46 protein-coding genes, 5 tRNA genes and 1 pseudogene are annotated in these 51,080 nt (G+C 55.4%); 13 read left to right on the forward strand and 39 right to left on the reverse strand.

Translation table 11 applies throughout. The features are described from left to right. From L0H14_RS02585 to coaE, 5 genes are all read right to left on the reverse strand, one after another. Nucleotides 1-922, reverse strand: a 922-nt coding sequence (locus L0H14_RS02585) for a DUF222 domain-containing protein (protein ID WP_301421369.1), incomplete at its 3' end; no start/stop codon positions are given. Nucleotides 923-1,140: 218 nt separating this feature from the next. Beyond that, entirely contained in the window at nucleotides 1,141-2,457 is a 1,317-nt protein-coding gene (locus L0H14_RS02590; protein ID WP_301419519.1) for a TerC family protein, read from the reverse strand. Nucleotides 2,458-2,673: 216 nt separating this feature from the next. Next, a complete protein-coding gene (uvrB, locus tag L0H14_RS02595) occupies nucleotides 2,674-4,818 on the reverse strand; it encodes an excinuclease ABC subunit UvrB (protein ID WP_301419520.1) in 2,145 nt (714 codons plus the stop codon). A 59-nt stretch (nucleotides 4,819-4,877) separates the two neighbouring features. After that, nucleotides 4,878-6,047, reverse strand: coding sequence for a calcium:proton antiporter (locus tag L0H14_RS02600; protein WP_301419521.1), 1,170 nt, complete (start codon nucleotides 6,045-6,047; stop codon nucleotides 4,878-4,880). After that, on the reverse strand, nucleotides 6,044-6,649 hold the full coding sequence (gene coaE, locus L0H14_RS02605) for a dephospho-CoA kinase (protein WP_301419522.1): 606 nt from the start codon (nucleotides 6,647-6,649) through the stop codon (nucleotides 6,044-6,046). Before coaE ends, L0H14_RS02600 begins: the two co-directional genes overlap by 4 nt. A gap of 20 nt (nucleotides 6,650-6,669) precedes the next feature. On the opposite strand from coaE, the gene L0H14_RS02610 reads away from it, so the two are divergent. Genes L0H14_RS02610 through L0H14_RS02620 form a run of 3 tightly spaced genes read left to right on the forward strand, consistent with a single transcriptional unit; the run spans nucleotide 6,670 to nucleotide 9,009 of the window. Next, entirely contained in the window at nucleotides 6,670-7,374 is a 705-nt protein-coding gene (locus tag L0H14_RS02610) for a YigZ family protein (protein ID WP_301421370.1), read from the forward strand. Beyond that, nucleotides 7,371-8,456, forward strand: a complete 1,086-nt coding sequence (locus L0H14_RS02615) for a class I SAM-dependent methyltransferase (RefSeq protein ID WP_301419524.1) — start codon at nucleotides 7,371-7,373, stop codon at nucleotides 8,454-8,456. The genes L0H14_RS02610 and L0H14_RS02615 overlap by 4 nt, the downstream gene beginning before the upstream one ends. Before the next feature lie 4 nt (nucleotides 8,457-8,460). Beyond that, on the forward strand, nucleotides 8,461-9,009 hold the full coding sequence (locus L0H14_RS02620; protein WP_301419525.1) for a hypothetical protein: 549 nt from the start codon (nucleotides 8,461-8,463) through the stop codon (nucleotides 9,007-9,009). Between the two features lie 93 nt (nucleotides 9,010-9,102). On the opposite strand, the gene rpsA is transcribed toward L0H14_RS02620, so the two are convergent. The 9 genes from rpsA to L0H14_RS02665 form a co-directional block, all read right to left on the reverse strand. Next, the gene (rpsA, locus tag L0H14_RS02625) at nucleotides 9,103-10,575 is read right to left on the reverse strand and encodes a 30S ribosomal protein S1 (protein WP_301417350.1); all 1,473 of its coding nucleotides are present in this window, start codon (nucleotides 10,573-10,575) and stop codon (nucleotides 9,103-9,105) included. 242 nt (nucleotides 10,576-10,817) lie between these two features. Then, nucleotides 10,818-13,640, reverse strand: a complete 2,823-nt coding sequence (gene polA / locus L0H14_RS02630) for a DNA polymerase I (RefSeq protein ID WP_367618755.1) — start codon at nucleotides 13,638-13,640, stop codon at nucleotides 10,818-10,820. Between the two features lie 69 nt (nucleotides 13,641-13,709). Further along, nucleotides 13,710-14,135: a monovalent cation/H(+) antiporter subunit G gene (locus tag L0H14_RS02635; RefSeq protein WP_301421371.1), complete on the reverse strand. Its 426-nt coding sequence runs from the start codon at nucleotides 14,133-14,135 to the stop codon at nucleotides 13,710-13,712. After that, nucleotides 14,135-14,404 carry a monovalent cation/H+ antiporter complex subunit F gene (locus L0H14_RS02640; protein ID WP_301417355.1) on the reverse strand — a complete coding sequence of 90 codons (270 nt, stop codon included), beginning with the start codon at nucleotides 14,402-14,404 and terminating at the stop codon, nucleotides 14,135-14,137. The genes L0H14_RS02635 and L0H14_RS02640 overlap by 1 nt, the downstream gene beginning before the upstream one ends. Beyond that, on the reverse strand, nucleotides 14,401-14,808 hold the full coding sequence (locus L0H14_RS02645; RefSeq protein WP_301417357.1) for a Na+/H+ antiporter subunit E: 408 nt from the start codon (nucleotides 14,806-14,808) through the stop codon (nucleotides 14,401-14,403). The genes L0H14_RS02640 and L0H14_RS02645 overlap by 4 nt, the downstream gene beginning before the upstream one ends. Beyond that, nucleotides 14,805-16,454, reverse strand: coding sequence for a monovalent cation/H+ antiporter subunit D family protein (locus L0H14_RS02650; protein ID WP_301417359.1), 1,650 nt, complete (start codon nucleotides 16,452-16,454; stop codon nucleotides 14,805-14,807). Before L0H14_RS02650 ends, L0H14_RS02645 begins: the two co-directional genes overlap by 4 nt. Then, on the reverse strand, nucleotides 16,451-16,846 hold the full coding sequence (locus L0H14_RS02655; RefSeq protein ID WP_301417361.1) for a sodium:proton antiporter: 396 nt from the start codon (nucleotides 16,844-16,846) through the stop codon (nucleotides 16,451-16,453). The genes L0H14_RS02650 and L0H14_RS02655 overlap by 4 nt, the downstream gene beginning before the upstream one ends. Then, a complete protein-coding gene (locus L0H14_RS02660) occupies nucleotides 16,843-19,698 on the reverse strand; it encodes a DUF4040 family protein (protein WP_301417363.1) in 2,856 nt (951 codons plus the stop codon). The genes L0H14_RS02655 and L0H14_RS02660 overlap by 4 nt, the downstream gene beginning before the upstream one ends. Nucleotides 19,699-19,952: 254 nt before the next feature. Continuing rightward, nucleotides 19,953-20,034, reverse strand: a tRNA-Leu gene (locus L0H14_RS02665). A 114-nt stretch (nucleotides 20,035-20,148) separates the two neighbouring features. Between L0H14_RS02665 and L0H14_RS02670 the strand changes: the two genes are divergently transcribed. Next, nucleotides 20,149-20,748: an ANTAR domain-containing response regulator gene (locus L0H14_RS02670; protein WP_301417365.1), complete on the forward strand. Its 600-nt coding sequence runs from the start codon at nucleotides 20,149-20,151 to the stop codon at nucleotides 20,746-20,748. A gap of 5 nt (nucleotides 20,749-20,753) precedes the next feature. On the opposite strand, the gene pyk is transcribed toward L0H14_RS02670, so the two are convergent. The 9 genes from pyk to hisI all read right to left on the reverse strand — a co-directional run bounded on the left by pyk (nucleotide 20,754) and on the right by hisI (nucleotide 29,317). After that, nucleotides 20,754-22,253, reverse strand: coding sequence for a pyruvate kinase (gene pyk / locus L0H14_RS02675; RefSeq protein ID WP_301417367.1), 1,500 nt, complete (start codon nucleotides 22,251-22,253; stop codon nucleotides 20,754-20,756). Nucleotides 22,254-22,320: 67 nt separating this feature from the next. After that, nucleotides 22,321-23,313 carry a prolipoprotein diacylglyceryl transferase gene (gene lgt, locus L0H14_RS02680; RefSeq protein WP_301417370.1) on the reverse strand — a complete coding sequence of 331 codons (993 nt, stop codon included), beginning with the start codon at nucleotides 23,311-23,313 and terminating at the stop codon, nucleotides 22,321-22,323. A gap of 27 nt (nucleotides 23,314-23,340) precedes the next feature. Next, nucleotides 23,341-24,141 carry a tryptophan synthase subunit alpha gene (trpA, locus tag L0H14_RS02685; RefSeq protein ID WP_301417372.1) on the reverse strand — a complete coding sequence of 267 codons (801 nt, stop codon included), beginning with the start codon at nucleotides 24,139-24,141 and terminating at the stop codon, nucleotides 23,341-23,343. A gap of 4 nt (nucleotides 24,142-24,145) precedes the next feature. Continuing rightward, the gene (gene trpB, locus L0H14_RS02690; RefSeq protein WP_301417374.1) at nucleotides 24,146-25,435 is read right to left on the reverse strand and encodes a tryptophan synthase subunit beta; all 1,290 of its coding nucleotides are present in this window, start codon (nucleotides 25,433-25,435) and stop codon (nucleotides 24,146-24,148) included. 74 nt (nucleotides 25,436-25,509) lie between these two features. Continuing rightward, nucleotides 25,510-26,331: an indole-3-glycerol phosphate synthase TrpC gene (gene trpC, locus L0H14_RS02695; RefSeq protein WP_301417376.1), complete on the reverse strand. Its 822-nt coding sequence runs from the start codon at nucleotides 26,329-26,331 to the stop codon at nucleotides 25,510-25,512. Continuing rightward, complete coding sequence (locus tag L0H14_RS02700) at nucleotides 26,328-26,603, reverse strand: HGxxPAAW family protein (RefSeq protein ID WP_301417378.1); 276 nt, start codon at nucleotides 26,601-26,603, stop codon at nucleotides 26,328-26,330. The genes trpC and L0H14_RS02700 overlap by 4 nt, the downstream gene beginning before the upstream one ends. A 124-nt stretch (nucleotides 26,604-26,727) precedes the next feature. Further along, nucleotides 26,728-27,342, reverse strand: a complete 615-nt coding sequence (locus L0H14_RS02705; protein ID WP_301417380.1) for a Trp biosynthesis-associated membrane protein — start codon at nucleotides 27,340-27,342, stop codon at nucleotides 26,728-26,730. Further along, the gene (locus L0H14_RS02710) at nucleotides 27,343-28,914 is read right to left on the reverse strand and encodes a chorismate-binding protein (RefSeq protein ID WP_336621713.1); all 1,572 of its coding nucleotides are present in this window, start codon (nucleotides 28,912-28,914) and stop codon (nucleotides 27,343-27,345) included. Continuing rightward, a complete protein-coding gene (hisI, locus tag L0H14_RS02715) occupies nucleotides 28,904-29,317 on the reverse strand; it encodes a phosphoribosyl-AMP cyclohydrolase (protein ID WP_301417382.1) in 414 nt (137 codons plus the stop codon). The genes L0H14_RS02710 and hisI overlap by 11 nt, the downstream gene beginning before the upstream one ends. A gap of 66 nt (nucleotides 29,318-29,383) precedes the next feature. On the opposite strand from hisI, the gene L0H14_RS02720 reads away from it, so the two are divergent. Beyond that, on the forward strand, nucleotides 29,384-30,061 hold the full coding sequence (locus L0H14_RS02720; protein WP_301417384.1) for a maleylpyruvate isomerase family mycothiol-dependent enzyme: 678 nt from the start codon (nucleotides 29,384-29,386) through the stop codon (nucleotides 30,059-30,061). 13 nt (nucleotides 30,062-30,074) lie between these two features. Here the strand turns inward: L0H14_RS02720 and hisF are convergent, their stop codons facing one another. The 9 genes from hisF to L0H14_RS02765 form a co-directional block, all read right to left on the reverse strand. Beyond that, nucleotides 30,075-30,842 (reverse strand): imidazole glycerol phosphate synthase subunit HisF, encoded by a 768-nt coding sequence (gene hisF / locus L0H14_RS02725; protein ID WP_301417386.1) that lies wholly within the window; start codon nucleotides 30,840-30,842, stop codon nucleotides 30,075-30,077. Between the two features lie 23 nt (nucleotides 30,843-30,865). Then, on the reverse strand, nucleotides 30,866-31,717 hold the full coding sequence (hisG, locus tag L0H14_RS02730; RefSeq protein WP_301417388.1) for an ATP phosphoribosyltransferase: 852 nt from the start codon (nucleotides 31,715-31,717) through the stop codon (nucleotides 30,866-30,868). Between the two features lie 20 nt (nucleotides 31,718-31,737). Then, nucleotides 31,738-32,001 carry a phosphoribosyl-ATP diphosphatase gene (locus L0H14_RS02735; RefSeq protein ID WP_301417390.1) on the reverse strand — a complete coding sequence of 88 codons (264 nt, stop codon included), beginning with the start codon at nucleotides 31,999-32,001 and terminating at the stop codon, nucleotides 31,738-31,740. A gap of 67 nt (nucleotides 32,002-32,068) precedes the next feature. Beyond that, nucleotides 32,069-32,791, reverse strand: a complete 723-nt coding sequence (gene pnuC / locus L0H14_RS02740) for a nicotinamide riboside transporter PnuC (RefSeq protein WP_301417392.1) — start codon at nucleotides 32,789-32,791, stop codon at nucleotides 32,069-32,071. A gap of 16 nt (nucleotides 32,792-32,807) precedes the next feature. Then, nucleotides 32,808-33,464 (reverse strand): ribulose-phosphate 3-epimerase, encoded by a 657-nt coding sequence (gene rpe, locus L0H14_RS02745; protein ID WP_301417394.1) that lies wholly within the window; start codon nucleotides 33,462-33,464, stop codon nucleotides 32,808-32,810. Nucleotides 33,465-33,502: 38 nt separating this feature from the next. Continuing rightward, nucleotides 33,503-35,017, reverse strand: coding sequence for an RsmB/NOP family class I SAM-dependent RNA methyltransferase (locus tag L0H14_RS02750; RefSeq protein ID WP_301417396.1), 1,515 nt, complete (start codon nucleotides 35,015-35,017; stop codon nucleotides 33,503-33,505). Nucleotides 35,018-35,022: 5 nt separating this feature from the next. Further along, nucleotides 35,023-36,012, reverse strand: coding sequence for a methionyl-tRNA formyltransferase (gene fmt / locus L0H14_RS02755; protein WP_301417398.1), 990 nt, complete (start codon nucleotides 36,010-36,012; stop codon nucleotides 35,023-35,025). After that, complete coding sequence (gene def / locus L0H14_RS02760; protein ID WP_301417400.1) at nucleotides 36,009-36,608, reverse strand: peptide deformylase; 600 nt, start codon at nucleotides 36,606-36,608, stop codon at nucleotides 36,009-36,011. Before def ends, fmt begins: the two co-directional genes overlap by 4 nt. Before the next feature lie 60 nt (nucleotides 36,609-36,668). Then, complete coding sequence (locus L0H14_RS02765; protein WP_301417402.1) at nucleotides 36,669-37,520, reverse strand: cytochrome; 852 nt, start codon at nucleotides 37,518-37,520, stop codon at nucleotides 36,669-36,671. 157 nt (nucleotides 37,521-37,677) lie between these two features. Between L0H14_RS02765 and L0H14_RS02770 the strand changes: the two genes are divergently transcribed. The 4 genes from L0H14_RS02770 (at nucleotide 37,678) to L0H14_RS02785 (ending at nucleotide 38,084) form a co-directional block, all read left to right on the forward strand. Next, nucleotides 37,678-37,751, forward strand: a tRNA-Gly gene (locus L0H14_RS02770). A 14-nt stretch (nucleotides 37,752-37,765) separates the two neighbouring features. Beyond that, nucleotides 37,766-37,836: transfer RNA gene (locus L0H14_RS02775), tRNA-Cys, on the forward strand. Nucleotides 37,837-37,914: 78 nt separating this feature from the next. Beyond that, nucleotides 37,915-37,988: transfer RNA gene (locus L0H14_RS02780), tRNA-Val, on the forward strand. A gap of 22 nt (nucleotides 37,989-38,010) precedes the next feature. Next, nucleotides 38,011-38,084 (forward strand) — tRNA-Gly (locus L0H14_RS02785). A gap of 154 nt (nucleotides 38,085-38,238) precedes the next feature. Here L0H14_RS02785 and zapE read toward each other — a convergent pair. Continuing rightward, nucleotides 38,239-39,297: a cell division protein ZapE gene (gene zapE / locus L0H14_RS02790; RefSeq protein ID WP_301417426.1), complete on the reverse strand. Its 1,059-nt coding sequence runs from the start codon at nucleotides 39,295-39,297 to the stop codon at nucleotides 38,239-38,241. Nucleotides 39,298-39,527: 230 nt separating this feature from the next. Here zapE and L0H14_RS02795 point away from each other — a divergent pair, with 230 nt between their 5' ends. The 3 genes from L0H14_RS02795 (at nucleotide 39,528) to L0H14_RS02805 (ending at nucleotide 41,461) form a co-directional block, all read left to right on the forward strand. Beyond that, on the forward strand, nucleotides 39,528-40,421 hold the full coding sequence (locus tag L0H14_RS02795) for a sulfurtransferase (RefSeq protein ID WP_301417404.1): 894 nt from the start codon (nucleotides 39,528-39,530) through the stop codon (nucleotides 40,419-40,421). A gap of 147 nt (nucleotides 40,422-40,568) precedes the next feature. Beyond that, nucleotides 40,569-40,976: a SufE family protein gene (locus tag L0H14_RS02800; RefSeq protein WP_301417428.1), complete on the forward strand. Its 408-nt coding sequence runs from the start codon at nucleotides 40,569-40,571 to the stop codon at nucleotides 40,974-40,976. Further along, a complete protein-coding gene (locus L0H14_RS02805) occupies nucleotides 40,973-41,461 on the forward strand; it encodes an aminoacyl-tRNA deacylase (protein WP_301417406.1) in 489 nt (162 codons plus the stop codon). Before L0H14_RS02800 ends, L0H14_RS02805 begins: the two co-directional genes overlap by 4 nt. A gap of 2 nt (nucleotides 41,462-41,463) precedes the next feature. Here the strand turns inward: L0H14_RS02805 and L0H14_RS02810 are convergent, their stop codons facing one another. The 6 genes from L0H14_RS02810 to L0H14_RS02835 all read right to left on the reverse strand — a co-directional run bounded on the left by L0H14_RS02810 (nucleotide 41,464) and on the right by L0H14_RS02835 (nucleotide 49,670). After that, the gene (locus tag L0H14_RS02810; protein WP_301417408.1) at nucleotides 41,464-42,168 is read right to left on the reverse strand and encodes a GPP34 family phosphoprotein; all 705 of its coding nucleotides are present in this window, start codon (nucleotides 42,166-42,168) and stop codon (nucleotides 41,464-41,466) included. 67 nt (nucleotides 42,169-42,235) lie between these two features. After that, on the reverse strand, nucleotides 42,236-42,847 hold the full coding sequence (locus L0H14_RS02815; RefSeq protein WP_301417410.1) for an HIT domain-containing protein: 612 nt from the start codon (nucleotides 42,845-42,847) through the stop codon (nucleotides 42,236-42,238). A gap of 6 nt (nucleotides 42,848-42,853) precedes the next feature. After that, a complete protein-coding gene (thrS, locus tag L0H14_RS02820; protein WP_301417412.1) occupies nucleotides 42,854-44,866 on the reverse strand; it encodes a threonine--tRNA ligase in 2,013 nt (670 codons plus the stop codon). A gap of 195 nt (nucleotides 44,867-45,061) precedes the next feature. After that, nucleotides 45,062-45,775, reverse strand: a complete 714-nt coding sequence (locus tag L0H14_RS02825; protein ID WP_301417416.1) for a hypothetical protein — start codon at nucleotides 45,773-45,775, stop codon at nucleotides 45,062-45,064. A 50-nt stretch (nucleotides 45,776-45,825) separates the two neighbouring features. Beyond that, nucleotides 45,826-49,344, reverse strand: coding sequence for a DNA polymerase III subunit alpha (locus L0H14_RS02830; RefSeq protein ID WP_301421372.1), 3,519 nt, complete (start codon nucleotides 49,342-49,344; stop codon nucleotides 45,826-45,828). Nucleotides 49,345-49,346: 2 nt separating this feature from the next. After that, nucleotides 49,347-49,670, reverse strand: coding sequence for a DUF6504 family protein (locus L0H14_RS02835; protein WP_301421373.1), 324 nt, complete (start codon nucleotides 49,668-49,670; stop codon nucleotides 49,347-49,349). A 122-nt stretch (nucleotides 49,671-49,792) separates the two neighbouring features. Here L0H14_RS02835 and L0H14_RS02840 point away from each other — a divergent pair. Next, nucleotides 49,793-51,080 (forward strand): annotated as a pseudogene (locus tag L0H14_RS02840) (hypothetical protein); the annotation flags it as partial.

Consider the following 51,080-nt stretch of genomic DNA (forward strand, 5'->3'; position numbering starts at 1 on the left):
GGTGATCACCCGGCCGAGCAAAGACCCTTCGCAGGAAAACCTCTGTCTCTGGCATTGCTAGCCATCGTTTGGCCAGCCGGGCTGGGATGGGGCCGTGGCCGGTGACCCAGGCTGGGGTGTCTCCGTCAGCGAAGAGTGCTTCATCGGTCATGACCACTTGGACTTCTGCCGGCACCGCAGCTGGTGCGTGCCCGTTGACGCGTTGGACGAACAGGTCAGCCATAATCTGGCCGTGAGAACGCGCCTGACCGGTAGGATCGACCGGATCAGCCGTCTCACCGGAATTAACAACACTGTTGGCATCCCTGGTCAGAGTCGCCAGAATACCTACGGCTTGTTGGGTGGATACCAACGCTGTCACCCACGCCATCCCGTACGCCGCGGGACGCACTGTGACCCGGCGCTCTGAATAGGCGATCTCATTGCGCTCAACGGCACCGTGTTGGTCCAACCGTTCAGCATGCGCCCGAACCTTACCAGCCAACTTCCGTGGCCCAAGCCCCTCAAACTGCCCGGCAATCAGCTCATCCACTGCAGTCCGGTGCTCGGGTGGAAGCCAGGAGACTTCCTTAACCACAGCCTGGACACGTTCTTCATCAAGCTGACCTAACGCCAAAGCATTGAACGTTTTGGGCATATCCTGCACCAGACAGCGGGCAACTCCTACATGCTTACTACCCCGCGCCGGAGACTGACCACGAGCTAATCCGATCTCCGCAGCGAGGCCGTGGCCGCGCTTGGACTGCGGGACACCGCGGGCGGCTTCTTCCTCATGGCGGTGTTGTTCTAGCTCTGCGATTTCCTCGACCTCTAACGCAGCGATCCGAGCCTTTAGCCGTGCCAACGTTTGGAGCCGATCAATACATTGCGCAGAGGAGTCAGACGGCTCCAACATGTCCAGCATGGCACGAGTCTGGGCCATGCTTGCTGCACCTGTCATGGAATCCGTCATACGTTTATTATACCGGGTTAGACGCGGAAAGAGAACCCATAACGCCCAGTATTTGCTGATATTTCACATTATAATACTTGAATACTTGAGTAAAAGAATTCGGGAATTTCGCAAGCTCACCAGGCCATTTAAATGCGTTGCTCGCCAGAGAATATTTATTTTGGCGAGCAACGAACAACTACGACAGCCTAGTCGTTGAGGTTGGATCCCTTCGACTCTTCGGAGGATTTTCCGTTAGTGTCAGGGGCCAAGACAGGCCCGTCTGTAGTGACGATTTTTTGCGAGGTTACGGCTGGAATACCTCGGTGATTCGCGTCTTCGAGCCGGGTTTCGTGTGCGATTCGAATGATGGCAGACCATTGGTCTTTGTGCTTAATGAGTTCCTCGAGATAGCGGTGTTCGGTTGCTTCCGCTTGCTGAGTCCAATAGTCCATCTTCTCTGCAGCTTCCTTGCGTTCCTCTACGGAGGTATCCTCGGCGAGCTGTGAGTAACGGTGTGCAAACTTCTCGGCGTTTTGCAGCGCACGAAGTGCCTTACCGCGAGGACTTGCGAGCGACCAGACGATGGTGAGTATCAGGATCCCAATGATGACCAACAGGGACATGCCCGTGGACGGCTCAGCGACTGGAACGTCCTGACCGTCATAGATGAATGGCAGGTTGTTCTGGCTCAGTGCGTGCAGCATGAGCTTGACGCCGATAAAGCCAAGAATCGCAGCCAGGCCGTAACCGAGGTAGACCAGACGGTCCAATAGGCCATCGATCAAGAAGTACAGCTGGCGTAGACCCAGCAGCGCAAAGGCGTTTGCCGTAAAGACGATATATGGCTCTTGCGTCAGTCCATAGATGGCGGGGATGGAGTCGATTGCGAAAATGATATCGGTGGCGCCGATAGCAACCATGACCAAGAGCATCGGTGTGACCAGGCGCTTACCGTCAACTTTAGTGATGAGTTTATCGCCATCGTATTGTTCTGAAACCGGCAAGATCTTCCGGGCGAAGCGAACCATGAAGTTGTCGGCTTCGGAGCCTGCTTCATCCGCCGAAGAAAACTCGGATTTCAGTTGCTGACCGGCAAGTATCAGTAGGAAAATACCGAAAATGTAGAATGCGTCGGTCCAGACTTCAAGAATCGCTGCGCCGGCGAGAATAAAGATCGTCCGGCTGATCAGAGCGAAGGCGATACCGAAGAGCAGCACCTTTTGTTGATACTGCCGCGGCACATTGAAGCTCGTCAAAATGATCATAAAGACGAACAGGTTATCTACCGATAATGCCTTTTCAGTAATGAAGCCCGCATAATATTCAATAGCGTGGTCGGTATCCCCGAAGGCAAAGAAAACTAAACCAAATGCCAGGGCAATGCCGACATAAATTGCCGACCAAAGTGCTGCCTCTTTGAGCGTGGGGATATGAGCTTTTCTTACGTGGAAGAAATAGTCGAAGAGGATGAGGCCGATGATCACAGCAATTGTGATGCCCCAGGTTACACCGGTGATCTCCATATGAAGGGAGTCCTTCCTAATTTTAGGTAACTTCTAGCCCACAAGTCTCTCCCCCGACGTTTACAACGGGGCCCGCATCCGGCCGAACAGCGATGTTCGACGTGCTGACGTCTGCGGAACTTCTGGGATACTCCCTTGTTCGGCATTGACTATATCAGCAATGCGGCGCTGGTAAAGACTCCTCTTGAGACGTGGGGGCAAGCGCGCCAGGGTCGTTTATGCGTGGCCCTCGCGTTGCATATCGCGAAGCTCTTTTTTGAGCTCGTGGACTTCGTCACGCAGCCGTGCGGCGAGCTCGAAGTTGAGATCGATGGCTGCTTGGTGCATCTGATCTGACATTTGCTGAATGAGATCCGTGAGATCCTTCGCCGGCACTGCCGCCAGTTTGGCAACCTTACCGTCTTCCGAAGCCATGTTCGCTTGCTGCTGTTCTTCGGTAATGGTGGCTGTGTAACCGCGATTGCCCATGCCGTAGTCGAAGCCAGTTTTAATGCCGGCCATCCCGGACATCAAATCCTGCGTGTCTGCGTCTTCACGTGCGAGCTGATCAGTAATATCAGCAATCTTCTTCCGCAATGGTTGCGGATCAATGCCGTGCTTCTTATTGTGCGCAATTTGTATTTCACGACGACGGTTCGTCTCGTCAATGGCAAATTCCATGGAGGCTGTGACCTTATCCGCATACATGTGGACTTCGCCCGATACGTTACGAGCTGCACGACCGATGGTCTGAATGAGCGACCGGTTTGATCGGAGGAAGCCCTCTTTATCGGCATCCAGAATCGATACGAGCGAGACTTCTGGCAGGTCCAACCCTTCACGGAGGAGGTTAATACCTACTAGTACGTCAAAGACACCTTTGCGGAGTTCGGTCATGAGCTCAACGCGTCGGAGGGTGTCGACATCGGAGTGGAGGTACTGGACTTTGACACCGTGTTCCACCAAATATTCGGTGAGGTCCTCGGCCATGCGTTTAGTTAACGTGGTCACCAGGACGCGCTCGTTGCGTTCGACGCGCAGGTTGATTTCGTCCATGAGGTCGTCAATTTGTCCTTTGGTTTCTTTGACGACGATCTGCGGGTCAAGGAGACCGGTCGGACGAATAATTTGCTCCACTACCCCATCGGCTTGTGACAGTTCATAGGGGCCCGGGGTGGCGGACATATAGACGGTCTGACCGATGCGTTCCAGGAACTCGTCCCATTTCAGGGGACGGTTATCCAAAGCGGAGGGCAATCGGAACCCGTGGTCCACGAGGGTGCGCTTTCGCGAGGCGTCGCCCTCGTACATCCCGCCAATTTGTGGAACAGTAACGTGTGATTCGTCGATCACCAGCAGAAAATCATCCGGGAAATAGTCGATCAGTGTGTGCGGGGCGGAACCTTGAGACCGCCCGTCAATATGACGTGAGTAGTTTTCAATGCCATTGCAGTAGCCCATCTGCTGCATCATTTCTAAGTCGTACGTGGTGCGCATACGTAGGCGCTGGGCTTCCAGGAGCTTGTCCTGGGATTCAAGTTCGGCAAGCCGTACCCGCAGCTCGTCTTCGATATCTTTGATGGCGCGAGTCATACGCTCGTCACCGGCAACGTAGTGCGAGGCAGGGAAGATATACATTTCTTCCTCTTCTCGAACGATGTGACCGGTGAGCGGGTGCAGTGTTTGGATGGAGTCAATCTCATCGCCGAAGAATTCGATGCGTACGGCTAATTCCTCGTACATCGGAATGATTTCGACAGTATCACCGCGGACGCGGAAGGTGCCCCGGTGGAAGTCAGCGTCGTTACGGGCATATTGCATCTGCACGAATTGGCGTAGCAGGTCATCGCGGTCCATGAGATCGCCGACTTTCACGGTCACCATTTGAGCGATGTATTCCTCGGGGGTACCCAAACCGAAGATTGAGGAAACGGTGGCGACGACCAGCGTGTCGCGACGGGTCAGAAGTGCGTTAGTAGCCGAGTGGCGGAGGCGTTCGACTTCTTCGTTGATGGAGGAGTCTTTTTCGATGAACGTATCGGTCTGCGGTACGTACGCCTCAGGCTGGTAGTAGTCGTAGTACGAGACGAAGTATTCGATGGCGTTGTTGGGCAGCAGGTCTCGGAATTCGTTGGCCAACTGTGCGGCGAGGGTCTTGTTTTGCACCAGCACGAGTGTGGGACGCTGCAAGCGTTCCACCAACCAGGCCGCCGTGGCAGATTTACCGGTACCGGTGGCACCCATCAGCACCACATCTTTTTCCCCGCCGTCAACCCGCTCGGCGAGTTCAGCAATAGCCTGGGGCTGATCCCCGGCAGGTTCGTAGGGGGCCTCTACCTTAAAGGGCGCAACAACACGGTTAATCTCTCGGGCCATACTCATGACCCACATGTTACGCCTGTCGGAATGGCGTGACCACCTGTTCGCCCGCTGGCTAAGGGTTAGCTGAAGAGCATCAGCACGTAAACCACGAAGAGTATCAGGTGCGGCAATGCGTGCATTACGGTGAGTTTTGGCGCCAAGAAATTCGTGATGGTGACCAGCATAGTAACTGCCAACAGCGCAATATTGACGGCGGATTCGGCGAGGACTACGGTCTGCCCGGTTGCCAATCCGATCAGTAACACCGCCGGAATCGTAAATGACACCGTAGAGACGAGTGCCCCGTGGCAGAGGTTAATGACGCGTTGCATTTCGCCGGCCAATCCTGCTCGCAGTGCCGTGATTGTTTCGGGGAGGAACACAATAGCGGCAATCAGGACGCCGGCCAGTTCAATGGGTAAATTCGTGCGGCCTAAGCCATCATCAAGCAGGGCGGCCATGTGCTGGGCAAGGATAATCACCGGGATGACGGTGATGACCAGCAGCAGGATACGCAGCAGTATTTCTGCGCGGTGTGCCCGGAAAATTTCACCGATCGGTTGACGCGGTGACGGGGTATCGTCATCGGCACCCCCGGAGCTATGACCGCGCGAGGCAGCGATGCTCATTGGATCGGTTTCGGCAAAATGATGTGGCTGGTGAAACATTTGCCGGTACAAGAAATATGTATAGCTCAGCAGGGTGCCCACCGCGATGGTGATGGCCACTCCGGGCGGATAAGTCCCCTGGTGGTCCAGTTGGGCTGGGAGGACGAATGCTAGTGCCAACAGCATGATGAGCATCCCCGAATAGCTAGCGGTTCCGGTGTGGTTGTGGCCTAGCGGTCCGTGCTTGTGTGTGGCAATGAATACGGCTGCACCGACCACCAGATTCAGGATGATCATCGAGACGGCCATGACCGAATCACGACCGATAGTAGTGTGGTCGCCGGGGCCGAGCATCACCGCCGAAATGAGGATCACCTCAATGAGCACAATGGAGATGGTCAACACCAGGGAGCCATAGGGGTCCCCCATGCGCCGGGCAAGTTGTTCTGCTTGCGTGACCACGCCGAAGGAACACACCGTGATGATGACCACGACGCCGGCCAAAACGAGGGCGAGCGTGACGCTAGGAACCGGTGGAGTGAGGAGGTGTTGTGTGGCAGCCAAGACGAGAACAGCGACCCAACCGATGACGACGCGCGCCATCGCGTTCGGGGTGAAAACCTGTGAACGCGTTGTGATCATTGGTTCTCGGACAACTGCGCCCACACGGCGTCGACTTGGGCTTCGGTATCGGCCAGAGTGCCAGAGTTGTCGATCAGCCAGTCAGCCACCTCGCGGCGTTGGGCATCGGTGGCCTGCGCAGCAATGCGTGCAGTGGCGTCCTCGATACTCATGCCGCGGGCCTCAACCAGTCGCTGCAAACGGGTGTCGTGGTGGGTGTCTACGACAATGACACCATCGAATTGGTCTGACTGGCCGGTTTCGACCAGCAACGGAATGTCCTGAATAATGACGGCGTGCTCCGGATCGGCGGCCAGTGCCTTTTCGCGCAGTCGGGCGGATTCGGCTCGTACGGCCGGATGAACAATACCGTTGAGCCGCTCGCGGGCAGCGTCGTCGTTAAACACGATACTGGCCAGGGCGGCACGGTCCAACCGACCGGCTTCATCGAGGAGATGCTCCCCAAACGTTTCCACGACTTCGGCGAGGACTTGTTGGCCTGGTTCCATGACGGCGCGTGAAATTGCGTCCGCGTCGATAATGGTTGCGCCGCGTTCGGCGAAGAACGTGGCAACGGTGGATTTTCCGGATCCGATGCCGCCTGTCAGGGCGAGATGACGCATGAGTTCTCCTGGGTAGACTTATGGACATGCAACATGCCGATTCTGCTCGTAATAGACGTTATACCGTGGTGGCTCACCGCGATTTAGTGAAGGTCACCTTAGATATCCGCCGTTCTGAGTTTATCGGTATGATCCGTCGCGTGGATTCTGAAGACGAAGCTCGTGCCTGGATTGATGAGGTACGGGGCGAACATCACGCGGCAACGCACGTTGTGCCCGCGTTTGTCCTGGGCGCAGATCGGGACGTGCAGCGGTCCTCTGATGACGGCGAGCCAGCGGGCACAGCCGGTATGCCCATGATCCAGGCCCTGACCAATTACCGGGCGGTGCATGACGGCGAAGAATTCTCGGATGTGTCGGATATTTGTGCCATTGTGGTGCGCTATTTTGGCGGGGTGAAACTTGGTGCCGGTGGTCTGGTCCGCGCATATTCAGATACTGCGGTCGCCGCATTGGAACAAACGCCGCTGATTGTCCGGAAGCGAATGCTGGTGGTGACCGTTGAGGCGCCGCACGCCGACGTGGGACGCGTAGAGAACGAGCTCCGGTCGGCCCACTATGAGGTCTTGGGTACTGAATACGCTGGTCGCGCGGCTACCGTGACGGTGGGCTTGGATGACGCCGATAACGCACTGGCAGACTTTAACGGCCACTTAGCCTCGATGACCGCCGGTGAGTCCCAGGGCGTGGCCATTGGTACTCAGTGGCAGGATGTGGCCCGATGACCAACGAGCTGTTTGCCCCCGATAATGTGGATCGGATGTTGCTGCGCGTGCTCGAAGAGACCTTCGTAGCGGAGCCGTGGCGGAAAACCGCACCGATTGTGGTGATCAATGATGCCACCGGTGCATTGAGCGACTGGGCTGTGAAACATGACCTTGATGTGCGCTTCGTGCAGGATTCAGCGGCTTTGGGTGCGGCACAAGCACCGGTCACCGGGACGGTTGCTACCAGCCTAAGTCCCGAGGCTCTCAACGGTGCGGCCACGGTGGTATATCGGCTCGCACGCCCCCTAGAAGCGTTGGAAGAACTCGCCTGGCAGGTTGCTGCCTGGGCAGATCCGCGGGTGCTCCTATTGGCGGGACAGTTACAACGGCACCTGAATTTTTCGATGAATAATGTGCTGGCGGCTGTATTCGAAGATGTCTCGGCATCGCGGGGCTATCACAAGGCCAGAGCCTTGCGTGCCGCTTCACCGAAGCCCGTGATCGGTCACGGTCCACCGCGCATGCCCAGAAAAAACAGTGTCACGATTGCTTCTGCCTCGCTTGAACTTCGCGCTTTCGGGCTAACATTTGGTGCAGCCAAATTGGATCCAGGAACCCGATTCTTACTCGAAACACTGTTCACGCAAGCTGTGGATTCCTTTGCGGCGGGGAGCACCGCAGTGGATTTGGGATGTGGTAACGGCACCATCGCTGCCGTATTGGCCAAGAAGACGCGGGATGTAGCAATCGTCGCGACCGATGATTCTGCTTCAGCGGTCCGATCGACCTTGGCGACTCTGGCTGCCAATAATATCGACGACGTGGACGTGCTCCATCAATCCGGGCTCGTCACGCTTGGAGATGCCTCGGTCGATACGATTGTCTTGAATCCACCGTTTCATGATGGCACTGAAATTACCGGTGATATCGCGCAGTTTCTCTTTTCCGAAGCCGCACGCGTGTTGAAACCCGGGGGCATCTTGTGGACGGTTTTTAATGCATCCCGCGGGTATCGAAAATCGTTGACGAAGCTGGTGGGGCCAACGGAACAGATTACTCGCAATCAGCGTTTCATTATTACCCGATCACAGAAAGTATAGGGATATGTCGGACCTCTACGTAAAAGTCTGCGGCATCACGGATGTTGAGCAGTTGGAATGGGCCATCGATCTCGGCTATGACGCCGTGGGACTGATGCGGGCGCCGAAATCTCAGCGCCTGGTCAACGTCGAGACCGCTCGTCGTCTCGCAGAACATGCTGCGGGCCGGATTGAGACATTCGCGGTGGGGCTTACACTAGATCAGGTCGAACCGGTCCGAGACGCGGTTGATACGGTCCAGTTGTATGAGTACGCCGATGTTGCATCGTTGGCATTGGCTTCTGATACTCCCCCGCACTCGACAAAGGGCCTTGACTACTGGTTCTATGATGCCTCACACGGCACCGGTACGTTTACTGAGATACCGGATTGGGTACGTGATGTTGATGCTCGGTTTGTTTTGGCCGGTGGGTTGAATCCGGACAATGTTACCGAGGTCGTGACTCGGTATCAGCCTGATGGTGTGGATGTGTCCTCAGGTGTGGAGTCTTCAGCCGGCGTGAAGGATTATGCGCTCATGAAAGCGTTCATTGATGCTGTCCGCGCCGTTTGAGAGCTGACTCGAACACACTACTTAAAGGCCGAAGGCCGCTACTCCCAATGAGTAGCGGCCTTCGGTTATGTTTTTGCCTCGTGGGCTGACGGGTTAGTTACCGGTCAGTTTTTCACGCAGTGCGGCAAGTGCTTCGTCGGAAGCCAAGGTGCCGGCATCTTCAACAGGGGTTTCTTCGTCCTCGGAGGAGTATGAAGCGGAACCACTAGGAGCTTCTGCTGGACCGGATGCTGCTGCTTCTTCTGCCTCGGACAAGTGGCGGGCAACCTGTTCCTTGTGGGCTTCCCAGCGGGCCTGAGCGTCAGCGTACTGCTGCTCCCATGCGGCGCGTGCTTCTTCGAATCCTTCGATCCATTCGTTGGTTTCAGGATCGAAGCCTTCTGGGTACTTGTAGTTGCCGTCTTCGTCGTAGTCGGCAGCCATACCGTAGAGGGCTGGGTCGAAGTCGGTGCCTTCTGGGTCGACACCTTCGTTGGCCTGCTTGAGCGACAGAGAGATACGACGACGTTCGAGATCGATGTCGATGACCTTGACGTACAAGATTTCGTTGACCGATACAACCTGCTCGGCGGTATCAATGTGGCGGTTAGCCAGCTCGGAGATGTGTACGAGGCCTTCGATACCATCTTCGACGCGAACGAATGCACCGAATGGTACAAGCTTCGTGACCTTGCCCGGTACGATCTGGCCCAGAGCGTGGGTGCGGGCGAAGACTTGCCATGGGTCTTCTTGAGTGGCCTTGAGCGACAGGGATACGCGTTCGCGATCCATATCGACGTCCAGTACCTCTACGGTGACTTCCTGACCAACTTCGACAACCTCGGACGGGTGGTCGATGTGCTTCCAAGATAGTTCGGAAACGTGAACCAGACCGTCGACGCCGCCCAAGTCCACGAATGCACCGAAGTTGACGATCGAGGAAACGGTACCGGTACGAACTTGGCTCTTCTGCAGTGCCTGCAGGAAGTTCGAACGGGTTTCGGACTGGGTCTGCTCCAACCACGCACGACGTGAGAGCACGACGTTGTTGCGGTTCTTGTCCAGTTCAATGATCTTGGCTTCGAGCTCTTGACCGACATATGGTGCCAGATCGCGAACACGGCGCATTTCGACCAGGGATGCGGGCAGGAAGCCGCGCAGGCCGATGTCGAGGATCAGACCACCCTTGACAACTTCGATCACGGTACCGGTGACTACACCGTCTTCTTCCTTGATCTTTTCGATGTCGCCCCAAGCGCGCTCGTACTGTGCGCGTTTCTTGGAGAGGATGAGGCGGCCTTCTTTATCTTCCTTGGTCAGAACCAGGGCTTCAACCGAATCGCCAACTTCAACGACGTCATCTGGATCGACGTCATTTTTGATGGACAGTTCGCGTGAAGGGATGACACCTTCTGTCTTGTAGCCGATGTCGAGTAGCACTTCGTCTCGATCGACTTTGACGACGGTGCCTGCAACCAGGTCGCCATCGTTGAAATATTTGATGGTCTCATCGACAGCAGCCATGAATTCTTCAGCTGAGCCGATGTCGTTTACAGCGACCTGCGGGGCGTTGCTAGTAGTGGTCATGTAGTAGGGACTCCGATATGGATTAATATGGTTGATAAACTTACTTCGTTTTATAACGCAGCAAACAGAGCTGCATCACAATCATTTTTGCGCCGAAATTGGCAGCGTTTAATATACTACGGTATTCGTCCTGTCAAAATCAACGTAAGACGTGCTCACTTCATAGCGCTCTGATGGCGGAATCATGCGTCTTCCACGCAATTTTACTGACAGTATTTTTGTCAGCATGGGGTTCTGCCGGTCTAATGGGCTGCTTCATGCCAGGAATACCCCTTCCCAACCTGAACGTCCAGTGGAACAGTCAGCGTTGCTGCAGCCGACATTTCTTCAACCAAGATCTGTTCTGCTGCATCGATTTCAGAGTCAACGACTTCTAGGATTAGTTCGTCATGGACCTGCAGGATCATGCGGGACTTAAGACCATCGGCTTCAAGTCTGGCCTGGACACCAAGCATCGCTTTTTTGATCAAGTCCGCCGCAGAGCCCTGGATGGGCGCGTTCAGAGCGGCGCGTTCTGCCATCTCGCGAAGCTGACGGTTATCGGACTGCAGGTCCGGTAGATACCGACGGCGTCCCAACATAGTTTGGGTATAGCCGTCCTTGCGCGCCTGGCGAACCACATTCCGCAGGTAGCGTTGGACTGCCCCAAAGCGATCAAAGTACGTGGTCATTAATTCGCGGGCTTCGTCGACCGAAATTCGCAGCTGCCGCGACAGTCCAAAAGAGCTCAGACCATAAGCCAAGCCATAGGACATAGCTTTAACTTTGTCACGCATAGAGGTGGTGACGTCTTCGGGTTCCACATTAAAGACTTGGGCGCCTACGAAACGGTGTAAGTCTTCCCCAGCCCGGTAGGCCTGGATGAGGCCTTCGTCCTCGGACATATGGGCCATAATACGCATTTCGATCTGCGAGTAGTCTGCCGTCAACAGCGTGGTGGTCTCGTCTGAATACGGATTCGATCCCGCCACGAAAATGTCACGAATCTGACGGCCAGCAGGTGTCCGAACCGGAATATTCTGGAGGTTCGGGTTCAAAGAAGACAACCGCCCGGTAGCCGCTGCCGTTTGAGAAAAGCGCGTGTGAATGCGGTTGTCTTCGGCAATGGAATCCAAGAGTCCTTGGACCGTTTGACGCAGTTTCGTCGCGTCCCGGTATGACATGAGATTGTGCAAGAACGGGTGGTCAGTTTTTTCTAGGAGGTCGGCCAGCGAATCGGCGTCGGTTGAGTACCCGGTTTTTGTTTTGCGGGTCTTGGGCATGTCCAACGTGTCAAACAGCACCGTTTGAAGTTGTTTTGGTGAAGCCAGATTGACCTCTTGACCACCGATAGCGGCGAAAGCAGATTCTTGTGCCTTCTCAACTTCGTTGGTGAAGCCGTCCAGGAGACTGTCGAGGCGCTGACGGTCGGTGCCGATGCCAATCAGTTCAACTTTTGCCAGCACTACCGAGAGTGGGATTTCAAGGTCATGGAGTAAACCGACGGCTTCGCGTTGCTGGAGTTCCTCATCCATGGCTTCATTCAACCGGTGAATCATCCAGGCGTTCCGGGCGTATTGCGCGAGCTGCTCGGCGTTATCGTCGGTAAAGCCTTCGAGTTCTAGCTGACCCTGATTTTCGGTGGGGGCTACAGTTTCCAACCGAGTTTTCAAATAGGTCTGGACCAGATCGGCTAACTCATAGCCACGACGATCGGGCTGCAGAATGTAGGCAGATAGTAAAACATCGTCTGCCACCGACACCAGCGATGTGTTCACATCTGTCAAAGGTTCCAGCACAGATTGCGAAGGTGGCGTAGCCAAGGCCTTCAGGGTCGCTTTGAGGTCATAGACCACCTTGGAGTACTCGGGATCGCTCAGGAACTGCGTGACTGCGGAACCTAACTCGGCGCTAGCGTTGTCAAGGTCAATGACTGCGGTGGTGTCGGCCGTGGCTAAACCGAGCGCACGAATCTCGCCGTAGTCCCCTGGAGCAGGAATCTTCCGGCGTGTGATGGTGGCGGGCGGATTGATATGGAAGAAGACCGAGATCCGCTGATCGATGTCAGTCAAGAACGTTTGCCATGCCTCGACGTCGTTGATCACAGCTGTTTCGGGCATTTCTTCGGGTGGTTCGGGCTCTTCCGATGAGCCCAGGTGTTGCTCGAATGTCGTGAAGACGCGATTGCGAATGTTGTCGAACTCCAAGGCGTCGAAGAGCTCAGACACCATGTTGCGGTCTGGGTTTACCAAGATTGCTTCATCAAGCGTGATGGGAAGTTCAAGGTTGGTCACCAGAGCATTGAGCTCTCGGTTACGTTTAACCTGGTCGAGGTTCTCGCGCAGGGCTTCGCCCTTTTTTCCGCCAATGTCGTCAATGTTGTCGAGGATGCCTTTGAGGCTGCCGTATTTTTTCAGCCAGCGTGCAGCGAAGCCCGGGCCAACACCAGGAACACCGGGCAGGTTATCAGCGCTCTCCCCCACCAGGGCCGCGAGTTCCGGATATTGCAGTGGTGTGACACCGTAGCGTTCCACAATGGCATCGGCGTCAAAAGGTGGTAGCTCTGACACCCCTCGCATCGGGTACAAGACTGTGACGTTGTCTTTGATCAATTGGAATGTATCGCGGTCGCCGGAGACAATGCGGGCGTCCCAGCCAGCTTCGGCTGCAGAAGTCGACATCGTAGCCACAATATCGTCTGCTTCATACCCATCAACTTCGATGGAAGGGATCTGCAAAGCGTCCATGACCTGTTTGATCAGGTCGATCTGGCCGTAGAACTCCTCGGGAGTTTTATCGCGTCCCGCTTTGTATTCCGGATATTGTTCCGACCGAAACGTCGGAGTTTCTAAGTCGAAGGCTACAGCCACATGAGTGGGTTTTTGCTCGCGGATCATGGCCAGCAACATGGATAAGAAACCGTAGACGGCGTTGGTGTGTTGGCCGGTAGCGGTCTGAAAGTTTTCGGCTGGCAGCGCGAAGAACGCGCGGTAGGCCATCGAGTGGCCATCGATGACCATCAGGGTGTTGGAGTTATCTGAAGCAGTAAGTTTGGAAGCAGTCACGGTCTCTAGTCTAACGAGCACAACGTGGCTCCGGTGCTTTTATCCACACTCCGGCGGGCCTGGTGTGCTGGGGCTTGGTCAACCGGGGAATTAGTCAGTGGATTCGTGCCCAGCATCACTTGGGATGTCGTCGGTATCATGCGCTTCGTCTTCGTCCGGGTGCACTGTTTCGTGGGTGTCGAGCTGGTCTTCGGCCAGGTGGTCGAAATGACCGGGCTGCATTTTCGACCCGGTGAGATAGGCGGAGCGAGCGATGGCCATGGTCCCGATGGATGAGGTGGCCAACTGCAGAAACAAGATAATCAGCAGTTTGACGAAGTTGGGCCAACTGGGCATCTCGAAAAATACGCCGATGACGACCAGTGAGATACCGAGTCCGGCGGCCGTCCCGACCGCGGAGATCCGCTGGTAGGTGTCGGTAAATTTATAGAGACCAACTACCGCGACGGTGAAGATGAGCACGCCGGCAATAATAAACAAGTTGCCGAAGAGTTCGGCGAATGTGGTCAAATCCATTAGCGACGCCCCCTGGTGAGTGCGCGAGCAAGTGAGACGGCCGACAGGAAGCCAACGATCGAGGCGATCAGGATCAGGTCAAAGAAGAATGCTCCGGCCAGCAGAACACCAATCATCGCCAACATACCGGTGAAGGAAAACATCAGCAGGTCTGCGGATACGGCGCGGTCAGCGTCGGTGCGAGCGGTGACAATACGGATGGCTACAGCGATCATGCAAGCGGCCAGTACGGCAAGCCCGATGTACATTCCAAAGTTCAGGGCGGTCATGAGGCGGCCCTCCCTTGCTGATGACGTTGTGTTTGGTCGACTAACCGTGGATCGAAGCCTTCACGACGCATCGCAGCAAGAATGTGGTTTTGCATATCGAGTGAGCCCTCTGCGACGGCTTCGGGGTCGCCGTCATACAGCGAATGCACGTAAATCCAGCGGTTGCCATCGTCGTCGATATGGGTTCCCAGGGTGAGTGTGCCGGGGGTGATGGTGATCAATGCGGAGAGCATGGTGACTTCGGCGTCGGTACGACAGTCGGTCCGCACTCGTGCGATGCCAGGCTCAGCATCCAGTCCGGGGGTGGCCAGGTCTTTGAGAACAGCCCATGAAGAGCTGATGATCTGGCCGATGAACCAGATGATCAGCCACATCCAGCGGGGCAGCCAGGTGAGAGTTTTCATCGGTTCAACACCGCCTGTACGTAGTCGGTGCTGTCATAGAGCCCTTCGGCAGCAATACCCGAAAGCGTCAATAAGAACTGCGCGCCCAGACCGAAGGCGACGGTGATGATGGCCAGTACAACAGACGGTGCGGCCAGTGCAAAGTTGATGCGGCGAGTCGGCACAGTGGACTCATCGGTTTCGATAATCGTCTGTGTGCCCGTAAGTGTGGAGACTTGTGCTCGAGTCGCCTCGGTGGCCAGTTCTGGCGTATAGGAGGCCTCATGAGCGTAGGGATCACGGGTCGCTGAAGTGATAACGGTGCCCGATTTGGTAGCCGGTCCCCCAGAGCCTTTTTCCCAGAACATTCCGGTCCAAATTTTCAGCATTGACAACAGCGTAATGAGCGATACGAACAACATGATGACCACGGCGGCAATGTCACCGGTGTCGACGGCACCGACAATCAGCATGAATTTGGCTACGAAACCAGAGAACGGTGGAATGCCGGCCAGTGATAGTGCAGCGATCATAAAGGTGACGGCAATGACCGGTTCGGTTCGTGAAATGCCCCCGAGTGCGCCGATCACGCCCGTTCCGTAACGTACTTCAACCGCACCGGTTGACATGAAGAGTGAAGCTTTCACGATCATGTGATGCAGCAAGTAGAAGATGCCGGCGGTCAGACCCAGTTCGGTGAATAGCGCTACCCCCAACAGGATGTAGCCGATTTGCGAGACCATGTGGAACGACAAAATAGTTCGGGTTGTTTTCTCGCCTACGGCGCCGAATACGCCGATGAGCATGGTGAGGCTAAACAGGACCACGCCGACCCACAGGAACCTGGTGTCGCCGCCATAAACGACCGAGTAAATCCGGTAAATCGCGTAGATGGCCACCTTGGTATGGAGTCCGGAAAACAGTGCGGTGACAGCCGGCGATGTCCCGGGATAGGCTCGTGCCAACCAACCGTGCACGGGAACAACGGAGGCTTTGATACACAGCGCGAACATGCTGACCGCACCGGCGATGGCGACGGTCGGGTCGTGTTGAGCCTGATCCGCAAGCACAGCAATGTTGACTGATCCTGCGGTGCCGTAGAGGAAACCCACGCCGATCATATACAGCGTGGAGGTGAATAAGTTCATCGTCACATACAGCCGGACGCCGTGGACACGGCGTAGCGGTAGTTTCCTGTTAGCGCTGAGCACGTAGAGCCCGTAGCTGGGCAAGAGCATGACCTCGAGAAATACGAACAGGTTGAAGAGGTCGGCTGTCAGCAGCGCGCCATTGACGCCGGTGGATAAGATCAGCACCAGGGGTGCAAAGTATTGGGAGTTTGCCGCGCGGGAGGCTTGAGCAAACCAGATACTGACGACGGTAAGTAGCAGAGTGACCGCCAGCATCAGGGCGGTAAACATATCTGCCACAAACGGGATGGCAACCCCCGGTGGCCAAGGACCAACCTGGTGGGCAATCGTGCCTCCGTCGGTGGACCAGAAATGATAGACCAGACCGCAGGCGGCAGCCAGCATGACCAGCATGGTGGCAATATTGACGATCGCGTGAAGTCGGAGTCGATGGCCCGTGGTGATGAGTATCCCTGCGACCAGTAACGGTAGGCCGGCAAAGAGTGGCAGGAGGGTGCCGATGGTATCTGGGCTCATGCCTTCTCCTGACGCGACGTGTTACGACGGGGTTCGTGTCGGACGCCATCAGACTCTGATTCGGCGGACACATCGAGTTGTTCGACTTTTGTTGCCGTGCCATCTGTGTCATCACCGGTGACGGCAAGGACCAGCATGAATACGGTAATAGAGAAGGCGATTACGATAGCGGTCAGAATGAAAGCTTGCGGCAGTGGGTCGGCCATCGCGGACGGATCCGCAGAGGGATGAAACGCTTCAATGCGGCGGTCGGAACCACCCGCGGCAAAGAGGATCAGGTTGCCTGCGTGACCGATCAAGACGAACCCGAGGATCACGCGCAGAAATTCGCGTTTGCTAAAGAGATAGACCGCTCCGGCGGTAAGCAGGGCAACGGTGATACTTAGCGTCATGAAGTGACCTCTCGTTGCCTACTGTGTTTCGAGTTTTTCTTGCGGATACCGGGGGGTCCCGTCGTTGGTTCAGGGGGTGTTTCCACGGTTTCGGCGAGCCCACGCTCTGTGCCCAGCATGTTGAATGCTCCTAAGATCAAACCGAGGACGGCGAAATAGACGCCGATGTCGAACAGCAAGGAACTGTTCAGCTCAAAACCGAAAATATCCATGTATATCGGTGTGAGGTATGAGCCGTCAACGAGCCCGTACACACCGACGGCAGACCCCAGGGCGACACCTGTTCCGATAAGGCCCTTATATGGCAAGCGAATTGGCGCAGCCTCATCGGCTGGCGCAGCAAGATAGAGCAGTGCGAATGCCGAGCCAGTAACTAAGGCGCCAACGAACCCACCACCGGGTTCATTGTGCCCGCGGAACAGCAGAATGAGGCTGACGACGACGAGGATGGGGACCGCGATTTTAGATAACGAACGCAGGTACACAGAATTGTGATGTGGGTTCGTCAGCGGTGAGGTGCTGAGGACCTTGGCTTTTCGGACTGGATTGGGGGCTCGTGAAGCAAGCAGCGCGGCAACGGCTACCCCTGCGACACCAAGGACCGTCAACTCGCCCAGGGTATCCAGAGCACGGAACTCCACCAAAATTACGTTGACTAGGTTATTGCCACCGGTGACTTCAGTGCCTTGCTCGGTCAGGTACTGCGCGGGATCGGACATGTCACGACGTCCGGTCAGTGCATAGGTGCCGGCAAATGCAGCAATCCCTGCTAGTACCGCAGCGATGATGCCGGATCTTGAGGCTTTTTCTTTCTTACCGAACGTTTTGGGCAATCGGTTGAGCAGCAGCACCATGACGACCACGGTGAGGATCTCGACCATGAGCTGTGTCAGTGCCACGTCCACCGACCCCAGGGCAAAGAACCAAAGGGTGACAGAGAAACCGACGGTACCGAGCACGACGATGGCTGCCACACGGGTTCTGGCGCGAATCGTGGCGATGACTCCAACGGCGACGACGGCGACGAGTAACCAGTCGGTCCAGCGGGTGAGATTCTCTTGTTGGGCTGGCAGCTCATCGATGGCGAACCATCCGGTTAGTGCTAACCCGGCTAAGAGTGCGGCAGGCCAGACCAGGTGTCGACCGGGACTGAGCCCAGAGGTCCACGAGCTGACGACTGCACCGAATTCGATGGTGGTCTGGCGGAGTTTTTCGACTGCGCCCAGACCGGAGTAGACCAACGGACGGGGTACCAGAAACGCCTCGAGTCTGGGCAGTTGCCAGACCATGATGGCCCCGACGACGATCACGAGCAGGGAAAGCATAAAGGCGGGATTAATACCGTGCCACAGGGCAAGCTCGACCTCCTGATGTGCACCGACCGCTGCGGTGGCGGAGTCGGACACCAGGTCAGCCAGGAAGAATGGAAAGACGCCCAGAATCAATGACAATGACGCATTGACTGCAGGATAGGCCCAGAAACTGGGAGCAGCTTCGTACACAGTTTGGCGATTGGCGGCAAGACCGCGGGGGGTGTTGATCCAGTTCCGGGGGGAACGGTAGGAGCCCATAGCGCCTAATACGAAGCGTCCAGAGTAGGCGAATGTGCCGATCGCCGTCAGGACTGCCAGACCGGTGAGGACCCACGGTAGGACGCCCGGCAGCTCGGCACCAAGGAATGCTTGGAAGAGGTGCTCTTTCGAAACGAAGCCCAGCAAGGGCGGAATGCCCGCCATGGATGCAGAACCCAGGATCACGATGGTCAGTGTGGCCGGCATGGCCATTTTCCGTACGGTCAGCATTCGCATGTCACGTGTGCCGGCTTCATGGTCGATGACACCGACGGCAAGGAAGAGCGCAGATTTGAAGAGTGCGTGGGCAATGGTGTGGAGGATGGCTGCAGTGAGCGCTGTGGGCGTCCCAATGCCAATGAGCGCAACGAGGTAGCCAAGCTGCGACATGGTGGAGTAGGCCAGCAGTTCCTTAAGGTCGTAGCGACGGAGGGCTGCCACGGCACCAAGCAGCGCGGTAATGAGTCCCGAAGAGACGAGTAAAACAAGCCACAGTGTATTGCCCGCTAGGACCGGTGAGAATAGCAGCAGCAGGTAGATACCTGCCTTGACCATTGCTGCGGCATGAAGATATGCGGAAACCGGTGAGATCGCGACCATGGAGTCTGGTAGCCAGGATTGGAAGGGGAATTGTGCGGATTTCGTAAACGCAGCTAGGACCAGGGTCAGGATGAGCCAGGTAACTGTACTGGAATCATCCCAAATATCGGATCGGAGGATTTCGGTAATGACGGTTGTCCCCGTGGAAGCAATCATCACTGAAACTGCCGCTAGCAAACCCAGCCCGCCTGCAACAGTCACCAAAAGAGTCCGGACCGCGGGTTTTCTCGCATGGGATCCAGACCGCGCAATGAGGAAAAACGAGGCTAGTGTTGTAGCTTCCCACGCGACGTAAAGCACCATGAGGTCATTGGCCAGAACGAGAACGAGCATGGCCAGCGCAAAGGCTGACATCGACAGATAGAAGCTGGTGATCTTTGTGCGATCGAGGTATCTTGCGGAGTAAAACAAGACGCCTGCACCGATCACGAGGACTAACAGCCCGAAGACTAATGACAGTCCATTGAGGCGAAGGTGAAAGCCAACATTGAAGAAGTCGGGGATCCAGGGATAGTACTCAATGACTTCACCGCCGGAACCGGCAAATGCTTGAATGAGTGCCCACGCCGCGCCTGCTAGTGGGATCCATAGGAGCCAGCCGGCGTATTTGCCCAGCCAATGGGACAGTGGTGCAGCCAGCACGGCTGCGATCAGTGTTAGCAAGATCGCCGTCAAGAGCACGGGCTTTCACCTCTTCGCAGGTGCCGGCGGCAATGTTGTGAGTCGTGTACCGGCTTGAACGTCTATGTCAGGTCGAAAAGACCAAAATTAAGGTGCGCAACATTTTGCGCACCAGTCAATATTGTCACAGCTCACTATAGCGTTTCAAATGAGTCACTGTGTCAGCAGTGCCCGACGCGAATCGAGTGCAAGAGATTTGGCTCGTTAAAGCATTTCGTCCCGCATAAGTATGCGGGACGTGAGCAATGCTGTTGTACCCGAAGTGGGACTCGAACCCACACATCTCTCGATATTGCATTTTGAGTGCAACGCGTCTACCAATTCCGCCATTCGGGCTGGGCACCTGACCTATTTTACACAAGTTTTTAGAATAACCAAAAGGAGATCGGAAGAGTTCTGTCGTAGTCTATGAGACTGACGAACTCACTATGACAACGATTCGAGGTCACTATGACGGATACCGAAGCAACACATCCTGTACGTATTGTAGTGGCTGAAGATGAGACGATTATTCGCTTAGATATCGTAGAGACACTGCGCGGCCAGGGTTACGAAGTTGTCGGCGAGGCCGACAATGGCCAGCGCGCTATCGAACTGGTGGAAGAACACACACCGGATCTGGTGCTGATGGATATTTCAATGCCGGTGATGGATGGTATCTCTGCTACTCGGCATATCTCCGAGCGGTCGTTAGCCCCGGTGGTAATTTTGACCGCATTTTCGCAGCGGGATTTGATTGATCAGGCCACTGAAGCAGGTGCGATGAGTTATATCGTCAAACCGTTTAGTGAAACTGATTTAGTACCGGCGATTGAGTTGGCCAAGGCACGCTTCGAGCAATTGGTAACACTGGAAGCCGAGATCTCAGATCTCACGACACGATTCGAGACTCGCAAACTCGTGGATCAGGCTAAGAGTCTGCTCATGCAGAAGCTTGAAATCACCGAGCCTGAGGCATTCCGTTGGGTTCAGAAGACCTCAATGGATCGGCGTCTGATGATGAAAGATGTTGCCCAAACTGTCATCGAACAGTTGGGCAACCCTTCCTAGGCCACCTACATGGGTGACCAGCCGGATACTTTATCCCAGCGGTGTGCTGGTGGTGCGACAGCCGTATCGACCAGCGCCGGGTCGATTTCGGCTTTAGTTGACCCCATGCGGTGCACTTTGAGCATATTCGTAGAGCCAGGTACTCCTGGTGGAGAGCCTGCTACCATCACCACGAGGTCATCGATCTCTGCCAGCTCAGCTTTGACAAGTTCGTGGTCGATTTGTTCGGTCATTTTGTCCGTCGAGTCCATGAAAGGCACCAGTTTTGGTGTCACACCCCATGACAAACAGAGCACATTATTTGTGGTGAATGAGTGTGTGAACGCATAGATCGGCTGTGGTGCACGTAGCCTGGACAGGCGTCGGGCCGAGTCGCCGGACTGAGTGAAGCTCACCAAGAACGGGATTTCTAGGGATGCCGCGATATCGACGGCTGCACGCGTTACCGCTCCCCCTCGTGTACCGGGCCGGGTCCCTAATGGAGGCATCCGATGCAGGCTATGGTTTTCGATAGATGTAATGATTTTGGCCATCGTCTGCACCGTGAGGACCGGGTATTTCCCAATGGATGTTTCGCCAGAGAGCATAACTGCGTCCGCGCCGTCGAGAACAGCGTTGGCGCAGTCGGAGGTTTCTGCTCGCGTTGGGCGAGCGTTCTCAATCATGGATTCCAGAACCTGGGTGGCCACGATAACCGGTTTCGCCCACCGCCGTGCCAAATCTATGGCATTTTTTTGGACGACAGGAACTTCTTCTAGTGGGAGTTCAACACCGAGGTCTCCGCGAGCCACCATGATGGCATCGAAGGCATCGATGATTTCTTGAAGGTTTGCAACCGCTTGCGGTTTCTCAAGTTTGGCAATAACCGGAATGCGGCGGCCTTCTTCTTCCATAATGGTGTGGACTGGTTCGATGTCCTCAGCGCTGCGCACAAAAGACAGCGCGATCATGTCCACCCCAAGTTTTAGTGCAAAGCGGAGGTCCTCTTCGTCCTTTTGCGTGAGTGCAGGAATACTCACAGCGACTCCGGGCAGATTAATGCCTTTATTATTCGAAACCTCGCCGCCGATGACTACATTCGTCACGACCTCGGTTTCGGTGACTTCGGTAGCTTGCAGGGCGATCTTGCCGTCGTCGATGAGCAGCTCATCTCCAACTTCTACGTCCTGGGGCAATCCTTTGAAGGTGGTGGAGCAAATATCCTGGGTCCCTTCGATATCACGCGTGGTGATGGTGAAGGTGTCCCCGTCCTCGAGCAGGTGCGGTCCATCAGCAAACCGGCCGAGTCGAATTTTTGGACCTTGCAGGTCGGCAAAAATGGCGACCGAGTGGTCTAAATCAGAGGCAGCTTTACGAACCGTGTTGTAGGTATTCGCATGTACCTCGTGGTCACCGTGGCTGAAGTTCATCCGGGCGACGTTAACCCCGGCTTTCAGCAGCTCACTTGTAGTTTTATATCCCTGAGTAGCAGGGCCAAATGTTGCGACGATTTTCGCGTGTCTCATGGTCCAAGTCTATGGCCGATGATGACGAAAGTTAATGATTGGGCATTGACGAGTCACATGACTTAGGTCATGTTGTGGGGTTTGACGTGTCCCCGTTATCGCTTGTGGCGACCTCATTGTTCAAAGTGGTGCTGCTATCGACTGGTGAATCTGCAGCGTCTTCTTCGCTCACGTAATCGCCCCGGTATATTTTGTCTGCTTCAGCCTGTTCCGCAGGGGTTTTGGGCCGGGTGACGATGGAGTACACCAGCAGAGTCACAGCGATGAGGAACATCAACACGGATGTCCAGGTGTTGGTGCGAGCTTCTATTCCGAGGACCGTCCACTCTTGCGCTTTGTCGAGGCGAATCGACTCGATTGGGATGCGACCCAGTGTGTACCAGACAATATATGACCACAGCATCATGCCGTTCCGCAGTTTGAAACGCCGGTCAATCAGCAAAAGGATAGCTACACCTAGGAGGTTCCAGATCGATTCGTAGAGAAACGTCGGGTGAAACAACGTGTCGGCCGGGACATCCGCTGGGAAATTGTAGTGGTCCGGTTCGACTTCGAGCCCCCATGGCAGGGTGGATGGCTCGCCGAAGAGTTCCTGGTTGAAGTAGTTACCCCACCGTCCCACGGCTTGGGCCAAAAGGATCCCAGGTGCGATCGTATCTGCCATGGCCGGCATCCGCAGACCGTAGCGGCGACAGGCGAACCACACACCAAGGGCACCGCCGCCGATAGCGCCCCAGATCGCGATGCCACCTTCCCAGATGGCAAAGATTTTGGACAGATCGCCGGTGCCATCGTAGTTGGGACCAAAGTACTGGTCGGGGACGGTGATCACGTGATACAGCCGGGCCCCGATAATGCCAAAGACGACTGCCCAGAGACCGACGTCGTACATCTGTTCGGATTTCCCACCGCGGGCTGCCCAACGCTTCCCGCCAAGCCAAAAAGCGAGGGTACCGCCGAGGATGATGCACAACGCATAGAGGTGGATCTTGACTGGGCCGATTTCGAAACCATCCAGCGGTGGTGGCGGTATCGATGCGATCAAGGTTGCGAACTGCATTGGGTGGGCCTGTCCTCGTGTCGTGCGCTAGTTCTTGGATGCTCCGGTGACAAGGTTCCGGGTGATTTCACCGACTGCTTGTGGGCCATTATCACGCAGTGCTGATACCAGAGCGGTACCAACGATAGCACCGTCGGCATAGCTGCCAATTTCAACGACGTGATGTGGTTCTGAGATCCCAAGACCAACGCATACGCGAGGGGCTCCAGCGTCGTGTGCGCGGCGAACAACGCGCTCAGCGGCATTCGATACCTCGCCGCGAGCTCCGGTGATTCCCATGACCGAGACCGCGTAGACGAAGCCTCGGCTGGAATCCACGGTGAGCTTCACGCGTTCATCAGGTGATGACGGTGCGGTCAGGAAAATCCGATCAAGCTCGTATTTGTCGGATGCTTCAAACCATTCGCCGGCTTCTTCTGGTACAAGGTCCGGAGTGACGAGGCCGGCGCCACCGGCTTCGGCGAAACGCCGGGAGAATTCGTCGACGCCCATGCGATCGACCAGATTCCAGTAGGTCATAATAACGACGGCGGCATCGGTTCGCGATGTGACCTCTTTGACGATGTGAAAGACATCGGCGACCCGGAAACCGTTCTGCAGTGCTTCAGCAGTTGCTTTTTGGATGACCTCGCCATCCATCACCGGGTCCGAATACGGCAGGCCGATTTCGATAATGTCAGCACCATTATTGCCAAGTTGAACCGCGGCCTCGATGGAATCATCGATCGTTGGATAGCCTGCTGGCAGGTAACCGATAAACGCGGTACGACCTTCGGCGCGTGCCTGTTCAATCTTCTCGGCGGTCAGTGAGCGAATAGATTCTGTCATCTCGTTATTCTCCGGCTTCCGCGTGATCCTCTGGGACCATCCCGAACCACGTGGCAGCGGTACTGACGTCCTTATCGCCGCGACCTGACAGGTTCACGATGATCACTTTTTGTTCGTCTTGTGGTGTGGTTTCGTCAACAACGCCGTCGGCAACCCACTTGGCAGCCAACCGGAGTGCACCGGCTAATGCATGTGAAGATTCGATGGCTGGCATGATGCCTTCCGACCGGGTCAGCAGTTTGAACGCGTCCATAGCTTCGGAATCGCTGACCGGCTGGTAGATTGCTCGGCCGGTATCGTGCAAAAATGCGTGCTGTGGGCCAACACCTGGGTAGTCGAGACCTGCCGATATCGAATGTGAGTCGATAGTCTGGCCGTCTTCGTCCTGCATGAGGTAGGTACGTGCACCGTGGAGCACTCCGACGCGTCCCAGCGCAATCGGTGCTGCGTGTTTTCCGGTCTCAACGCCAGCGCCGCCGGCTTCCATACCGTAGAGTTGGACGTTTTTATCGTCGAGGAAGCCGTGGAATAGCCCGATGGCATTCGATCCCCCGCCAACGCAAGCGATGACAGCATCTGGTAATTTACCAGTCTGTTCCAGGGATTGTTCGCGTGCTTCGTCACCGATGACCTGGTGGAAGTAACGCACCATTTCAGGAAATGGTGCTGGTCCAGTCACGGTGCCCAACAAATAGTGCGTGGTGTCGACGGAGGCAACCCAGTCTCGAAGGGCTTCGTTAATTGCGTCTTTAAGGGTTCGCGCACCAATTGTGACGGCTTTGACTTCGGCACCCAGCATTTCCATGCGTGCTACGTTGAGGGCTTGTCGCTTGGTGTCTGCTTCGCCCATGTACACGGTGCATTCCAAGCCGAACAGTGCTGCCGCAGTCGCGGTAGCAACACCGTGTTGGCCTGCACCGGTCTCGGCGATAAGGCGAGTTTTGCCCATCCGCTTGGCCAGGAGGGCTTGTCCGATCACGTTGTTGATCTTGTGTGAACCGGTATGGTTCAGATCCTCGCGCTTCAGGAAAATGCGCACGCCCGGATGATCCTGGGCGAAGCGTGGCGCTTCGGTCAACAGGGAGGGCCGGTTGATGTAGTTGGTGTTGAGGTCATTGAGCTCTGCAATAAACTCAGGGTCTTTGATAGCTTTTCGGAAGGTTTCTTCGACTTCTTGAAGCGCAGCCATCAACGACTCAGGCATCCATTGACCGCCGTAACGGCCAAAGTATGGTCCTTCCAACTGCTGGAAGTCCCCGTCGTGTTCGTATGAACCGGGTGCTGGTCTTTCCATTGGGATGCTCATATGGTTCTTTCCAAATACGACACCGCCCCGGCACATTTGTCCGGGGCAGCACAGTGTGTTGTTTATGATCTGCTGGCTTGACGGAAATCCGTGATCGCTTGGGTTGGTTCGCCGTGACGGACCAGTGCTTCTCCAACAAGGACGGCGTCTGCACCTTGTGCCGCGTACATTGCGACGTCACCGGCTTCTTTCACACCGGATTCGGCAATCCGTACGACACTATCTGGCAACTGATCGGCCAGGGTACCGTAATGCGAAGTATCAACTTCCAGTGTTTTCAGGTTGCGCACGTTGACGCCAACGATGGATGCTTCGACTGCGGCGGCTCGCTCGATTTCTTCAACGGTATGCGTTTCGACCAGAGCGTTCATACCAAGTTCATGGGTCAATGCAAGATAATCACGGAGCTGTGCATCATCGAGCGCAGCGACAATCAAGAGCACCAAGTCTGCGTCGTGGGCACGAGCTTCATAGATTTGATACTCGTCGACGGTGAAGTCCTTGCGCAGCAGTGGAATATCAACGCGTGCTCGCACGGCGTCAAAGTCCGCTAAGGAGCCGTTAAATCGTCGCTGTTCCGTCAACACGGAAATAGCGGACGCTCCCCCGGCGGCGTACTGTGCAGCAAGATCGGCTGGCGAACCGATGTTCGCAAGCGGCCCGGCCGAGGGTGAAGCACGTTTGACCTCTGCGATGATGCCAACGCCAGCGGGGTTTTCTCGACCACCGACGAGTGCGGCATGTGCGTCCCGGGCGGGTGAAACATCGGCAGCTAGCTGTTGCATGCGTGACAGCGGTGTTTTGGCTTTGCGGGCTTCCATATCTTCGACGACACCGGCAATAATGTCGTCGAGGACCGTTCCTGTAAGGGGGTTTGGTGTCATGAGCCCTTGTAGTCTCCGTTAGCACCCTTGCCAGTCAGACGCATAAAGAAGCCAACTGGCAAGCCAAGTACGGCAATTCCAATACCGATCCACATGATGACCCAGCCCGATGCAAGTGCGCTAATGCCAGCAATGACAAGTCCGACGAGCACCAGCATGACGAGGGCCCATGCGGCAGGTGAGTTGCCGTGGCTTGGAGATTCATCGTGAGTTGGGTCGTTTAGTATGCGACCGTACTCATCGACTTTCAATTCTTCAGTCATATTCGCCATTAGGGTGTTGCCTTTCTTTCCGCCAGATGGTTTTCCGGCAGCCTCAAGTTGCTAGCGATGATATGTGTCCCATTGTGCCAGTTTTTCTTGGTGGCAACTGTAGAACACGAACTACTACGAGATTTTAGGTGGGATCTTCGCCTCGGGACAATTCGTCCCAGGTGTCGATTTCATCGAGCTGGCCATCGTGGTCAACCGGTGTTGGCTCGCTTATGTCATATTTCTTGGTTTTGCCTAGTGACCAACGGGATCCATACGTGAGGGCAATGATGCCTCCCGCAAGGACAATAACAGCGCCCAGTACTGTCAACCAGGGCAGAAGTGATACCTCGATATCACCGGCAACATCAGTCGTCGCGGTGGTCCCGGTGCTTTCAGAAATTTTCTGTGCGGCGGCATTGAGTGGACTGAAAATAATATTGATGGTCGTAGTCCCAATAGCTAACGCTCCCAGGATGGCAACACCGCCAATAATCCAACGCCCAACATTCCGTGCAATGGACAGTGCGGCACCGGCGGCAATAGTTACCAATGACATTGCGGTGATCACGGGTGATGCTTCTTGCCCGGATAGCTCCACATTGGTGATGTGTGTTGCTTCAAATCCTGTAGCCGTCACCCAGGTTTGTGTTGAACCGATCAATGCCAGTGTGCCTCCAAGTAACAACACCAGCACGGTCATGCTGCGGTTGAGACCTTTGGAAGGCTGAGGTGTGTCAGTGGGTTGCGGAGTGGTCATCTAGTTCTGTTTTCCAGCCTTGATGTCTTGGAGTTGTTGTGCTGCCAGCACTGCGCGAATTGCAGCGGTAGCTTTGGTCAGCGTTTCATGGGCTTCAGTGGCTGGGACGGACTCAGCGACGATACCCGCGCCTGCCTGCAAATAGGCTACCTGGTCTTTGAGAACGGCGGTTCGAATAGTGATGGCCATATCCATGTTGCCGGCCAGATCGAAGTAGCCGACTGTGCCTCCGAAAGGTCCTCGAGCGTGTGGCTCCCATTCGTCTAAGAGTTCGAGTGCCCGATGTTTCGGCGAACCCGACAACGTTCCGGCCGGGAAGTTTGCACGCAACACATCCAGTGCTGTGGTGTTCGCACCAATGTCGCCCTCCACCGTGGAGACCAGGTGCAAGATATGTGAGAACTGTTGGACGACCATAAAGTCTGAAACTTCTACGGTACCGGGTGCACAGACTGCAGAAAGTTCAGTTTTTGCGAGGTCTACTAGCTGGATGTGTTCATCTCGCTCTTTCGGGTCGGCAAGCAGTTCGTCGCCAATAGAACGGATAGTACGTGACGGGTCCTTGGGCTTGGAACCACCGATGGGGTGGGTTAGAACGCGCTTATCTTTGACCGACACCAGGGTTTCAGGTGAGGCACCGACCAGATGGTAGGTACCTTCACGATCGGGATATTCAAACGTATACAGGAACATGTACGGACTGGGATTGATGGCCCGCAGTACGCGGTAGGTGTCGAATGCGGTTGCAGTGGTCGGCGTGGTGAAGCGTCGGGAGATGACCAGCTGCGAAACTTCTCCTTCTCGAATCGACTGCTGGGTTTTCCGCACCGCGTTGAGGAAATCTTTTTCATGCCAGGAGTGATCTATTTGCGAGGAGAAATCTTGGTCCAACCATCCGGCGGGAGCAAAGGAAACGGGATCGGCTACGGGTTCGGCAAGGCGTTGAACCATGCTTTCCAACCGTTCCACGGCGCGATCATAAGCGCCGTCAACACCCGTAGATTCACCGTCAAAGTTGATGGCGTTGGCGACCAGGGTGACTGTGCCATCCCAGGAGTCGTGAATGGCTAAGTCGGTAACCAGGTTCATGGCCATTGATGGAAGGTTGAGATCGTCCTGGGGTCCTTCGCCAAGTTCGACCCAGGCACGGACGGTGTCCCAGCCTAAGAAACCCACGAAACCAGAAACCAAGTGTGGCAGCGCATCTGAGATATCAGCCCGTCCATCGGTGGCCAAAAATTCCAACGACTCTTCGAGGACTTCCAACGGCTTGCCCGTGGAAGGAACGCCAGCCGGCACACGGCCCTGCCAGACTGCCTGACCATCCTGTTCGGTCAAAGTGGCAGCGCTTCCTGCGCCGATAAAAGAATACCGCGACCACTTGCCATCTTGTCCGGCTGATTCAAGCAGGAAGGTGCCGGGAGCGTCGTTCGCTAGTCGTCGGTAGATTCCAACCGGTGTCAGACCGTCGGGCAGTAAAGTGGTGGTTACCGGGATGATCTTGTGGTCAGCTTTGGCAAGTTCCTGGAAAGCTTCGCGGGTGGGAAACACTGGGCCAATATCACGCATCATATTCTTTCATATGGTTAAAAGTCGATTCGGTGCCGGTTACGTTCAGAGACCGACCGGTAAAGCATGTGGGAGTACCTGTGTGGCAGGCCGGACCGTGTTGGTTGACGTGTACCAGTACGGTGTCATTATCGCAGTCTAGGGCGACTGACACTACGTGTTGCGTGTGGCCGGAGGTATCGCCTTTACGCCAGTACTCTGCGCGGGAACGGGACCAGTACCAAGCCCTCCCGGTAGTCAGCGTCTTATGCAGCGCTTGATCGTTCATCCAACCCAGCATAAGCACTTCATGGCTTTGAGCGTCTTGGACGATCGCGGGAATTAATCCGTCGGAATTTCGTTTCAGTTGCGCGGCGATCTTCGGGTCAAGATCGGATTCGGGCAGAGAAACTTCAGAATTGTTCATGATGGATCTAGTGTAGGACGGCTTGTCTGCTGTTGCCACTGATCAACACGTGATAATTTCACATATGTGACAAACATTTCTGCGGGGACCCATTCTCAAGACGGCGACGACTTTGTTGCCGCGTCTCGTGCTGCCTTTGTGGCAGCATTGTATGCGGCCGGTCCAAATGAGCCTACGCTTGTAGAGCAATGGCAGACGCAGCACCTTGCAGCTTCGGTGTATCTTCGCGAAAACCCGCACCAAGTCACAGCCCGTGCGTCGGGTACCTCAGCCGCTGCAATGAATACCGCGGTCGATCAACTGGCAGAAGAGTCATCGTCACGCAAAGCGTTCTATAACCTTGTTCGCAAAATCGGTGATGGCGCTGAGTCGGCCCCAGTGGGGCAACGCCCCTCGTTGTTCAAACGTGTTCGGAATTCGATGCTGCAACGTCGTCAAGAGACAGATAGCTTGCTGCTGGAATTCTTCGTTCACACGGAGGACATTCGCCGCGCCCAGAGTCGCTGGGCCCCGCGAAAACTGTCGGATACCTATGCCACTGCGCTCTTCGAACAATTACGTGAACAGGCCAGCAAATATTACGGCAGTGCAAAAACCGGCTATGTACTGGTACGCACCAATGGCGAACGAATTATTGCCAAACGCGGTACGACCTTAACCTACGTAACAGGTCCGGCCGGAGAGCTCGTCCTGCATGCTCTCGGCCGTCCTGATCACGCGCTGGTATTAATCGATCGCCCGTAAGGCAATGTAGTCTTTACCGGCGTACCGTAAATCCGGCCGCTTCGATGGCATCCTTGACTTGGCTGATCATATCGTCCGGACCGTAGTGGAAGAGTGACGCGGCCAAGACAGCCTGCGCTCCGGCCTCAATAGCCGGTGGGAAGTGTGCTGGTTCTCCGGCACCGCCAGAGGCAATGAGTGGCACCGATACGGCAGCCCGCACAGCTTTGATCATGTCTAAGTCAAAACCATCGCGGGTTCCGTCAGCGTCGATGGAGTTGATCAGAATTTCGCCAACGCCGCGCTCCTCGACCTCTTTGACCCAAGCAATGGCATCCATGCCGGTGCCTTCTTTGCCGCCTTTGATCATGACTTCATAACCTGATGGCATAGCCGTATTCGCTTGCGCATCAAGGGATAGCACGAGCACCTGGGCTCCCCATGTGCTGGAAATCTCGTTGAGGAGATCGGGGTTGGAGACCGCAGCCGAGCTAATCGAAACTTTATCGGCACCGTTCCGGAGCAGCTGATCTACGTGTTCGACACTGCGAATCCCACCGCCAACGGTGAGTGGGATGAAGACTTCTTTGGCAGTGCTGTTGACGAGTTCGTAAGTCGTGTCACGCTGTTCGGTAGTCGCAGTGACGTCCAGGAAAGTGATCTCATCGGCACCGGCGCTATTGTAACGGTGGGCGAGTTCAGCAGGATCTCCGGCGTCTCGAAGATTTTCGAAGTTCACTCCTTTGACGACTCGGCCGTTATTGACATCCAGGCATGGGATGACGCGAATTACAGTGCTCATGATCTTCCTCGCGGTTGTGGGATTTAAAGTCGGATAGCGTGAATCGCTGAGGCCAAAATAGCTTTGGCGCCCATTTCATAGAGTTCATCCATGATGCGGTTCATGTCCTTTTTCTTTGCCATGGAGCGGACCGCGACCCAATTTTCATCGGCCAGTGATGCGATCGTAGGTGATTCCAGTCCCGGGGTGACCTTCAATGCGGCGTCCATGTGTTCTTTGGGAACGTCGTAATCCACCATGACGTATTCCCTGGCGACCAGCACACCGCGGAGGCGTTGGATCAGCTTGTCCAGGGCTGCTGGATGTTGTCCTGTTTGGCCGATCAGAATGGCTTCAGAATGCAGGATCGGTTCGCCAAGAATTTCCATGCCGGCGGCCTTCAGCGTCGAACCAGTTTCGACAACATCCGCTATGGCATCGGCCACACCGAGCGAGACGGAGGATTCGACTGCACCATCTAGGTGAACAATACGCTCCGGTTGGATGTCAGAGGATTTCATGAAGTCGGAGAGCAGGCCGTCGTAAGAGGTTGCGATCCGCTTGCCAGCAAGTTCTGCAACAGAGGTGAAGGTACCGGCTGGAGCCGCAAACCGGAAGGTGGAACGGGCAAAGCCCAGTCCCATAACTTCCTCGGCAGCATTTCCGACTTGTGCGTCAAGGAAAAGGTCTCGGCCGGTGAGTCCGGCATCGAGTGTTCCCTTGGCAACATAGATCGCGATATCGCGTGGTCGCAGGTAGAAAAACTCGACACTGTTCTCAGGGTCTACGAGCACCAGCTCTTTGGAATCACGACGTTGCCGGTAGCCAGCTTCACTCAGCGTTTCACGAGCTGCATCGGACAAGGAGCCCTTGTTGGGCACAGCAATGCGCAACATTTTGCGTTTGATTCTCCTAGTTAGAGGTATTTGTAGACATCTTCCAGCGAGATACCCTTGGCAAGCATCATGACTTGGAGGTGATAGAGCAGCTGGGAGATCTCCTCGGCTGCTTCATCCTTGGTTTCGTAGCGTGCGGCCATCCACACTTCTGCGGCTTCTTCGACAACTTTCTTGCCGATGGCATGCACTCCGGCATCCAGTTGTTGTACGGTCCCGGAGCCTTCTGGGCGGGTGTGCGCTTTTTCAGCTAATTCAGCAAAGAGTTCTTCGAAGGTTTTCACAGTACCAGCGTAGTTGTTCAAAACTCGGTTCGTGTACAACGATGCACTTCATGACACGATCTTTTATTTAGCGATGTGAATCAGTGGTTGGGTCTTGCAGCGTGGGGTCCAGCATGAGCGTTTCAACGGCGGGTTTTTCCTTTGCCCGGGCGCGTGCCCACACAAAGAATCCGATGAGCGTGAAGATGCCATAAAACACGTACATAAAAGCAGAAGCGTAATAACCCGCCGAGAACAAGAGCGGTACGCCCACGATATCGACGACCACCCAGATGAGCCAGAACTCTACCCACCCCTTGGCCATGCCGTAGGTCGCCAACAGTGAGCCGACAAACGTCCAGGCATCTGCCCAGACCGGTTCGAAGGAACCGAGTATTCGGAACAGTGGGGTCAGGGCCAACGTGCCACCGAGCAATATGACGATTAAACCGGTGCGCACCGGCCAGGACGTCCACGTCGGAACGATCGCTGTTGCTTCACCGCTCGAGGACCGCTCCATCTGAGATTTTCGCCACTGCACCCAACCGTAAACGGACACGACGATGAACATAATCTGTCGGCCAGCCTGTCCCAATAGGCTTGGCACATCGGCCCCGCCGAAGAGACTGCCCAAAAAGACGGTGAGTAGGGTGACGTTTCCGATAATGCCGATGGGCCATGCCCAGACCTTGCGCTGCATGCCACCCAGAGCTGAAGCCAGGCCGAAGATATTGCCGAAAACTTCCCGCATCAGCAGCCCGCCGCCCGCAATTGGTATGGTCCAATTGAACAGGTCAATGAGCCACTGCATGGTGATGAGTCCCCTTTTAGCGTTGTGCGTTGCGTGCTAGAGCTCGCAGATCGTCGATGGCTTTGCTCGGATCATCGGCGGAATAGACGGCCGAACCCGCGACAAAAACATCCGCTCCGGCTTCTGCGGCTCGTTCAATAGTATCCGGCGCCACTCCCCCGTCAACCTGCAGCGCGATAGGCACTCCGGAATCTTCAATGGCTTGGCGTGCCCGTCGGATTTTCGGTAGCACAACGTCCAGGAACGATTGCCCTCCGAAACCTGGTTCGACCGTCATCAACAACAGCATGTCCAGCTCGGTCAACATATCCATGTATGGCTCAATTGGCGTGGCCGGCTTCAGCGCCATGGAGGCTTTGGAACCACGCGCCCGTAATTCACGGGCGAGTCGAATCGGAGCACCAGACGCTTCAACGTGAAAGGTGACAGATTCAGCACCCAGGTCTGCATAGTCGGGCGCCCACCGGTCGGCATCTTCGATCATCAGGTGGATGTCTAATGGTTTGTGCGTGGCTGCACGGATCGCTTTGACTACTGGCAGACCCATGGTCAAGTTCGGCACAAAGTGATTGTCCATGACGTCCACGTGAATGGCATCTGAATTTTCGATTCGGCCAATTTCGTCGGCGAGGTGAGCGAAGTCTGCGGACAGGATGGAGGGATGAATTTGCATCAGAATCAGGTTCCTTCGATACGTTGACGGCGTAACGGTTAGTGGGTCAGCAGGGCGAAAAACATGGCGTCGGTTTTGTGTAGGTCGGGCCAGAGCTGCGTCATATTTGAGTCCGCTTCACCCGAGATGATCGTGTCACGCGCTAGGGCCGACTCGCCCTCGTTTTCCAGTGCGGCCTGTTGCATCGCTGATGCAGAATCAAGTAACTGAACGGTGGCGTGGCGCTTGATTACGTCGGTGACCTGTAAGGCTGTTTCCGCAATATGTGGCGAACAGGTCACATAGGCAAGCAAACCACCTGGCTTCAACATCTTCACCGCAGCATCTAAGAGTTGGGCCTGCAGTTTTGTCAGTGTGGCAAGGTCTTGCGGCGTGCGACGCCAGCGCGACTCTGGACGACGACGCAGGGCACCGAGACCGGTACACGGGGCATCCAGCAGGATGCGGTCGAATCGTTGTGTATTGTCAGGATCATTGCCCATGTGCACACCATCTGCAACCGATGTCGTCCAAACATTCTCATCCACAACACGAAGTGCTTGTTCTACAAGTTTGGTGCGGTGATCGGAGACATCGTTGGCTCGGATCGTGGCACCGCGAGTGGCTGCAAGCGAGGCCAAAATAGCGGCTTTACCGCCGGGACCGGCGGACATGTCGAGCCATGTTTCATCGGGCTGCACACTGCGAGCCCCTACCAGCGCTCTGGCGGTCAGCTGGGAACCGATATCTTGGACACGGATAGTGCCCTCGGCTACGCCGGGGATTCGGCCGGCATCGCCACCGGCAAACACGGCGGCGCCTGGTGCCAGCGTCGATGCCGTAGCACCATACTCCAGGACGGGTTCAAGCTCACCTATACCGGGGAGCGCGATGAGGTTGAGCTCGGGTGCAATATTATTTGCTGCTAGCACCTGCGGAAAGTCTTCTGGATTGCGTCCGTGATAGGCCAAAGATTGTTTGATCGCGCGCAGGATCCAGGTTGGGTGTGCATACCGGACCGACAAATCGTTGTCGGTGTCTCCCGGTGCCAGCGCATCGAGCCATTCGTCCAAGCTCTGCTGACTGACCTTGCGCAATACCGCATTGACCAGCCCCGATGGCCCAGCTCCGATTTGTGACCGCACGAGGGCAACGGTGGTGTCTAGGGCGGCATGAGCAGGTACTCGCATGTTGAGCAGTTGATGGGTACCAAGACGCAGGGCGTCCAAGACCGGCTTATCCAGTTTGCCGATGGGACGATCAACGCACTCTGCCAGGATCGCATCGTAGGTGCCTGTGTTCCGGAGCGTCCCGTAGGTCAATTCCGTGGTGAAGGCCGCGTCCTGGCGGTCAAGTTTATTTCTCCGGATACGGGCGGGGAGCACGAGGTTGGCATAAGCATCCTCGTTGGTCACCGCTTGCAGAATTTGGAACGCTGTGAGCCGTGCAGGATCAGCGCTTCTCGCACGCTGTGCCGGCGCTTTTTCTGAATACTGCCGTTTTTGTCCTTGCTGTCCACGATTGCGTTGGCGGCCTTTGGTGTCGCGCCGATTTTGTGAAGTGTCGTCTGCCAAAATTCTTATCCTTCGTCCACATCAAACTCGGTGGGATGCGTTGCAGAGGTGTGGAGTCCAATGGATGGATCAACTCCGTGTGCCCAGTCGCTTGCCACCAGCATTTTTTTACCTGAGGGTTGCACTCTGGTGAGCTCGATAGCCCCATCTTGGCACACCAGCAGCACACGGTGCGGTTCGATGATGAACTCCCCCGGCGCTTTTCCTTGATCTGGTGGGTCACTGACCGGTGCTGCGCCACCAATTTTGAATCGTTGGGCTTTAGTACCGTCGCCATCCAGGGTCGCCCAGGCACCCGGTGCAGGCGAAGCGCCATTAATTAGCCCCAGAACTGCATCGGCAGGCTGGTACGCATCGATTTGGACATCGCGGCTGGTGATTTTGGGCGCCCAGCTTGCTTCCCCTTGTTGTGGGGTGGCTTCAGCGGACCCGGCAGCGATATCAAACAGTGTCTCCGACAGTAGCCTCCCGCCAGAGACCGCGAGATCGGCGAGCACCTCTCCAGAGGTTTCTTCTGGTGCCAGAGCCCGCGACAGTGTGGCGAATACCGGGCCGGTATCAAGTCCGGCTTCCAACTGGAAGACGGCGGCCCCGGTGGCAGGTTCTTGATTGATGATTGCCCACTGCACCGGCGCGGCGCCACGATAAGCCGGTAGCAGTGAAAAGTGTAGATTGACCCACCCTTTGGGCAGCATATCCAGCATCGTTTGGGGCAAGAGACCTCCGTAGGCCACTACCGCGCCGAGGTCAGCTTGCAGTTCTTGGATTTCGGCGATTGCTGCTTGACCACTTTCGCCGGCAAAACTGTCGGCTTTGATGACCGGCAGTTCTAATTCTGTGGCACGTTCGGCAACAGGTGATGGTGTCAAAACACGTTTACGTCCGATTTTGGCATCAGTTCGTGTGAGCACACCTACAACGTGGTGTCCTGCGTTGATCAAAGCATTCAGTGATGCAACGGCGGGCTCTGGTGTTCCGGCAAAAAGAATTCTCATACTTCTCCTGACGAAGCGACGGTCCCAAATGCAGAACCTGCTCCAAATGTCGAGCTCGTCTCTGCGGCACGTTCAGCGTTGATACGCTTTGTGGTTTCGGCAAAGTCGGCAGAGGCCATCGCTCGACGTGCTTGTCGGAACTGTTCGTCCGCCAAGCGATCTACAAATAAGTAGCCATCTAAGTGGTCAACCTCGTGCTGGAGCATACGAGCAAAGAGTCCCTCTCCTTCGTATTCGACTTCGTCACCATTGACGTCAACCCCCGTAACTTTGGCATGTAGAGCGCGAGACGGGGTGAAATATAGCTCAGGCACTGATAGACAACCTTCTCTGGTGTCTTGGACGGCATCACCCCAGGTTTCGATGGCGGGGTTGATGACGTGACCACGGCGTTCGTCGAGATTAAACACAAATATTGCTTGCCCGATGCCCACCTGGGGGCCAGCCAAACCGACACCGGACACGGCGTCCATAGTTTCGTGCATCGAATCGATGAGCCGCTGGAGTCCAATCAAACCAAAGCGGGCTTTTGCAACCTGGGACGTCTTACTGCGCAGGACTGGGTCCGGCAACGTACGAATAGTTAAAACACTCACGGAGTAAGACTACCCAAATATATGTCGGTTCACCGGCGGTGTGTGACGCGCGGGGAAGGATTATTGCGGCAGGCCAACCGGCGGCCCAATTGGCTGTAACGGCGTAGCAGCTGTATCGACAGCCTGCTGATATTCCCAGACTTGGCGCAGAGCCCAGAACTTTTGCCAGTGCTGCGGCAACGACTGCGGATTGGCCTGATACGCAACGACTTCGGTCTCACCTACCGCGACCCCGAGCAACATGACATCTTGTCCATAAGCCCACTCTTCCCACGTACCCGCTTCGGCATCCACAAGCGACTCCTCTGCCTTGTATCCGGCGGCCAATTGCATGACGACGTTGGGACTGAGACTTTTCACACGGCCTGAGCGATCAGTTCCGCGGGTTTTGTAATCGATAAGACAAACCCGACCACCGATTTCAGCCACTAGATCGAGCGTGCCGGCATAGCCGACTGTGTGATTCCACACAGTAATTTCTGCAGCGAGAGGTTTGACTTGAAAATTTTCCCACCACTCGTCAAAGCGATCCGCAAATCCAGACTCGTTATGTTCTGCCAGAACTTCCCGAGTGTCAGCCAGACTGTGCGGCTTTCCTAACGCTCGCAGTGCAACCTGTTCTGCATAGTTGTGCACGCGGTCTCCCCGGGCTGCCGCGTCATCACGATATCGTACCGCTGCATCATTGGACTGACGCGCAAGTGTTTTGAGTTTGGCAGGTGACCCAACCGATTCAGTCAACCGCGTGTCAGTTATCAACTGGGTTGTTGCCATGTGGCTTGCCCACCCACTGAGATCCATGTGCTGCTGGCCGATCACGGTGGTGATTGACGGAACTTCGGGCAGACCAGACAGGGATCTGGAGTACATTCTGCCGGCGTTGGTTTGGTGTGCAAGCTGTGGTTGTGTCATGCCTCCATTATCGGCCATGACACGGACAGGCTAAGCGTTTCTGTCATGAATAAAACACACCGGAGAGTCTGATTTGCGCTTTTGAATTTTGATTGGGTATAGTTTCAATCTGTTGGACGCACAGTAAACAACAAATACGTTAGTTCACAAGCGTTCTGCGGATGTAGCTCAGCTGGCTAGAGCACCACCTTGCCAAGGTGGGGGTCGCGGGTTCGAATCCCGTCATCCGCTCGCAACACCCTCAGGGTGGGGTGGCCGAGTGGTGAGGCAGCGGCCTGCAAAGCCGCGTACGCGGGTTCGATTCCCGTCCCCACCTCGATCGGATTTCCGAGGTAGCAGCAAAGCTGGTACCGTAGGAATCTGCAAGTCTTGAGTTTCAGATAATGGAACACAAGCGCGATTGGCGCAGTTGGTTAGCGCGCTTCCCCGACACGGAAGAGGTCACTGGTTCGAGTCCAGTATCGCGCACAGAATTACGAAGGTAATTCACGCGGATGTAGCTCAGCTGGCTAGAGCACCACCTTGCCAAGGTGGGGGTCGCGGGTTCGAATCCCGTCATCCGCTCTGTTGTTGCTAAGAGGCGTCGGTGATTTTCACCGGCGCCTCTTCTGCGTTTATGAACACGTACCCGCCCAGCCTGCACACGCGGTCGCTTTCCAGCCCGGCGGGCAGATCAGGGGGCACTGAGTATCTCAGGGCACGAGCTTGCCCTGAGGTTTTAGAGGGCTTTCTCCCCCAGTTGTCCTTCGCGGGCCAGGGCAGTCATACGTGAGACCGTGCGGAAGTACTTCTTCATATATCCACCGGCCATCATATCCTCGGTGAACAACTGTTCAAATGGCACACCAGAAGCGATGACCGGAACATCTTTGTCGTAGAGTCGGTCGGCCAACACAACAAACCGTAAAGCCATGGCTTGCTCCGTAATGGTCGTGACATTACTCAGCACCAACACATCAACATCGCGCACTAATTCACGGTACCGCGAGGGATGCACCCGTGACAGATTTTTAGTTAATGCCCCCCATTCATCAACGGCATAGACCTGTTCCTCGGGGAAGTTTGCTTTCGCAGTTTCCAGTTCGGCACCTACGTTAGCCGGCTCGGGTGCCGCCTCGAGACCACGATGACGGTAGTCTTCGCCATCGATCCGAATCGTTTCAAACTGATCTGCCAGTACTTGGATCTCACGTTTGAAATCTTGGGCTGCGAAACGCCCCTCCCCCAGGGAACCGGGCAATGTATTTGAGGTAGCAGCCAGCTTCACACCTGCATCAGAGAGCTCTCGCATCAAACGGGACATCAAAACGGTGTCGCCCGGGTCATCCAACTCAAACTCGTCGATGCACACCAATGAGTATTCCTTGAGGACTTCCATGGTGGTCGTAAAGCTCAGCGCCCCTACGAGATTGGTATACTCCACGAACGTTCCGAAAGCTTTCTTCCCTGGAGCCGCATGCCACAGGGAAGCCAGCAGGTGTGTTTTTCCGACGCCGAAGCCACCATCTAAATACACGCCGTTCGGCAGTTTGGAATCGCTCTTCTTTGCTTTACGAGAAAACAGCGAAAAGAGACCGCCATGAGATTTGCGAGTCCCGATTGTTGCTGCAAACTCACGAAGTTTATCAACAGCTCCAGCCTGTGATGGGTGTGCTGGATCTGGGATATACGTGTCAAAGGAGACCTCGCCAAAACGATATGACGGATGGAACCCTGCCAGGAGTTCTTCCGGAGAAACCTTTGGGTTTCGTTCCGATAGAGCTACAATCTCGGTCACGTTGTATCCAATCTCTTTTGACGCTTCGCGCAGTGCACACTCACCCGGTGGGGTGGTCAACCCTTACATACTAGAGCGCATGCATATAGCCAGAGCACTGTTACTTTGTCAATGGCACAAACAAGTAGTTGTGTGACGTCACTCGTAGCAAATAACACACGTCCTTGTATGCTTAATAGTCAAACGTGCCACATTTTGACGGCCAATCACGATTGAAAGGGAATCCCCTTATGAGTACACAAGTGCCCGTGGAAACCTCAGACTACGCTCACCCAGAAAAACTCGTCTCAACCGAGTGGGTCCAAGAGCATAAAAGCAATCCGAATGTTGTTGTCCTTGAGTCCAATGAAGATACCCTGCTGTATTCGACCGGACATATCCCAGGTGCTGTAAAAATCGACTGGCATACTGAACTCAACGATCCGGTATCCCGCGATTTTATTGATCCAGAAGGCTTTGCCAAGATGGCGGCGTCCAAAGGGATTAGTCGCGACACCACAGTCATCTTCTACGGGGACAAGTCGAACTGGTGGGCAGCATATGCTCTCTGGGTTTTCACATTGTATGGCCATCAAGACGTTCGCTTGATGAATGGTGGTCGTGATAAATGGATCGCTGAAGGTCGTGAAATTACCCGCGAGATTCCAACGGTTACCGAAGCCGACTACCCCGTCGTGCAACGTGATGATCAAACAGAGCGTGCCAATAAGGCTCAAGTCCTCGAGAACATTGGCCAACTGCCACTAATTGATGTTCGTTCAGCTGCAGAATACACCGGTGAAACAACACATATGGCAGGCTACCCACAAGAAGGCACCCTGCGCGGTGGACACATCCCCACCGCTGAATCGGTGCCCTGGGCTACAGCTGCCAACGAAGATGGCACCTTCAAATCTCGTGAAGAACTGACCAAGCTCTACACCGAGGACGCTGGTTTGGGTACATCTGATCAGGTCATTGCCTACTGCCGTATTGGTGAGCGTTCCGCGCACACTTGGTTCGTCCTGAAGCATCTCCTCGGATACGAATCGGTACGAAACTACGATGGTTCGTGGACCGAATGGGGCAACAGCGTAGGTGTACCAATTGTCGTCGGGGCTGAGCCCGGCCAAGCACCAAAATAAAAATTTTTCGCACGGTTCAAGCCGGTGTCGGGTGTACCCGACACCGGCTTGGTGTATTAACGGTCGAGCGCGTTAGAATAGACCTCGGATCAAAACTTAGAAAGGATCCCATTGGCTGTCCAAACACCACAGGTTCTGCTAGAAATCATGAATGATTTCCAAGAGATGCATGAGCCAGAACGTCTCGAACTGCTGTTAGAGTTTTCTGATAACCTGCCGGAACCGCCAGAGCGCTACGCCGGTCATGAAGTGGAAATGGAACAGGTTGTAGAATGTCAGACGCCGCTGTTTCTCGCTTTGGAGTACACCGATGAGCAAGATCCCGAAGTGACCATCATTGTTTCTGCACCACCGGAAGCACCAACCACACGAGGTTTTGCTGGCGTCCTCCTTGAGGGACTTTCCGGACACCGTGCGTCCACCATCCTTTCGGTCCCGGATGACATCCCGAACCAATTGGGGCTGACGAACGCTTTAACCCCGCTTCGTTTGCGAGGCATGGCAGCTTTGTTGGGACGAATCAAACGCAATATCACCGAACACCTGAACGCATGACAACGCCATCGGCCGCAACACCCGCTCTGCGTACAGTCCTTGAGGCAGACCTCTGGCATCGAGTCTATGAATATGAGCATGACGACGACGGAGTGCGCGGCTTCGGTGCCGAAGCCGCGGATAAATTGGGTGTTGATCCCAAACGCATTCTCAAGACCTTGGTGGTAAGAACCTCTGATGGCCAATTGGCAAACGCTGTTCTGGCCGTTGCTGACATGTTGAACCTCAAACGTGTCGCCAAAGCGTTGAAGGTCAAAAGCGTGAAAATGGCTGAGCCAGCCCAGGTGCAACAGAAGACCGGTTATGTACTGGGCGGTGTCTCACCGTTGGGCCAAAAAACACCGCTGCCCATGGTGGTAGACAGTGCAGTATCGCAATTCGACACGGTCATCGTTTCAGGTGGGCAACGCGGCATGTCACTAGAGCTGAAGACGAAAGATTTTCTCGACCTGGCAAACGCTTCAGTCGTGACGATTCGCCGCTAATTTTAGCCGCCGAGCCCCGTTGCCTGGCCACGGGTTGCGGTCAGTGACTCAGCGATCGCGTTTTCAACGGCCTGCAAAGCTTCGGCCATATTGGGTTCTAACTCTTCTGCAGCACGCTGGAATTCTCCAAGACGGTCCTTGACTGTCTTATGGCGGATGCCCGGAAACACTCTGCTGAGTATATTCGTCGAATGCAGTAGATGAAGCAGCGGCCAGCTCGTTGCATCCAGTGAGGTATCGCGACCCATCAATGTGCCTCTGATACGCACGTAAATGTCCATGCTGTCATAAGCATCATCAAGGATATATCGTGTCCGAGGCCAGATTCCCAGCAACCGCTTTTCCTTAACCACCAGCTGACGGTTTCGCTCTAGGATTTTAGTAATCGCATCCATCAGCGGCGGTCGGGACAGTCTGTTGACCCACTGCTCTGCATCCTGTGGCTCCGGAGAATCACGAATAATCTGCAACACGGAGTCCAATGGCGCTTCTAATTTCACGCTCTTCGATTCATCAACCGTCACAAGGTCCTGTGTGACGTGAATACTGCCCCGTCGAGCCAAATCAGTGAGCACTGCGCCAGCTAGTCCAACTCGGATGGTGTGCTGTTGGGTAAGCAATCTTCCGGCATGATCTATACACGTCAGTAGATAATATTCGGCAAGGTTGAGGGCTCGCATATTTGCTTCTTCGGGAGTCAGCGTCATGGGTCTATTGTCATGGCATTTGCCACGGTTGTGGGGAACTCTTGGAGAAACCGCAGGTGTGTCTGAGCTAACGTTGCTCCGCTTCACCAGTTTGGTGGGCCAGAAATCTCGCTGTTGCAGATTGCCATGCCTCTGCAATTAATGTGCGCATTGACCCGATTGTGCCGGTGACATTCTTGGTTTGGGCAATGATCGGCAGGAAATTACCGTCGCCGCCCCAGCGCGGCACAATATGCTGATGCAAATGCGCCGCGATGCCCGCTCCCCCAACTTTGCCTTGATTCATACCAAGGTTAAATCCGGCCGCGTGGGAGACCTCACGGAGCACTTCCATACCTATTTGGGACAGTTGGGCGAACTCTGCGGTTTCTTCAACGGTCAGATCGGTGTAATCAGGGACATGTCGATACGGGCACACTAAGAGATGTCCTGGATTATAAGGGTAAAGATTCATGACGACGTAGCAGGTCTTGCCCCTGGCTACGATCAGCGATGTTTCGTCATCCCGCTGGGGTGCAGCACAGAACGGGCAGGACGCCTCATCGGTGACCTGACTTTGTCCTTTGGACACGTAGGCCATGCGATGTGGCGTCCATAACCGTTCAAAGGCATCTGGCGCACCCGCTAATGCAAAATCGTCGGTGACGGCTGCATCGTCATCTGCACTGCGGTTTGCCATGATGGTTTACACCTGCTGACGTTCTTCTACTGCGGTTACAATCCGGTCGATGGCTTCATCAACCGGGATCCCGTTATCTTGAGATCCGTCGCGGTATCGGAAGGACACGGCATTGGCTTCGGCGTCCTCGCCTCCGGCAATGAGCACGAACGGCACCTTTTGTTTGGATGCGGTACGTATCTTCTTCGGGAACCGGTCGGTTGAGTTATCAACGTGGGCCCGGATGCCGCGCGCTTTCAGTTTGTCAACGACGTCGTACATGTAGTCATTGAACGCATCGGCTACCGGTACGGCAATGACTTGCTCTGGTGCTAACCAGGCTGGGAAGGCTCCGGCATAGTGTTCGGTGAGCACAGCCATGAATCGTTCAATGGAACCGAATAGTGCACGGTGGATCATGACCGGACGCTGTCGGCTACCGTCTGCGGCCTGGTATTGCAGGTCGAAGCGTTCTGGCAGGTTAAAGTCCAACTGGATCGTGGACATCTGCCAGGTACGGCCCAGTGCATCGCGTGCTTGAACCGAAATCTTCGGACCGTAGAATGCGGCACCACCAGCATCATCAACGAGTTCAAGTCCTGAAGCGGCGCCGACCTCTGCCAAGACCTGGGTGGCGTTCTCCCAGACCTCGTCACTCCCTACATATTTTTCTGGGTCCTTGGTCGATAGCTCCAAGTAGAAGTCGTCTAGACCATAGTCTTTGAGGAGATCCAGCACGAAGTTGAGCGTAGTGGTCAGCTCATCTTTCATCTGATCTTCGGTGCAGTAAATGTGCGCGTCATCCTGGGTCATGCCGCGAACACGGGTCAGTCCGTGGACCACACCGGATTTCTCATACCGGTAAACCGACCCAAATTCGAACATCCGTAGAGGCAGTTCGCGATAGGAACGCCCACGTGATGCAAAAATCAGATTGTGCATCGGACAGTTCATGGGTTTCAGATAGTAATCGACACCTGCTCGAGTAACCTCACCGGTTTCTTCGTCACGAACCTCATCAACGTGCATCGGTGGGAACATGGTGTCGGCGTACCACTCGAGGTGACCTGAGGTTTCGTATAGGTTTTGTTTGGTGATATGCGGGGTGTAGACGAATTCGTAGCCAGCTTCTTCGTGGCGCTGACGCGAGTAGTCTTCCATTTCCTTGCGCAGGATTCCGCCTTTGGGGTGGAATACTGGTAGACCGGAACCCAGTTCATCAGGGAACGAGAACAAATCGAGTTCTGCACCAAGTTTGCGGTGATCGCGTCGTTCAGCTTCTGCAATACGTTCTTGGTAGGCAACGAGGTCTTCCTTCGATGCCCAGGCGGTGCCGTAAATACGTTGCAACTGTGGGTTGGATTCAGAACCCAACCAGTAGGCGCCGGCAGCACGTGTCAGAGCAAAGCCATTAGCAATAAGCTTGGTGGACGGAATATGCGGACCGCGGCAGAGGTCTTTCCAGACGACTTCGCCTTTGCGATCCAAGTTGTCATAGATGGTGATTTCGCCAGCGCCAATTTCGACAGCAGCACCATCAGCGTCAGCTTCGTCGTCGTGTTGACGATCCATCAGTTGCAATTTATAGGGCTCATCAGCCAACTCTTCACGGGCCTGGCGTTCTTCAACAGCACGTCGGTCGAAGGTCTGGTTAGCCTTGACGATGCGCATCATGCGCTTTTGGATCTGCTTGAGATCATCCGGGGTGAATGGTTCATCCACGTCAAAGTCGTAGTAGAAGCCGTCTTGAACGTAGGGGCCAATACCGAGTTTCGCTTCCGGATACATTTCCTGAACGGCCTGGGCCAGAACGTGAGCTGTGGAGTGTCGCAGAACTTCTAGCCCTGCTTGATCCGTGATGTCTACGCGCTCAACGGTTGCGCCTTCGGGGATGACACGAAAGAGATCTTGTAGATTGCCATCTACCGTCATCACTACCGTAGTTTTTTCGTCACCGAACAGGTCGTTTCCTGTTGTGCCTTCGGCAACCTGAGTTACCTCTTGGTCTACGGTAATGGTCATTTCTTTAGGTTCGGCCACGTGCCATTTCCTCCTTGGGTTAAGCTCTGTACTCGATGGCATACTGGACCACCGATAAGCCATCCGCCATTGTATCTGCTTGGCCCACGGTTTGCAGATTCGTTGTTCTGTCCGCGCAGCCACCGAACAGCAGTCCGGCTGCGACATCGGTTGGGAGAAACTTTTGTGCCAAGGCGGGATCGCATCAGTTGAGGGCTACTCTTCGTCGTCCAGCTGAATGTCAATTATAATTCGCACTGGGTCTTCAAGAAGAGTGACGGCATATGGGCGCTGCTCGTCGAGTCCAATAATGTAGTTGCTGGTGGCTTCCCAGGGCGCAAAACTGACCACGGTTCCAGTTGCTTCTGTTTCCAAGTCTGTGATCTGGGTACCGTGCTCGAGCATTTCTGCGTCGTCGGTATTTCGCAGATCATCTTCGTCGAGGGTTTCGGGTGCCGCAGTACCCGAAACAATTACTTCTAGATACGCAGAGTCACCGGTGTCGATGGGTTGACCGCTCCCCGGTTCTCCAGGGTCATCCGTGTATTGAGCCATGTAACTGGGGGTTCCACTGCCACTGTGCTGGATGACAATTCGTTCAAAACCATCTTGCACAGCTGAGCGAACTTCAGTTGGATAAATGCCATAGGTTTCTCCAAATGCCGGCCAGTCTTCAGATTCATAAAGGTCGGTCGAAAACTCGCCGACCGGTTCTGTCGAGACTTCTCCGGTGGCATCTTCGTCGGGTTCGGCGTCACCTTCAGTTTCGCTTTCGGGGCCGACGGTGACTTCTTCTCCTGCTTGAGGAGGCGGGGGGCGTTCTTCGTCAGCAGCGTCGTCACCTTGGCCGCAACCGGCGATGAACAGTCCTGCTATGAGGATGGTGGCCAGGGAAAGTCTGATGTTGAAAGTTTGAGATGAGGTACTCATAAGCTATCCGTATTCAGTGGATGTTTTATGCAGTGCGTTAAGTTGTGTGTTTAACGGTACCGCACAGGCGTTCGAACATCTTGGGACTGTGCTCGTTGCGACTGAACACGCTGGCGTAGCTGGCTTTGATGCACCACGGTCGGGGCAGGCATCTGGGGTGCACCGGCAAACCACTGAGCCCAATGGGTGCGCTGTGTGTCCCAGTAGTCAGGGTCCGGTAGCGAGGCGGGGTCGTGCATATCCCACGCTCGGATTGCTTGCAGGGTAATGCCACGTGTTCCGGTGCGGCGGGTGGTCCCTTCGATCAACATCAGACGTGTAGAAAACAACATGTCTCCGGTGGCATGTTGGGCCTGTGCAAAAAATGAGGCGTCGACGACGCCGGTTCCGTCGTCGACTGAAATGAAAACAACGCGATCCCCCGAGCGCATGGGTGGTGTTTGGGTGGCTACTCGGACTCCAGCGACCAGGACTCGAGTGTGATTGCGTAGCTTGAGTAATTGGTCGGCGGTCGTTGCTCCCAGAGCGTCTAAATATGGTTGATGCGATTGCATCAGATGTCCCGTTGTATCGATCGCGGTTAAATCGAGTTCGGTCCGGATTTTTTGTTCATCAGTTGGTTGTGGGAAGAGAGCTGGCAGCATAGCAAGTTCGGTGTCACCAAGAGTAAACGCTTGTTGGCCTTCAACCTGTGGCCGCCCCGTGCGCAAGGTACGTCCGGTTCGATCCCGTTTGGTGGCTGAATGCAAAAACTCGAGGTGGTGGACCAGATCTGTACGACTGGCACCGGTGGCGGGCAGCATGCTGTCGATAGCCCCCAATTGGGCAAGGTGTTCGAAACTTTTTTTACTCAAGCGTGCACGGTCTCGAAGGTCAGCGAGACTGTCGAACGGTTGGCTGCGTTCGAGGCGTCGCATTTCATTTTGAGTCAGACCCAGTACGGTGTTGAAGGACAGTCTGATCCCCCACCGGCCCTCGGGCGCCTCCTGTGTTTCCGGTACCCATTCGAGGTGCATTTCGGTGGTGGATTTATTGACGTCTACGGGCAGGATTTCAATGCCCATGCGGCGGGCTTCAGCGACCATGAGGCGTTGGGGGTACATGCCGGGGTCGTGTTCTAGAACGGCTGCCATAAAGGCTGCAGGGTGGTGGGTTTTGAGCCAGGCTGATTCAAAGGTGGGAATAGCAAAGGCCGCACCGTGTGCTTTACAAAAGCCGAAGGAACCAAAAGACGCCACGGTGTGCCAAACTTCATCAATGACGTCGATATCCCATCCGTTTTCCATCGCTTTGGCACGGAAATATGTTTCAACTTCTGCCTGCTGGTCTGTCCCGAGACGTCTACGAAATTCATCGGCTGCTGCCAATCCGCACCCGGTCATTTCATCAAAGGTACGAAGGAGTTGTTCGTGAAAGACGGTGACACCGTGGGTTTCTTCCAGGATGGGTTTGAGCTGCGGGTGTGGGTAATGCGCTGGGGCTAGTTGTTGACGAAAGTCCAAAAATGGCCGGACCATATCGGACTTCATTGGTCCTGGACGAAACAGCGAAATATCAATGATGAGATCATTAATGGATTCGGGTTCGAGCTTGCCGATGAGTTCACGCTGACCTGGGGATTCAATTTGAAAACAACCCAGCGTGTGAGTCGTTTTGATCATTGCATAAGTTTGGGCATCATCGTGCGGAACGTGTTCAAGATTAATGGTTTCGCCGGTGGTTCGGGCAACCTCATCGATGGCATAGGCGATGGTGGATTGCATACGTACACCTAAAACGTCGAGTTTGAGCATGCCCATTGGGTCCATATCGTGTTTATCGAACTGGCTCATGGCCAGGCCCATACCGGAAGCTTCCACGGGGGTACGGTCCAGCAAGGTTTGGTCCCCGAGGATGACACCGCAGGGGTGCATAGAGATGTGGCGGGGTAACCGGTCAAGTCGTTCCGTGAGGTCCACGAGTAAATCGAGCTGCTGATTTCCTGATTTCCTACTGTTTTGTACTTGTTCAGCGAAGGTTTGTAGCTCTGGCATATGCTCCATGGCTTGCCGAAAATCAGCGGCTGAAAAACGCCAGAGTTTTTTCGCTAGATGATCGACCCGATCACGTTCTAGTCCCAGGGCGCGGCCGGCGTCTCTGACAGCACCGCGAATTCGATACCCATTCTGCATACTCATCAACGTGGTGCGTTCGGCACCGAAACGTTCAAAGATCGCATGATAGATCTCGTGGCGGCGAGCAGATTCTACGTCAATATCGATATCCGGGAGGGTCGAACGGTCTTGGGATAAGAAGCGTTCAAAAATCAGTTCGTGTTCGATGGGATCAACGTGGGAGATCCGTAGTGCATAGTTGACCAATGACGAAGCTCCCGAGCCCCTGGCCGAGACGCGAACATTGCGTTCTTCGATCATTTCAACAACTTCTGCAACCGTCAGAAAGTAACTTGAAAACCCGAGGTTTTGAATGACGCCCAGTTCATGATCAAGTCGATCCAGGACCTGGTCATATGTATCTCCAGCAAGGTCCAGGTGCGCGAAACGCTGAGCCAGACCACTTCTGGCTCGCTGCGATAAGACCGTATTGGGATCCCCATCGATGCCGATGATATCGAATTCTGGGACACGGGGCTGGCCCCACCCCAAATCGTGTTCGGGGTTCAAAGCGCAGGCTTCGGCTAACCGTTGGGTGTTGTCCAGCAGTTCGTGAGCAACAGCGGTGCCTGCTCCGGCGTCACGAACGATCTCATGGGCGAGTTCATGCATAGCCACACCGGATTTTAGCCAACCCTGGCCATTAGGCTGCAGGTCGGTAAGTGTATCCAAACTGCTCAATGCACGAGCTGCATCGACTACATCGGCGGTTGCTGCTCCATCCGGAGTCGCATACCGGACCGCATTGGTGAGTATTGCGGGCAGTTTTAGATCGGTGCTGGCCCGCAGCATGCGTACCGCTTGGGAGGTTGACAGTCGTGCTGTGGGCAAAGCCATATGCGAAACGATCTCAACCTGGGCGCTGCCATTGGGTAGAGCTTTCTTCCAGAGCTTCAGGCGTGAACGCCCCTGCGGGTATTTGCGCTGCGCCATAAAAACGCCCACATCGGTTTCAGGACCCACCAGGACGAAGAGATCTGGACCACCTTGTGCTGCTGCAGCCAACTGTGAGACGTACACAAATGGGGTGTCAGTGTGGTCAAGCTGGCGGTGGGCCAAAGAGATGAGTCGTACCAACGCCTGGTAACCGGCACCGAGTTTTTTGGCTGCACCATAACCTGCTGTGGCAGCACTGGCTGCAAGTATGGTGACTCGGCCAGCAGGCAGTGGTTTACCGTCCAGGGTGGTTGACGGGTCCCAGGCTACCGCGAGATTTACACCGACAACCGGGGCAATGTTATGTGCCATGCAGGCTTTGAGATGTTTGGCCATCCCGTAGAGCCCATCCCGATCCGTGTAGCCCAGAATTTGGGCGCCCTCGGCTGCCGCAACCGCTGTCAGCTCTTCTGGCCAAGAAACACCGTAGTGAGCTGAATAAGCGGTTGTGACATTCAGATGGGCAAAAGTGGGTGCCATGGTTAGGCGGTTTCCTCCAACCGCAGTGCATCATGAATCTGTACCAGCCGCCAGCGGCCGGATTCAACGTGGTGGGAAATATCCAAGGTCAGTACCGGGGCGTTCTTGGCTCGAGCCAGTCCCACTTGAACACGCCACACTTGATAGTCCACCAGGCCGGGGCCGTGACCAATTTCTGCCCGATGTTCTTCGGCCCACCAGCGCCGACGAACATACCAGCGCTGGGGTTCGGCCTTGACCGTGTAGGAGCGTCCACCGTACAGCAAGTGCAACGGTATGCCTGCCGTGGTGCAGGTGACGTGAATAGATTGTGTCAGTGTACCCATCGAAAACTCCTTCTCATCGCTGAAAGAACCCCCTGTTCTTTTCGTGTTCTCAGCGTAGAAAGCGCCACGGACACGATAAGCACAGGCTGTTGTTGGGCACTTGCAGCGACCATAATGGGGCCATGACCAACTCTGCTTTTGAAACCACACTTTCCCAGTTGCTCGACGCCCCACGAATTACTTCGGTTACGGTAGCTCGGGATCGTGTTCTCACCACCGTGCAACAACTGAAGCAAGATGCTTCCGGCTATGTCAATCAACTCTGGGATGCCACCGACCCTCCCGTGCAGCTGACACGCAGTGATGACTCAGTATCGGCTGTTGAACACTGCGCAGATGGACGGATCTTTTTCCTCTCCTCGCGTCCTGCAGCAGCTGCTGATCCTGACGCACCTGCTACAGCTGGTGCCAAGTTATGGGTCATGCCAATAACCGGTGAGCCAACTGTGGTTGTTCAACGCACCTGGGGCTTCGACGGGCTCAAAGTGGCTGGACAAACGCTGGTGGTCGCCATGCCCTGGCACAGCGCCGCCACTACCGACAAGGAGCACGAAGAGCTTGCCAAAACTCGCAAGGACGCCAAGGTCTCCGGCGTCGTCTATACCCAGTTCCCCACCCGGTATTGGAATCAAGATCTGCCACACAGCCGGACCGTGCTAGGGGTCGCCCCGCTCCCAGCATCCGGAGAGGCTCCCGACTTCACCAGGGTGGAACTCCCCGAAGGTCGGTTAGAACACTGGGACGTTAGCGCGGACGGTACTCGCGCACTGGTGACCATGTCCCAGCACCGCGGAAACACTCCGGATACCGTCCAAACATCGGTGGTCTATCGGTTAGATTTAGGCACCGGCCAGAGCACAGAGCTGCTGGTTTCGACCCCGCAGCACGAATACAGTGCCGGCGAGATCAGCCCGGACGGCACCCGTGCGATCATGAATGTGGCAACCCCGTGGCGTGAGGGCACCAACTTGTCTATGGCCCCCGCGGTGATGGATATGCAGTCTGGTCAACTCCAAGACCTCTGGCCGCAGCTGGATCGCTGGGTGACGCCAGCATGGCTGACCAATACACAGCTGGTAGCAGCCACCGACGACGAAGGTGCCGGCGCTATGTATGTTGGTGGGGTTGATGCTCTTGCCCCCACGCGTGTGACCAGCCAGGTCGACACCTGGCGTACCGGTGCCTGCCTTGATGAGGCCCGATTTTATGGGCCGGTGGTTACCGATCCGCAAGCAAATACGGATACGCGTGCCTTCGTCTACGCGGTCACCTCCGGCATCGCTGCTAGCCCACAACTGTTAAAATTTGACCTCAACCCGACAGCACCCGAGATCGTAGATCCCGTTGTAGTTGATACTGCTGCCCCAGTCCTGGTCTCCCCCGGCCGTCTAGCGACCATCAGTGTGACGG

It is taken from the genome of Yaniella sp., from assembly GCF_030453185.1.
In the GTDB taxonomy this organism is placed as follows: Bacteria; Actinomycetota; Actinomycetes; order Actinomycetales; family Micrococcaceae; genus Yaniella.

What these genes read in the sequence shown, in the direction of transcription:
- L0H14_RS02705 (WP_301417380.1), bottom strand. Translation starts at nt 27,342, where the DNA reads ATGACCACTCCGCAACCCACTGACACACCTCAGCCTTCCAAAGGTCTC.
- L0H14_RS02825 (WP_301417416.1), bottom strand. Translation starts at nt 45,775, where the DNA reads ATGAGTACCTCATCTCAAACTTTCAACATCAGACTTTCCCTGGCCACC.
- fmt (WP_301417398.1), bottom strand. Translation starts at nt 36,012, where the DNA reads ATGAGAATTCTTTTTGCCGGAACACCAGAGCCCGCCGTTGCATCACTG.
- L0H14_RS02795 (WP_301417404.1), top strand. Translation starts at nt 39,528, where the DNA reads ATGAGTACACAAGTGCCCGTGGAAACCTCAGACTACGCTCACCCAGAA.
- L0H14_RS02805 (WP_301417406.1), top strand. Translation starts at nt 40,973, where the DNA reads ATGACAACGCCATCGGCCGCAACACCCGCTCTGCGTACAGTCCTTGAG.
- L0H14_RS02610 (WP_301421370.1), top strand. Translation starts at nt 6,670, where the DNA reads ATGGACATGCAACATGCCGATTCTGCTCGTAATAGACGTTATACCGTG.
- L0H14_RS02710 (WP_336621713.1), bottom strand. Translation starts at nt 28,914, where the DNA reads ATGATGCGTGATATTGGCCCAGTGTTTCCCACCCGCGAAGCTTTCCAG.
- uvrB (WP_301419520.1), bottom strand. Translation starts at nt 4,818, where the DNA reads ATGAGTATGGCCCGAGAGATTAACCGTGTTGTTGCGCCCTTTAAGGTA.
- rpe (WP_301417394.1), bottom strand. Translation starts at nt 33,464, where the DNA reads ATGCAAATTCATCCCTCCATCCTGTCCGCAGACTTCGCTCACCTCGCC.
- L0H14_RS02640 (WP_301417355.1), bottom strand. Translation starts at nt 14,404, where the DNA reads ATGACCGCCCTGAACTTTGGAATGTACATCGGGCTTGCCGTACTGGCC.
- lgt (WP_301417370.1), bottom strand. Translation starts at nt 23,313, where the DNA reads ATGCAGTTCGCAACCTTGATCGCATCGATACCGCCACCACCGCTGGAT.
- pyk (WP_301417367.1), bottom strand. Translation starts at nt 22,253, where the DNA reads ATGAGACACGCGAAAATCGTCGCAACATTTGGCCCTGCTACTCAGGGA.
- L0H14_RS02590 (WP_301419519.1), bottom strand. Translation starts at nt 2,457, where the DNA reads ATGGAGATCACCGGTGTAACCTGGGGCATCACAATTGCTGTGATCATC.
- L0H14_RS02810 (WP_301417408.1), bottom strand. Translation starts at nt 42,168, where the DNA reads ATGACGCTGACTCCCGAAGAAGCAAATATGCGAGCCCTCAACCTTGCC.
- L0H14_RS02655 (WP_301417361.1), bottom strand. Translation starts at nt 16,846, where the DNA reads ATGACGCTAAGTATCACCGTTGCCCTGCTTACCGCCGGAGCGGTCTAT.
- rpsA (WP_301417350.1), bottom strand. Translation starts at nt 10,575, where the DNA reads ATGACCACTACTAGCAACGCCCCGCAGGTCGCTGTAAACGACATCGGC.
- hisI (WP_301417382.1), bottom strand. Translation starts at nt 29,317, where the DNA reads ATGAACAATTCTGAAGTTTCTCTGCCCGAATCCGATCTTGACCCGAAG.
- L0H14_RS02765 (WP_301417402.1), bottom strand. Translation starts at nt 37,520, where the DNA reads ATGACACAACCACAGCTTGCACACCAAACCAACGCCGGCAGAATGTAC.
- L0H14_RS02835 (WP_301421373.1), bottom strand. Translation starts at nt 49,670, where the DNA reads ATGGGTACACTGACACAATCTATTCACGTCACCTGCACCACGGCAGGC.
- L0H14_RS02620 (WP_301419525.1), top strand. Translation starts at nt 8,461, where the DNA reads ATGTCGGACCTCTACGTAAAAGTCTGCGGCATCACGGATGTTGAGCAG.
- pnuC (WP_301417392.1), bottom strand. Translation starts at nt 32,791, where the DNA reads ATGCAGTGGCTCATTGACCTGTTCAATTGGACCATACCAATTGCGGGC.
- L0H14_RS02815 (WP_301417410.1), bottom strand. Translation starts at nt 42,847, where the DNA reads ATGGCAAACCGCAGTGCAGATGACGATGCAGCCGTCACCGACGATTTT.
- hisG (WP_301417388.1), bottom strand. Translation starts at nt 31,717, where the DNA reads ATGTTGCGCATTGCTGTGCCCAACAAGGGCTCCTTGTCCGATGCAGCT.
- L0H14_RS02615 (WP_301419524.1), top strand. Translation starts at nt 7,371, where the DNA reads ATGACCAACGAGCTGTTTGCCCCCGATAATGTGGATCGGATGTTGCTG.
- trpC (WP_301417376.1), bottom strand. Translation starts at nt 26,331, where the DNA reads ATGACACCAAACCCCCTTACAGGAACGGTCCTCGACGACATTATTGCC.
- hisF (WP_301417386.1), bottom strand. Translation starts at nt 30,842, where the DNA reads ATGAGCACTGTAATTCGCGTCATCCCATGCCTGGATGTCAATAACGGC.
- L0H14_RS02645 (WP_301417357.1), bottom strand. Translation starts at nt 14,808, where the DNA reads ATGAAAACTCTCACCTGGCTGCCCCGCTGGATGTGGCTGATCATCTGG.
- trpA (WP_301417372.1), bottom strand. Translation starts at nt 24,141, where the DNA reads ATGACAGAATCTATTCGCTCACTGACCGCCGAGAAGATTGAACAGGCA.
- L0H14_RS02600 (WP_301419521.1), bottom strand. Translation starts at nt 6,047, where the DNA reads ATGATCACAACGCGTTCACAGGTTTTCACCCCGAACGCGATGGCGCGC.
- L0H14_RS02635 (WP_301421371.1), bottom strand. Translation starts at nt 14,135, where the DNA reads ATGGATTTGACCACATTCGCCGAACTCTTCGGCAACTTGTTTATTATT.
- L0H14_RS02700 (WP_301417378.1), bottom strand. Translation starts at nt 26,603, where the DNA reads ATGGCGAATATGACTGAAGAATTGAAAGTCGATGAGTACGGTCGCATA.
- L0H14_RS02800 (WP_301417428.1), top strand. Translation starts at nt 40,569, where the DNA reads ATGAATGATTTCCAAGAGATGCATGAGCCAGAACGTCTCGAACTGCTG.
- L0H14_RS02650 (WP_301417359.1), bottom strand. Translation starts at nt 16,454, where the DNA reads ATGAGCCCAGATACCATCGGCACCCTCCTGCCACTCTTTGCCGGCCTA.
- L0H14_RS02670 (WP_301417365.1), top strand. Translation starts at nt 20,149, where the DNA reads ATGACGGATACCGAAGCAACACATCCTGTACGTATTGTAGTGGCTGAA.
- L0H14_RS02830 (WP_301421372.1), bottom strand. Translation starts at nt 49,344, where the DNA reads ATGGCACCCACTTTTGCCCATCTGAATGTCACAACCGCTTATTCAGCT.
- coaE (WP_301419522.1), bottom strand. Translation starts at nt 6,649, where the DNA reads ATGCGTCATCTCGCCCTGACAGGCGGCATCGGATCCGGAAAATCCACC.
- trpB (WP_301417374.1), bottom strand. Translation starts at nt 25,435, where the DNA reads ATGGAAAGACCAGCACCCGGTTCATACGAACACGACGGGGACTTCCAG.